The organism is Desulfovibrio sp. Fe33 (assembly GCF_028532725.1).
GTDB lineage: Bacteria > Desulfobacterota > Desulfovibrionia > Desulfovibrionales > Desulfovibrionaceae > Pseudodesulfovibrio.
Genome location: NZ_JAQKGU010000011.1, coordinates 55,628 through 113,298, shown reverse-complemented (window position 1 = coordinate 113,298; position 57,671 = coordinate 55,628). Strand labels below are relative to the sequence as shown.

The following is a 57,671-nucleotide window of genomic DNA, read 5'->3' as shown; positions in this document are numbered from 1 at the left end:
AACAGGAATGACCATGGCCCTTGCGCGCAATCGTGAGGGCTTTTTCTCGCCGTACACGACTTCCTCATTCCCCCCGGCTCAGTCCAACCCTTTATATTGTTTATCCCGCCGACGAATTATAATCACGTTGCCGATATTTATCTGATAACTACGCATAACACATCGAACAATCACGCCTAGAGCGGTGAGTTTTCACGTGTTGACGCAGGAGGGAAGGATGAGTCTGAGATTGAAGCTCTATTCGGCCATCGGACTTCTACTGGCCGTGGGCCTGGGAATGTTCGTGGCGACCGCCGTCATCACCTCGGCTCAGGAGAGCGATGGCTTGGTCATCAACCTGGTGGGCCGCCAGCGTATGCTCAGCCAAAAAATGGCCAAGGAGGCCCTGCTCTATCTCGAAGATCGGCGGACGGGCAACGACGGCATCGAACTGCGGAAGCAGGTGGAGACGACCTCCCGGCTGTTCAGGGATACCCTGACCGCACTGACCTACTCCGGGCCCGCCCCGGTGACCGCCAACCCCGACGGGCCGAAACGGGACCTGCCCGCCCCTTCCGAATCCGTAAAAACGCAATTGCTCAAGGTGAGACAACTCTGGGGACCATATGACGCAGCCCTCGGCGACATCCTTGAAAAGCAGACCCTGGACAACGATTTCAACAAGAAATGCCTGGCCGTCCTGGTCAACATGAACGAAGCCGTAACCATGATGCAGGCGGAATCCGAAAGCCGGGTCGACGTTCTGCTGGCCACCCAGGTCGCGGGTATAGCCATCATGATCCTGACCACTCTGGTCAGCTTCCTGACCATCCAGCGCAAGCTGGTCAGGCCCCTGCACACATTCAGTTCAACCATGGACACCATCTGCCGGGGAGACCTGACCCAAGTATACGACAACCGGCAGAAGGATGAAATCGGCATGGTCGCGCGCACGCTCGGCACCATGGAGGAAAAACTCAAAACCGTGGTAAGCCGCGCCAAGGCGTCGACCGTGAATATGGCGGACCGCAGCGCGGACCTCAACGAAATGGCCGCCGATCTGGCGCGGAGCGCCACCAGCCAAGCCGCTTCCGTGGGAGAGATAGCCTCCCTCATGGAAGGAATGCGTTCGACCATTTCGACCACGGCGGGCAATTCGAGGGAAACCCACCAACTGGCCGTAAAGGCGGCCGAGGACGCCCGCAAGAGCGGTGAGTCCGTGGGCACGGCCCTGGAAGCCATCACCACCATCGCGGGCAAGATCACGGTCATCGAGGAAATCGCGAGGCAGACCAACCTCCTGGCCCTGAACGCGGCCATCGAGGCGGCGCGCGCAGGCGAACACGGCAAGGGATTCGCCGTGGTGGCCTCCGAAGTCCGCAAGCTCGCCGAACGGAGCGGGCAGGCGGCCAAGGAGATCAGCGAATTGTCATCGAACACCCTGGGCATATCCAACGAAGCCGGGGAGCTGTTGCAGCTCCTGGTTCCCGACATAGAAAAAACTGCGAACATGATTGAGGAAATCAACGCTTCCAGCGCCGAACAGCAGCGCGACGCCGAGATGGTCGGCCGATCCGTGCGGGACCTGGACCGGGGCATCGGCGAAACCGCCCACATGGCCCGCGATCTTTCCGCGACCACCGAGGAACTGTCCGGCGAGGCGAACCTTCTCCGCAGCGAACTGCACTTCTTCAAGACCGGGGAGGAGACGCGGGTTACACCGCCCCGAAAGGCGAAACCCCAGCCGGAATATCTGCCCCCGCCGAAACCGGCCCGAAGCCTTGCCGCGACAACCGGTTCCAAACCGGCAAAACGGTTTCGCAGCGATTTCCTGACGTCCGGGGACGACAAGCCGCTCATAGTCTGGGACGACAGCATCGCGACAGGCATCGACCTCATCGACGACCAGCACAAGGAGTTGGTCAAGCTCATCAACAGGCTGAACAGCGCCATGCTCCAGGGCAAGGGCAAAGCCATGATCGGCGAGACGCTGGAGGAACTGCGGCGCTACACCTCATTCCATTTCAATCAGGAAGAGACCCTGTTCGAAAAATACGGCTACTCCGAAACGGAGGAACACAAATCCGTCCACGGGAAACTGCTCGGACAGGTCTCGGAATTCATCGACAAGTTCGATTCGGGACAGACGGGCATGAGCCGCGACCTGTTTTATTTCCTTAAAGACTGGCTGGTAAACCACATACAGGGCGTGGACAAGCGGTATGTCCCCCACCTCAAGGAAGCTCTGAAAAACGACTATTAACCCATCCTCCTCCCTGGGCTCCGGATCGCCCGAGGTGATCCGGGGCCCCCAACCGCGCCGCCGAAACATGTTTACAACGCGCCTCCGGCAAACTATGAGTGCAATATCCATTAGTTGCAAGGAGCCAGATACCGTTGCCGATTTTTCCTCTCCTAGCCGGTCTTTTCGGCGGCCTCGGCCTCTTTCTGCTGGGTATGCGCCTCATGACGACGGGTATGCGCAACGCCGCGGGCAACGCATTGCGCAGCCTGCTCGGCAAGTGGACCAGGACGCCCCTGCACGGGCTTTTCACAGGGTGCGCCATCACCGCCCTGGTCCAATCCTCCAGTGCCGTCACCGTGGCCGTTATAGGCTTCGTCAACGCAGGCCTTTTGTCCCTGCCCCAGTCCGTGGGCGTAATATTCGGTTCCAACATCGGCACCACGGCCACCAGTTGGATAGTCGCAGCCGTGGGTGTCAGCGTGAACGTCAAGGCCCTGGCACTGCCCATGGTCGGCCTGGGCGCATTGCTGCGTCTGACGGGCAGCCGCACGCGGCGCAAATATTTCGGCGACGCCCTGACCGGATTCGGCATATTCTTCCTGGGGATTGAGACCCTTCAGGGCACTTTCCAACACCTCGAACAGGTGGTCGACCTCTCGGCCTACAACATCGGCGGCATCGCGGGCGTCGCCCTCTTCGCGGCCGTCGGCGCGATACTGACCCTGCTCATGCAAAGCTCCAGCGCGGCCATGGCCCTGGTCCTCACTGCCGCCATGTCCGGGGTCATCACGCTGGAAAGCGCGGCCGCGGCGACCATCGGCACCAATATCGGGACCACTTCCACCGCCCTGCTTTCCGTGATCGGAGCCACCTACAACGCCAAGAAGGTGGCGGCGGCGCATATTCTCTTCAACCTCGGCACGGGATTCGTCGCCCTGCTGGGCATACCGGTACTGCTCAAGGGCGCGGCCATGCTTGCCGTCCTTGGGCCGGATTTCGACATAGCCACAACCCTGGCCCTGTTCCACACGGCCTTCAATCTGCTCGGCGTGGCCATGTTCCTGCCGATCACCAACCGGCTCACGGCGTTCCTGGACCGCCACATCGGCCGGGAAGAAGCCGAGATGGGCAAACCGAAATACCTGGACGACACCGCGCTGCAGGCCCCGGGCCTGGCCATGGACGCCCTGTTCATGGAGTTGGGCAGACTCGGCGACATGACCCGAGACATTTGCCGTAAGGGGCTGGCCTCCAAATTCCGTCCCGGCGATTTTCTCAAGGACCGGGCCGCCGTGGAAACATTGATCGCCGCCATCCGCGCATACTGCATCAAGCTCCAGCCGTTGGAGTTGTCCGACAACGCGGCCCTGCGGATGCCCTCGGCCTTGCGGGTCATTCAATATTACGCCAAGGCGTTGAACATCGTCGCCGAAATATATCAACAGTACGCGGAGTTGGATCACCAGTTGCCCGGAGCCTACGCCGAGACCGCAAGGGCCTTTCGCCGGGAGGTGCGCCGCATACTCGACGCGGCCCGCACGCCGTGCGCCCCGGAGTTCGCGGAACTTGCGAAAATGATGTACGGCATCGAAGAGCTCTATCACGAGCTGAAAGAGGCATTGCTCAAAGCGGGCGCTCAGGGTAGCCTTGAGCTCGACAGGATGGTTGCCCTGCTGGAATTCTATTCCCATGTGCGCGTCATGTGCGAACAGGCCGTAAAGGGAACCACCTACTGGTCGAGGCTGCGGGACATCGAGCTGACCTGCGCCAACGCCGACGCGGACAACGAGTACGCCTGGAAACACGAAGGATAACCCATATATTCCCTGCCGGGAGGCATGGTCATGAAACAGAACCGGACCGCCCTCATACTGATCGTCTGCGCCGCGCTGCTCGCCGCCGGCGCCCTTCTCATGCTGAACCGGACAAAGGAGGACCCGTCCTCCGTCCGTGTCGAAGTGACCCAACCCGCCGAGCCGCCCGCAAAGGCGCCCGACTGGGTGGACAAGGGACAGGAGGCCAAGCCGGACTACTCCGCCGCGACGGCCGAGCCTGAAACCACGGCCCCGGCCACGGCTCCGAAAGCCGCCCAGGCTCCCGAGGAACCGCAGACCATCGAGGTCACGGAAGACAAGATGGTCACCTTTTCCTTCGTCGAGTCCCTGACGGACTTCCTGCTGCAACGATTTCAGCCCAGAAATGCCAACGGCAAGCCCGATTCCCTGGCTTCCGCCGTTGCCCTGAACAAATACTACGGACGCGAGCTGGACGGCTTCGCCGTTTCCGGCAACGACATCGGGGCTTCGCGCAAGGCGGTTTACGACTATGTCTTCGCCCCCGGAATGCTCAAGACCTTGTATGAAATCTACGCCCCGGCTTTCATGGTCCATCTGGTGGACACCGCAGCCACCGCAGAACGCAACTACGTGGTCGGCGAAGCGACCGAGACGCGCACGCTGACCACCGACGAGATCAAGGTCATGCTCAGGCTCAATGCGCAACGCATTGAGCGCACCGCCGACGTGTTCCACGCCTTTGCCGACGATCCGTCCATCGTCGAGACGGCCGGGAAGTACCGCCGCGCAGCCAAGGCCGTGGAACGGGCCAACGGCCAGTTGCAGGCCGCCATGGCCGAGGGCAAGGACTCCGGCGAGGCCAGCGACCGCCTCAAGCAGGCTATCCTCTTCCGGGAGCGGACCAGGGCCGAAGTTGTCGAACAGCTCAAGAAAGTCTGCCAGCCCTGCCCCGAATCAGAGCTTTTCTACCTTTCGCAGTGGGCCTACCGGCGCACCCTGGGCCAGTCCGAGGAGAAGCTGAAGGCCTTCGGCGCGGCGGCCGACATCATGGACGATCTGGCCTCGCGCTTCCGGGCCAAGGCGGAAGAACTCAAATAAGTGCTCATATGTTGCATTGAATCCCCTTAGTGCTTATCCTGTCGGCAGCAAGAAGAGAATCCACCAAGGAGCCGATCTATGTACTTCAAACAAATCACCACACCCGGACTCGGTTGTTTTTCCTATGTCATAGGCTGCCCGGCCGCTGGCGAAATGGTCGTCGTGGACCCCAAACGCGATGTGCAGGATTATCTGGATATCTCCCGCGAGGAGGGCATGAAGATCGTCCACGCCATCGACACCCATGTTCATGCCGACCACGTATCGGGCGCGCAGGAACTCAAGTCCCAGACCGGCTGCGACATCATGGTCTACGAGACCTCGCCGGTTACCTATAACTTCACCCCCTTGGCCGAAGGCGATCAACTGACCGTCGGCAACGCCAAGCTCGAAGTCCTGCATACCCCCGGCCACACCCCGGACGCCCTGTCACTACTGGTCACCGACACCACGCGCGGAACCGAGCCCTGGATGCTGCTCACCGGCGACGTGCTCTTTGTCAACGACATCGGCCGCCCCGACCTGGTGGGCGGAGCCAAGCTCGACGAGCAGGTCCAAAACCTGTGGAACACCCTGTATGTCAAGTTCGCGAAGTTCCCCGACAGCCTGGAAGTCTTCCCGGCGCACGGCGCGGGCTCCCTGTGCGGACGCGGCATGTCCTCCAAGCCGAGCTCCACGCTGGGCTTCGAACGGCGGCACAACCCCATGCTTGGCTTCGACAAATTCGAGGAATTCCACCTGGCCATGAGCCAGAACTTCCCGGCCCGGCCCAAGTCCTTCACCCACATCATCTCCACCAACGCGAACGGCGCGCCCCTCCTGGAACGGTGCCCGCTCGACCTGGCCATGAACCCGTACAAATTCGAGGAGAAGATGCTGGACGGCGCAGTGGTCATCGATGTGCGCGACGCCGCGGCGTTCGCCGGATATCATATCCCCGGCTCCCTCAACATCGGCTTCGAGCCGAGCCTGGCCAACTGGGTCGGCATGACCGTGGAGCCCGACGCCGACATCCTCCTGGTGGTGGACACCCGCGAGGACTACGACAGAATGCGCACGGAGCTGCACCGCATCGGCTACGACCGCATCTTCGGCTACCTGTCCGGCGGCATCCAGGCCTGGGTCTACTCCGGACGCCCGGTGGACTCCCTGGCCATCGACTCCGCCCAGGTCCTCCAGAACATTCAGGAGGAAGGCAAGCCGATCAGCCTCATAGACGTGCGGACCCCCGCCGAATGGCAAGGCGGCCACATCCCGGGCGCCAAGCACCTCCCTCTGGTCGACATCCTCGAAGGCAAGGTCGATCTCGACGAGAACGCGCATCATCTGCTTTACTGCGCGGCGGGCTATCGCGCCAACATCGCGGCGTCCTACCTGCAAAAGCATGGCTATTGGGACGTGCGCAGCCTTGCGGGCGGATACCTCGCATGGAGCCGCGCGGGCTTCCAGACCGAAAAATAATTCCCGCATCGAAAAACCGCTAGCGACACACGAACGGCCCCGATTTTCCGGGGCCGTTTCCTTTTTTCACGCCGCCCGCCTTCACCGCTCGCGATCTATCCGCCTGCAAACACAACTGATCGCGAATGCACGACCAATAGTGTAAAATGTATCACAAAACTGTACTTCAACCGTTCACCCGGCAATATATTCGGTAAACGGTTTCGATCTGTCGGGGAACGGAGGGTAAATGACTTGACCAGAAGCCCGGAAATCGCGACACAAATAAGATGGATTGCATTTAATTCGCATGATCCGGTCCGCACGGACCGTACGGGATTCGACCGTCGAACCCCATATGACCCAGGCAGACACAGGTCCAATCAAACCACTTGGAGAAGCACATGCCCAAGAAAATCATGAAAACAATGGACGGCAATACCGCTGCCGCGCATGTGGCCTACGCCATGAGCGAGACGGCCGCCATCTACCCTATCACCCCGTCCACGCCCATGGGTGAAATCGCCGATGAATGGGCGGCTCAGGGGCGGAAAAACATTTTCGGCCAAACCGTACAGATTCGCCAGATGCAGTCCGAAGCGGGCGCGGCGGGCGCGGTTCACGGCTCCCTGGCGGGCGGCGCGCTGACCACCACCTTCACGGCCTCCCAGGGGCTGCTCCTGATGATCCCGAACATGTACAAGATCGCGGGCGAACTGCTGCCCGGCGTCTTCCACGTATCCGCCCGCGCCGTCGCGGCCCACGCCCTGTCCATCTTCGGCGACCACCAAGACGTCATGGCCTGCCGCCAGACCGGCTTCGCCATGCTCTTTTCGAACTCGGTGCAGGAAGTCATGGATCTTTCCCTGGTGGCGCACATCGCCTCGGTTGAGGCCAGCGTCCCGTTCATGTCCATATTCGACGGCTTCCGCACCTCCCACGAAATCCAGAAGATCGCGGTCATCGACTACGAGGACATGAAGCCCCTGCTGAACATGGACAAGGTTGCCGAATTCCGCAAACGGGCCATGAACCCGGAGCATCCGAACATCCGGGGCACCGCCCAGAATCCGGACATCTATTTCCAGGGCCGCGAAGCGACCAACACCTACTATGAGGCCATCCCCGAGATCGTCGCCGACGCCATGAAAAAGGTCGGCAAGGTCACCGGCCGCCGCTACAAACTGTTCGACTACGTGGGCCATCCCAACGCCGAACGCGTCATCATCGCCGCCGGTTCCGCCTGCGAGACCATCGAGGAAACCGTCAACTACCTGACCGCCAAGGGCAAGAAGGTCGGCCTGGTCAAGGTCCGCCTGTACAGGCCGTTCTCGGTCAAGCACATGTTCTCCGCCATCCCCAAGACCGTGAAGAAGATCGCGGTGCTGGACCGCACCAAGGAACCCGGCTCCCTGGGCGATCCCCTGTACCTCGACGTCTGCGCGGCCTACGCGGGCAAGGCCAACGCCCCCGTCATCGTCGGCGGACGCTATGGCCTCGGCTCCAAGGACTTCACTCCGGCCCAGGTCGAGTCGGTCTTCAACTCCCTGACCAAACCCAAGAACGGCTTCACCGTCGGCATCACCGACGACGTCACCAACACCTCGCTCTTTGACTGCGACTGCGTGGACACCACCCCCGAGGGCACGGTCCAGTGCAAGTTCTGGGGCCTCGGCTCCGACGGCACGGTGGGCGCGAACAAGCAGGCCATCAAGATCATCGGCGATAATACCAACCTCTATGCCCAGGGCTACTTCGCCTACGACTCCAAGAAGTCCGGCGGCATCACCATCTCGCACCTGCGTTTCGGCAAGAAGCCCATCCAGTCCACCTACCTGGTGCAGAACGCGGATTACATCGCCTGCCACAACCCGAGCTACGTCAACCTTTACGACGTGCTGGAAGGCGTCAAGAACGGCGGCACCTTCGTGCTCAACTGTCCCTGGACCGCCGAGGAGATGGACACGCGGCTGCCCGCCGCCATGCGGCGCACCATCGCGCAGAAGGGCCTCAAGTTCTACACCGTCGACGCGGTCAAGATCGCAAGCGAAGTGGGCCTCGGCGGCCGCATCAACATGGTCATGCAGACCGCGTACTTCAAACTGGCCGACGTCATCCCGTTCCAGAAGGCCGTGACCCTGCTCAAGGAAGGCATTGAGAAGGCCTACGGCAAGAAGGGCCAGAAGATCGTCGACATGAACAATGCCGCCGTGGACGCGGCCACCGACGCAATCGTGGAAATTCCCGTGCCCGAGGCATGGAAGACCCTCAAGGACGACAAGCCGGTCAACCGCAACGAGCCCGCTTACGTCAAAAACGTCATGCGCCCGGTCCTGGCCCAGAAGGGCGACACCCTGCCCGTCTCGGCCTTCTCCCATGACGGCACCATGCCCTCCGCCACTTCCAAATACGAAAAACGCGGCGTGGCCATCCTGGTGCCCGAGTGGATCAAGGAAAACTGCATTCAGTGTAACCAGTGCGCCTTTGTCTGCCCGCACTCCGCCCTGCGCTCGGTGCTGGCCACCGACGATGAGCTGAAGACCGCTCCCGCGACCTTCGAGACCATCGATGGCATCGGCAAGGAAGCCAAGGGCTTGCACTTCCGCCTCCAGGTCAACACCCTGGACTGCCTGGGCTGCGGCAACTGCGCCGACATCTGCCCGGCCAAGGAAAAGGCCCTGGTCATGAAGCCCATCGCCACCCAGACTGAAGTCCAGGTGCCGAACTTCGACTTCTCCGAAGCCGTTTCCTACAAGGACGCCTTCGGCCGCGACACGGTCAAGGGCTCCCAGTTCCGCAAGTCCCTCATGGAATTCTCCGGGGCCTGCGCGGGCTGCGGCGAAACCCCCTACGTCAAGGTCATCACCCAGCTCTTCGGCGAACGCATGGTCATCGCCAACGCAACCGGCTGCTCCTCCATCTGGGGCGCATCCGCGCCGACCGCGCCCTACTGCGTCAACGGCGAGGGACACGGCCCGGCCTGGGGCAACTCCCTGTTCGAGGACGCCGCCGAATTCGGCTACGGCATTGAAATGGCCACCGACCAGCGGCGCGCCCATCTGGCCGCGCTCTGCACTGAGGCCGCCAAGGCCGAGGAAGGCGCACTCAAGACCAAGTTGAACAAGTGGGTCAAGGTCATGAAGGACCCCGAGGAATCCCGGCTTGCGGGCGAGGCCATCAAGAAGGCCCTCAAGGGAACGCGCAAAAAGGCCCTCAAGGAAATCCTGGCGATGTCCGACCTGTTCACCAAACAGTCCATCTGGGTGTTCGGCGGCGACGGCTGGGCCTACGACATCGGCTACGGCGGACTGGACCACGTGCTCGCCTCGGGCAAGGACATCAATGTTCTGGTCCTCGACACGGAGGTCTACTCCAACACCGGCGGCCAGTCCTCCAAGGCCACTCCCCTCGGTTCCATCGCCAAGTTCGCTGCGGCCGGAAAGACCACCAACAAGAAGGACCTCGGCCGCATGGCCATGACCTACGGCTACGTCTATGTCGCCTCCGTGGCCATGGGCGCCAACAAGCAGCAGTTCCTCAAGGCGGTCAAGGAGGCCGAGGCCTACCCCGGTCCGTCCCTGATTATCGCTTACGCCCCCTGCATCAACCAGGGCATCAAGAAGGGCATGGGCAAGACCCAGATGGAACAGAAGCTGGCAGTGGAATCCGGCTACTGGCCGCTCTACCGCTACAACCCGCTGCTGGCCGACGAAGGCAAGAACCCGTTCGTCCTGGAATCCAAGGCTCCCGACGGCTCCCTCCAGGAGTTCCTGTCCGGCGAAAACCGCTACGCCATGCTCGAACGCTTCTACCCCGAGTTCTCCAAGGAGTACCGGGCCAAGATCGAAACCGACTTCAACAAGCGCTACGAAACCCTCAAGCACATGGCTGGCGAAGACTGCAAGGAATAGCCCGCCCGCGTCCATAACCATCAAGGCAAGGCCGGGGCGAAAGTCCCGGCCTTTTTTGCAGCCGCTGCCCCGCAGGCCGCGCATTTTACCGCTCCCATCCTCGCCGTCGGATGTGTCCGCCCCCATGCGAACAGCTTTTTGCGAACCGAACATTGACGTTGAGGGGGAATGAGTCAATTCTTCAGGAAGCGGCCGCTTGTGCGGCGGTCCCATTTCAAACACCTCAAATAAGGAAAGACACCGTGAGTTGTGTAGCCACCTTCAGCATCTTCCCCCTGGAACGGCCGGACGAAGGGTCTCTCGCGCCCTACGTGGCCCGGACCATTGAGATCGTCCGGGAGTCCGGGCTGCCCTATGAACTGGGAGCCATGGGGACTGTCATCGAAGGCGATTTCAACAAGGTCATGGAGACCATCAAACGATGCCATGACGACATGCGCAGCGACTGCGGCCGGGTCTATCTCACCTTGGCCGTGGATTCCCGTTCCGGCGAGGCCGGGAGGATGCGCAGCAAGGTCGACAGCGTCGGGGAGCTGCTGAAATGAGTGCGCCCGAGACACTGATACGATCCGTCTGGAACGACGTGCGGGCGGTCCGCGACAAGGCCCCGCTCATCGTCAACATCACCAATTACGTGGTCACCAACAACACGGCCAACGCCCTGCTCGCGTTGGGCGCGTCCCCGGCCATGAACCATGTGGCCGAGGACCTGCCCGGCCTGGTCGACCTGGCCGGCGCGCTGGTGGTCAATATCGGCACCCTGGCCGACGACTACGTTGAGGGGATGCATGTGGCCATGGCCCAGGCCAACGACATGAACATGCCCATCGTTCTCGATCCCGTGGCCGCCGGGGTGAATACGCTGCGCACGGACATCTCGCGGGAGTTCCTCGAAAAATACCACCCGGCCATTCTTCGGGGCAACGCCTCGGAGATCATGGCGGTGGCGGGCGAGGACGGCCGCCCCAAGGGCGTGGACACCTCCATGGGCGTGGACGAGGCCAGGGGCGCGGCCAAAGCGCTGAACGCGCGGTACGGCTGCGTGGTCCTGGTCAGCGGCGAAACCGATCTGGTGGTCGACGCGACCCGGGAAATCCGGCTTGTCGGCGGCTCGGCCATGATGCCCCGCGTCACGGGCCTGGGCTGTACCTGCACCGCGCTCGCCGGAGCCTTCGCCGCAGTCCAGCACGACTATTTCCAGGCCGCCGTGGACACCGCCGCGGTCATGAACATAGCCGGAGAAAAAGCCGCCGAAGTCTCGCCCGGCCCCGGCAGCCTGCAAATGCGCCTGCTCGACGCCCTCTATCTCCTCGACGAAGCGATGATACACACTCGACTCAAGGTGGCGGCATCATGAGAACCGAGGATCTGCTCGTCTATCTCGTGACCGACCGCGCCCTCTGTCTGGGCCGCTCCCTGGAGGAAGTCGTGGCCGAAGCCGCCTCTGGCGGCTGCACCATGGTCCAATTGCGCGAAAAAGACGCCGACACAGGGGAATTCGTGGAACTGGCCCGCGCTCTGCACAGGCTGCTCAAGCCGCTGAACGTTCCCCTGCTCATCAACGACCGCGTGGACGTGGCGTTGGCCGCCGGAGTCGAAGGCGTGCATGTCGGACAATCGGATATGCTGCCCGAGGATGTCCGCCGCCTTGTCGGGCCTGACGCCATCGTCGGCCTGTCCGTGGACACCGAAGCCGAGCTTCTGGACGCCCAGAAGCGTCCTGTGGATTATCTCGGCATCGGGCCGGTCTATCCGACCGACACCAAGAAGGACATCAAAGGCTCGCCCTGGGGACCCGACGGACTGCGACGCGCCGTGGAACTCTCTGCCATCCCGCTGGTGGCCATCGGCGGGGTGCAGTGCGAAAACGCCCGTGCCGTTTCCGGTTCCGGAGTGGCGGGCATCGCCGTGGTTTCGGCCATATGCTCCGCCCCCTCGCCCGTAGAAGCGACCCGTGCGCTGGTCCGCGCCATGAAGGAAGGAGCGCTGTAACGCCCCTCTCCACTGACCCCGCTTCGGGGCGTATGCGCGGCCTCTCCGGAGGCCGCGTTATTTTTGGGTTTGCTTCCGATACTGGACGGGCGGCCGTTTGAAAGCCATGACGTGCAGCTTGCGCTGAATGTCCTCCAGAATCATATACAGGCACGGCACCAGGATCAGGGTAATCACTGTGGCGAAGAGAATGCCGAAGCCGAGCGACAAGGCCATGGGGATAAGGAACCTGGCCTGCATGGAAGTTTCCAGAATCATCGGAGCCAGGCCGCTGAACGTGGTCAGGGTGGTCAGAAGAATGGGCCTGAAACGGACCGTTCCCGCGTCGAGCACCGCATCGTGGGCGCATTGGCCCTCCCGGGAATTCTGGTTCGCCCGATCTATGAGCACCAACGAATCGTTGACCACAACGCCCGACAGGGCCACGATACCAAGCAGGCTCATCAGGCTGATGGGATAACCGAAGGCCATGTGCCCGATGATTGCGCCCACAGCGCCGAACGGGATGCTGACCATGATGATGATCGGCTGGACATAGCTCTTGAATGGAATGGCCAGCAAGGCGTACACGGCGAGCATGGCCAGCATCAACCCCTCGAATAAGGTGTTGGTGGACTCGGTCATATCCGCCTGCATACCCTGCATCCGGCAGGACAACCCAGGGTACTTGGCCTTGAGCACGGGCACGACCTCGACCAGGACGCTCTGCATGATCTTGGTCGCCTGATCGCGCGGTACCACGTCCGCCGTGACCGACAACACCCGGCGGCCGTCGGTGCGGTTGATGGATGTGTAGGCGCTTCCCCGCTTGACGTCGACCACGTCGCGCAAAAGGACTTCCTTGCCGTCCGGCGTCTTGAGCATCAACTCCTCAAGATTGTACTCCGATACCCGTTCGCTCTCGGGCCTGCGAACCACCACCTTGATCTCGTTGCGGCCCCGCTGCTGCCGCAGGACCTCCCTGCCGTTGTAGGCGGCACGCACCTGGCTCGCCACTTCCTGGGCGGTCAGACCCAGCGCACGGCCCGCCGCGGTCATGCTGAAGTCGAGCTGATCCTTTCCGGGAGAGAAGCCGTCATCGACATCCGTGACGCCCGGGTATTGCGCCAGGTCCACGGACAATTCGCGGGCCGCCCGCTCCAGTACGGCGGTGTCCGAATGGCTGAGCTCGAACTCAAGGGCCGAACCGGCTCCCGGGCCGCCCCGGTCCGAGGCGAACGACAGGACTTCAAGGCCGACGATGTCGCCCACCTCCTTGCGCCACTTGTCCACGAATTGTTGCGTGGTGATGGGACGTACGTCAGCCGATTCCAGATACACGTTGATCTTGACTACATGCGAACCGGAAACATCCCGCCCGGCGCCGCCGATTTTTGAATCAACGCCGACAATCAGCCGGTCTCCGCCATTCTCCGCCGCCACCTTGTCCGCCGCCGCCAGCAGCCGGTCGCGCACTGCCTCGGTTTTATCCACGGGCGAACCGTATGGCAGTTCCGCCGTGGCGTAGGCGAAATCCGACTCGACCTTCGGCATGAGGGTGAAACCTAACCTGCCGCTCATGACGAAAGCGCCGCACAAAAGGAGCAGGCCGAAGCCCATGGCGACAGTGGCGTAACGCCATTGCAGGCACCAATCCAGAAGCGGACGGTAGACGCCCCTGATGAACCGCAGCAGGCCGTTGGCCGCGCGCTCCTGGTATCGGGTAATCCAGGCCATGACCCGGCTCCGTTTGTCGCCCAAATGAGACAGGTGCGCGGGCAGGACAAACAGGCTCTCGACGAGCGAAACGGAAAAAACGGCAATGACTACCACCGGAATGGCCCAAAACATCTTGCCCATGACGCCGGGAACGAACAACAGGGGCATGAAGGCGGCGATATTGGTCAACACGCTGAACACCACGGGCATGGCGATGCGCCTGGCCCCGGCTATGGCGGCTTCCAGAGGAGGCATCCCCTCCTGACGCATGGTAAAAACATTCTCGCCCACCACGATGGCGTCATCCACCACGATGCCGAGCGCGATGAGGAAGGCGAACATGGTTATCATGTTGATGCTCACGCCCATGAGCGAAAGGATCAGAAAACTACCCAGAAAGGACACGGGAATGCCCATGGCCACCCAGAAGGCGAGCTTCGGCTCCAGGAAAAGCGCCAGAAAGACGAAGACCAGGGAAAGTCCCATGACGCCGTTTCCCAGAAGCAGGTCCATGCGCTGGGAATAAGTCTCGGACATGTCGTTGAGAATCTCCACGGACACGCCCGCAGGAAGCCGGGCCTGGAAAGTCTCAAGCGTCTCCTTCACCGAATCGGCAACGGATATCGGCGTCTGATCGCCTACGCGGTACACGTCCACGCGCACGGCGGGCTTGCCGTTGTAGGTGGTGATTATGTCGTCGTCCTCGAACCCGTCGATGACCTCGGCGATATCCTCCACGCGCACCTGGGTGCCGTCGTTGCCGGTAACCACCGGGATGCGGGCGAAATCGCGGCCGTAATCGCGGCGGTCCTTCATACGCACCAGGACTTCTCCAGACTGCGCCTTGATGGCCCCGCCCGGCAGGTCCACGGAGGATTCGGCGATGCGGTCCGCCACCTCCCCCAGGCTCAGGTTATGCGCACGCATTCGGCTCTGCGGGACCTCGATGGAAATTTGCAGTCCGCTCACCTCGGCCAGCTCGGCCTGGGTCACGCCCTGATTGGCGATAAGCTCTTCCCGAAGCTGCTCGGCCAACTCGCGCAGGGTTGTTTCCGCCAGATCGCCATAGACAACGGCCGACAAGACCTGCCGCTGGTGGGAAACTTCGGAAACAACAGGGTCCTCGGCCTCTTCGGGGAAGGTGGTGATGCGGTCCACTTCGGTCTTAATGTCCTGCGCGAGCTTCTGGAGGTTCGCTCCCTCCAGGGCTTCCACGACCACGCTGCCGCTGCCTTCGGAGGAAACCGAAGTGACCTCCTTGACGCCGTCCAGCCCCTGCACGGCCTGTTCGATGGCCAGGACGCATCCCTGCTCCACCTCGGACGGGCTGGCTCCCGGATAGGAAATGGTCACGGTGACGGTATCAAGGGAGAACTCCGGAAAGACCTCCTGCTTGATTTGCAACGCCAGGATGAGACCGCCCACCAGAAACACGACCATGAGCAGGTTGGCGGCCACGGAATTACTCGCCATCCAGGCGATGGGCCCCTTGGAAGGGATGTTGTGCCCGTTAGCCATTGTCCGCCTCCCCGGCTCCCTGCGTGGCCGTTTCCTCGTCTCCGTTCACAGCATGGAGGGACATGCCCTGCACCGGGGCCGCAAGATCGGATATGACGATGCGATCGCCGGGGGCGAGTCCCTCCCTCACCACGATGCTTTCCTCATCCCTCCAGACCGGGGTCAATGTGCGGATGTCCAACGTATCGTCGGCGGAGAGAATCCATACCCGGCTGTTGTCGCGAAAGGCGATCCGGGGAATGGCGAACATGCCCTCAAGCACGTCGCCTTCGATCTTGACCGACACGTAACTGCCTAGCAGAAGCGGACTCACGCCCGGTTCGCCCTTGAGGTTGAGCGGGTCCTTCACCGCAATGAGCACGCGGGCCATGCGCCCTTCGTCCTCAAGGGCAGGGAGCAGGCGGACCACACGCCCTTCACGCACGGACTCTCCCGCCGCGCCCACCGAGATGATCCGGGCGTTCGAGCCCTCGGAACCGCCCTCGGAGGGAAAATTGATCCAGCCCAGCCTGTCCACGGGCACCGAGACCTGAATCCAGAACTCGTCGGTCCCTACCAATGAGGCCAAGTCCCCATGCACGGCAACGGCCGCGCCCAGATCCACGGACCTGGACTCGACCTTGGCGGCGAAAGGCGCGGTGACGCGGGTGCGCGACAGGTCCATGCGCGCCAGTTCAAGCTTGGCCCTGGCCGCTCGCAAATCCGCCTTGGCCTTGGCCAAATGCGGCTTGCGCAAGGCCAGCTCGGCCTCGGCCTCGGTGGCCCGCCCCGCCTCCTGCAACAAATCCCATTCGCGGGCGGAGACATTCTGATACCCCTGTTCCACCTTGAGGTTGTATTCGGCTTCGGCCACTTCGGCCTCCACCTCGCGCACGGCCAGTTCATAATCCTTGGGCTCAATGGTCAGCATCTCCTGGCCCGCCTCGAAATATCCGCCTGGCACGAACTCCCCGCTGACAGCGACGATCTTCCCGGCCACCTGCGACTGGAGCCCGATCATCCGAGCCGCCGTGACCGTGCCCATGACGTCCACGACGACCTGATGATTTTTCCGGACCGCCTTGAGGATCTCCACGCTGGGGCGGATGACCTGCGGCGGCATCTTCGCGGCCTTGGGCGCGGAAACCACCGTCGCATAGGCTCCCATTGCGCCCGCCGCCAGGATGGCGAGCGGCACCAGCGCCTTGGGGCTGAAGATGGACAATATTTTCTTAAAGTGACGGTTCATGGTTATCCCCTGGCTCCTGTCTGTTCGATGTTGATGTCGGCGGTCCGTTTTTCCGGTTCGGCCAGTGATTCGGTCCAGGTTCCGCCCAATGCCCGGTGCAGGGAAACGCGGTAAAGCATCAGGTTGGTCCGTTCCGTGGCCATGGTCACTTCGAGATTCTGGACGGACATGAGCGCGCTCAGGACGGGAAGGTAGTCGTCCAATCCCTGCGCGTATCGGGACACGGCTTCCCGCAGGCTGGTCCGGGAAGCCTCAAGCTGGGCGGAGAGCGCGGCTATGTATTCCTTCTGCCACTTCTCCTCCGCCAGGGCGTCCTCGACTTCCTTGAAGGCTGTGTAGACGGTCTCACGGTATGCGGCGAGCCTCTCGTCCACCACGGCGCGGGCCTTGTCCACTTCGGCCTTGCGGTAGCCGCCGTCGAAAATGGGGCCAGCCACCGCTCCGGCCAGACTCAGCATCCAATTATCGAAGAGCGTCCCGAGCTGCGCCCCGGAATATTGTCCGCTCCCGGCCAGTGTGAGCGACGGCAACCGGTTCGCCCTGGCCGCCGTCACGGACCAATCGGCCGACGACAGGGCCAACCCGGCGGAGCGCACGTCCGGCCTTGCCGAAAGCAGGTCGGCGGGCAGCCCGAGCCCGGGAAACTCGCGCGGTTCCGAAACATCTGCGTCGGCTACGGTCACGGTCCCGGCGGCTTTGCCCAGAAGCAGGGCCAATTCGTTGAGAAGGAGCTGTTCCTGAGACTTCACAGGCGGCAGAAGCGCCTTTACCTTGGCCAGGTTCTGACGCTGCTGATAGACGTCCAGCGCAGTGGATATGGAGTTGCGGAACCGCAGTTCGATGAGTTCGAGATACGTCTCGTTGGTCTTGATCTGCTCTTCGATGATCCGCTCCTTGCGTCGTTGGGATTGGATTTCCAGCCAACGGGAGACGACCTCACCGGCCACAGTCATGGCCGCGGTGTTCAGGTCCTCTCGGGATGCCCGGTAATCGAGGCGGCCGCTCTGGGCCTGGGCCTCGATCCGGCCCCACAGGTCGATCTCATACCCGGCCTCGAGGCCGATGGCATACGTCTCCGAGGTGGCATCGGTATCCGTCCCCTTGGAACTGGACCGGGTGGATTTGTAGTCGCCCGAGGCTTCCAGAGTCGGATATGTATCCGCCGAGGACTGCACGGAAGCGGCCCCCGCCTGGCGAAGCCTCGCCCAGGACTGAAGGATGTCCAGATTGGCCGCCAGGGCGGTTTCGACCAGGCCGTTCAACTCGGCGTTGCCGATCGCCTCCCACCACTTGCCCATCGCGCGGGGCTGTTCCGAATACAGGGTGTAGGCCTCGGGCAACGGCGCAATCGTCGTTGTGCGGGCATCGGGCCGAAACGGCGAGCAGGCCGCCAGCCCCTGGACCAAAAGAAGGAATGCTGTCGCCGCGAAAGCGACAGGTTGTAATATTCTGCCTTTCACGCTTTTCTCCGTGTATGGTTTCAATGGCCCCGAAAGTACCGGAAAAAGTTTCGCAGAGTGTTGGAAGGATGATAAAAGTTGTTAAAGATTGTAAAAGAACGCGAAGGAACCTTTTCATTCCCTGCCGCATACGGGTAAGGACAAACCATGAAAAACAACGGCCCGATCCTGATTATCGACGATGACGGCAAGCTGCGAGACCTTGTGGTGGAATATCTCGAGGAATACGACTTTTCCACGGCCACCCTGCCCTCGGGCGCAAAGGCGGTGGAGACCATCCGTTCACTCAATCCCAGCGTCATCGTTCTGGACGTGATGATGCCCGGCAAGGACGGCCTCGAAGTCCTGCGCGACATCCGCGCCGAATTCACCACCCCGGTAATCATGCTCACGGCCAAGGGGGAGGACACGGACCGCATCGTGGGCCTGGAGCTCGGAGCCGACGACTACATGGGCAAACCGTTCAATCCCCGCGAACTGCTCGCCAGAATCAAGGCGGTGTTGCGCAGGATGACGAACAACGGCGACCGCGAAACCAAGGCCACGGCCATCCGCGCGGGAGGGCTCGTCCTGAATCTCTCCCGGCAGGTGCTCATCATCGACCAGGACGAGATCGAACTGGCGCCGACGGAATTCCGTCTGCTCAAATCGCTCATGGCCCATGCGGACCGCGCCCTGACCAGGGACGAACTCATGGATATGGTCTGGGACAAGGATTTCGCCGCATACGACCGCTCCATAGACGTGCACGTCTCCAAGCTGCGCTCCCAGCTCAAACCTTACCCGGCCCACGCCAAACGCATCAGGACCGTCTGGGGCACGGGCTACATGTTCGTGGGGGAATAATGAAGGTCAGCCGGCTCTACCTCAAAATACTCCTTGCCTTCATCCTGGTCCATCTGGTCGCCATCGCGGGCATAGGAGGACTGCTGAAGATGGGCCACATGCGCCCGCCTTTCTCCGCGCACGCCAAAAACCGCACCCAGGCCTTGAAGAGGATAGTGGAACTCGAAATCGGCGAGGCCTCAAGGCTGACTCCGGAACTGCGAAGCCGTCTCGACAACATTCTCGACATATACTCCGACGCCTTCAACGGCGAAGCCTGGATCGAGAACGGCCAAGGCGAAACCGTTGCCAAGTCCTACCGGACCATGCCCCTTACCGGCGAAGAAGAAATGGAACTCAAGCTTGTCACCGACGACGGCAACCACGTCTATTTCATCCGCAAAGGCAAGCAGGGGTCCATCTATTCCGACGGTACGCTCGACAGTCCTCTGGGGCCGCTGACCGTGCATCTGCTCAACCAGTGGGTCACCCGCAACGAAGAGATATGGTTGATGGAAGGACTGGCCCTCATGGCCGCGGTGGCCGCCCTGCTGCTCATCCCCGTATCGCGCCGCATCACCCGCCCCATCAATCAGATGACCAAAATCGCCGGGAAGCTGGCGCAGGGCGACTTCTCTCCCCGGGTGGACGAAAGCCCGAAGGACGAGTTGGGCACACTGGCCAGAACCTTCAACCACATGGCCAACAGCCTGGAAAAGATGGTCCGGGGCGGCCGCGAACTGACCGCCAACCTCTCCCACGAACTGCGCTCTCCCCTGGCACGCATCCGAATCTCCCAACAAATCATACGTGAGCGTCTGGATGCCGGGCGCACGGACGGAATATCCAAGCACGTCCAGCGCATGGAGGAGGAAATCGACCACATGGATTCCCTCATCGACCAGATCATGAAGCTCTCCAAGCTTGATCTCCAGGAGCCGCCGCCCCACGAAGACACCGCCGATCTGGCGGAAATGCTGGAGGAGGCCGCCGAGCGCGTCAGGCCGCTCACCGGCGAACGGAATATTCCCGTCAGACTCGATCTTTCTCCCATGCCTCCCTATCTTTGCTGCCGACGGGACATGCGCATGGTTCTCGACAATGTGCTCTCCAACGCGGTAAAGTATTGCCCAGACAACAACCCGGTGGACATCGCCTGCGAGGCGGACGAGGAGGTCGCGACCATCCGGGTGACAAACGCCTATCCCCCCCTGACTGAAGAGGAATTGGAGGCCGTGTTCGTGCCATTCGGGCGGCTGGGCTACGATAACGTGGAGGGCAACGGCCTTGGCCTGGCCTTTGCCCGCAAGATAATCGAGGACCACGACGGGACCATCCACGCGTCCAGCGTCGACGGAGGATTTCGCATAACCATACGGTTGCCGCTGAACTGACCGCTTCCGCCCTCTTTCTCCAGGGAACGGGAGCCGGGATGGCGTGAATAGCCTTCCTCGTTCGAGCGGACCGGCGTTCGATCAATGCGCCCGAACAACCCCGCCCAGAACGACAACTCGTCCACTCTTGTTCGAACTCTTCTGTCACGCCCTCTCAAAAAAAGCGCAAAATCCAGCGATAACACATTGAACATTAAGTAGAAAATACTGTTCAACAAAAACGCTGTTTCAAAATTGATAATCCCGATTCCATCGCGTATTGTGCATTTTTTTTGGGGCCTTGCCCCCCATCACAGGGAATAAACACAAGTGAAAAATCACTGACTGAAATGATGCAATACAATAATAAAAACAGGTGTGTCCTACGACACATTCACCACGTATCCTCGCTGACTCTCGTCATGCTCGCCCTACTCCTTCCGGGAGCGTTCCGAGCAAACACGGCCGAAGCCGGGGAAGCCAAGGAGTTCAGCCGCCAGGCCGTGGTGGACCGGGCCAGGGAACTGAGCCAAACCCCGTTCGACCCCAACCATGGGCAAGTGCCGAAGGCCCTGCTCAACCTCAGCTACGAAGCCTGGCGCGACATCCGTTTCCGTCCGGAAAAGGCTTTGTGGAAAGAGGACAACCTGCCTTTCAATCTGCAATTTTTCCATGCCGGCCTCTATTACGACCGGCTTGTGGACATCAATATCGTCGACAAGGGCATGTCGGAGAGGTTGACCTTTGATTCGACAATGTTCGACTACGGCAACAACCACACTCTGCCCGAACAGATTCCGACCCCGTTCGGATTCGCCGGGTTCCGCATCCACGGCCCCATCAATACGCCGCAATATTTTGACGAAATCGCCGTGTTCCTGGGGGCCAGCTACTTTCGTGGCGTGGCCAAGGGACAGGTCTACGGCCTTTCCGCCCGCGGCCTGGCCGTGGACACCGCCCTGCCCGACGGCGAGGAATTCCCCTATTTCAGTGAATTCTGGATCGAGAAACCGACCCGCAGGAGTTCAAGCCTGACCGTCCACGCCCTGTTGGACAGCAAGAGTCTGACCGGCGCTTACACCTTCGTCATTCAAGGCGGGAAGACGACCACGATGGACGTCACCGCCACATTGTTCCTGCGGGTTCCCGTGAAAAAAATCGGCATTGCCCCGCTGACCAGCATGTTCCTGTTCGGCGAGAACACCGATGAACGCAAGGTGCGGGACTTCCGCCCCGAGGTGCACGATTCCGACGGACTGCTCATAAAGAACGATTCGGGCGAATGGTTCTGGCGTCCTCTCGACAACCCGGAGGCTCTGTCCATCAACGGATTCCAGGCGGACAACGTCCGGGGATTCGGCCTCATTCAGCGGGATCGCGATCACCACAATTATCAGGACCTCGACGCCAGCTACGAGCGGCGGCCCACGCTGTGGGTGGAACCGCGCGGAGACTGGGGCCACGGGCACGTGGAGCTGATAAACATCCCCACGGACCAGGAAATCCACGACAACATCGTGGCCTTTTGGTCGCCCAAGGACGAACTGCCCATCGGCGTCCCGCAAACCTATGAATACCGGCTGCTGTGGTATCACGGCAGTTTCACCCATCCGCCCCTGGGATACACGTACGCCACGCGGACCGGCGATGCGGGCGACGGCGGGCAACGATTCGTCATCGACTTCAAGAGCAAGGCCCTGAACCTCCTGGAGCCGCCTTCCAATGTGGAAGGAGTGATTACCTGCGGCAAAGGCGCGATCGTCACCGAACAGCGCGTGGAAAAGAACACGCATATCGGCGGTTGGCGGCTGTCCTTCGTGGTCCGGCCCGACCAGGCGCCCTCGGCCCTGGAAAAGGTGCTGCCCAACCGCAGGCCTCCCGTGGACCTGCGCGCGTTCCTGAAGATCAACGACACCACTCTGACGGAAACGTGGAACTATGCCTATCGCCCCTGATCTCCGGCCGTCCGGCGAGGACATTCAGCGCGAGCTGGCCGCCCGCTGCCTGCTTGAGTACGCGGAACAGCTCCCCATGCCCACGGAGCAACGACTGGAGCTCGTTCTCGAAACCCTGCGCGAGCTGCCGCCCGACGCTTCCTCGGCACAGGCCTTGGAGGCGTTGCTTGAGCGGTTGCCCTCAGCGGACGCATCGGCGTATCCGCCGAGTCACCCGCCCATCGACCGCAGCCATATGCCCGCGCAGTATCTTGGTCGGCCCCGCACCGGCTTCAACGCATTCCTCGCCCACTGGGCCTGGCTCGGCGTTGTCGGCCTCCTGCTGGCGCTGACTCTCCTGCTGAACTTTTCCCAATGAGAAACTCGATGCAAAGCGATTCACAGGTCCCGGGACTGTCATTCTCCACCGGAAAACGGCGCCTTGTCCTGACGCTGCTCATCATGATCCCCTCGGCAATGGCCAGCGCCTACGTGGGGTCCGTCCTGCCCGACAAGGGCTCAACCCCGCTGGAGCTCGCGATCATTATCGTCTACTCCATCCTTTTCGCCTGGATATCCGTCGGATTCTGGACGGCGATCATGGGGTGGTTCACGATAATGCGCCGCTATGACCGCTTCGCCGCCAGCCGCGCCCTGTCCGAACCTTTCGACCCGAACGATTTTCCCCGCACGGCGGTCCTGTTCCCCATCTGCAACGAAGATACGCCGAGGGTCATGGCCGGCATCAAGACCACATACCTCTCGTTGCAGCGCACCCCTGGCGCGAAGCAGTTCGACATCCACATCCTGAGCGACTCCGGCAGCGCGGACAAGTGGATGGAGGAGGAGGCCGCCTGGGCCGATCTGGTAAAGGAACTCGGCGCGCAGGGCCGCATATTCTACCGCAACCGAAAGGTGAACCTGAAGCGCAAGAGCGGCAACGTGGCCGACTTCTGCCGCAGGCACGGCAGCGAATACACGTACATGGCCGTGTTCGACGCGGACAGCGTCATGAGCGGCGACACGCTGAACGCCATGGTCCGCATCATGGAACGCCGCAGCAGAATAGGGATATTGCAGACCGCCCCGGCCTGCTTCGGCCGCGACACCCTGCTCGGGAGGCTGCAACAATTCGCCAACCGCGCCTACGGCCCCATGTTCGCCGCCGGGCTGCATTTCTGGCAGTTGGGAGACGCCCAGTACTGGGGACACAACGCGCTCATCCGCATCGAACCGTTCATGAAGCACTGCGGCCTTCCCAGACTGTCGGGCAAGCCCCCTCTGGGCGGCGACATCCTCAGCCACGACTTCGTCGAAGCCGCGCTCATGCGCCGCGCCGGATGGGAAGTCTGCCTCGCCTTCGACCTCACGGGCAGTTGGGAGGAATGTCCCCCGAACCTCCTCTCGGAGTTGAAACGGGACCGCCGCTGGTGCCAGGGAAACCTCCAACACCTCCGCCTTCTTTTCACCGAAGGCCTCTTCCCCGCCCACCGGGTCCTCTTTCTCAACGGAGCCATGAGCTACGTCTCGGCTCTGTTGTGGTTCCTCTTTCTGATGCTCTCCTCCGCCGAGGCCGTGATCCAGGCCGTTGTCGGCCCCAGCTACTTCGCCGCCACGCGGTCCCTGTTTCCGTCCTGGCCGGTGTGGCAACCGCTCTGGGCCTTGATACTGTTGGCCACCACGGGTGTGCTGTTGTTCTTCCCAAAAATTCTGAGCTACCTCCTGATCGTCTTGAAGACACGCCGCTCAAAACAGTTCGGCGGCGCATTCCGCCTGCTGGCGAGCATTGTCCTGGATGTCGCGTTCTCCGCTTTGCTGGCTCCCATTCGAATGCTCTTTCACAGCAAATTCGTCTGCATCACCCTGCTCGGCAGACAGATCGGCTGGGGCTCGCAGCAGCGGGACGACCGCCCGACGACCTGGGGCGAGGCGATCCGCTTCCATGGAGGAGGCGCGCTCTTCGGGTTGCTCTGGGGCGGCGTTGTCTGGCTCTATGCGCCATATTTCTTCTGGTGGATAGCGCCCATCGTCCTGCCCATCGTCTTTTCCATGCCCCTTTCGGTCCTCACCAGCCACGACGCCCCCGGACGCTGGCTCCGCAGAAACGGGCTGCTCCTTATCCCGGAGGAAACCGCCCCGGCACAGGAAATCCGCGACGTGGTCCGGTTCACAGAGGAAATGGAAGCCGCGCCCACGCCCCTCGACCTGCCGCGCGAGAAAGGCTTCCTGCGCGCTCTGCTTGATCCTGGCGTCAACGGACTCCGACGCGCCCAGCTTTCCCGAAACCAGCGGCGGCTCAACGAAAAGGCGCGCGAACTCAACGCGAAACTTGTGGCGAAGATTCTCGACGGCGGCCCCGACGCCCTCTCTCCCGACGAGAAGCTCCGCCTCTTGCGCGACCCCGACGGACTGCTCGAAGTGCATACCCGAGCGTGGACGGCCGACAACGGCGCCGTGCGGAGGGCATGGCTCCAACAAAACTGACCTGTCCGGCACAAAAAAGAAGTGCCGGTTCCCGGCCAACCATCATTTCATTGACCTGACGCCGGTGTAGGGTAATATGGAATCAGTGCCGGGTTTCCCGTCCATAAGACTGGAAACCCGGCAGGATGCATCCAGGATACAACGACGAGGACGCCCCATGCGCACCGCCGCCATTTGGCTCAAGGCCCGCCCCATCAACAAAAAAACCCCGCCATTTCTGACGGGGTATGTATTCTGAGTGGTGGGTCACCAAGGAATCGAACCTTGAACCTCCGGATTAAGAGTCCGCTGCTCTGCCAATTGAGCTAGTGACCCACTCGGCCGTGATCGTCACGACGGGGGGATATCTATAAGGCCGCCCCGGAAATGTCAACAGCTACAAGGACATTCATGCAAATTGCTCACATTTTTTTCCGAAGCGCGCATCGGACAAAGAAAAACCCCGCCATTTCTGACGGGGTGTGTGTTCTGAGTGGTGGGTCACCAAGGAATCGAACCTTGAACCTCCGGATTAAGAGTCCGCTGCTCTGCCAATTGAGCTAGTGACCCACTCGGCCGTGTTCGTCACGACGGAGAGATATTTATAAGCCGCCTCCGGAAATGTCAACAGCAACGAGGACATTCATGCAAATTGCTCACGCCTTTTTTCCCGAATCGCATTCGACCGACAAAAAAACCCCGCCATTTCTGACGGGGTGTGTATTCTGAGTGGTGGGTCACCAAGGAATCGAACCTTGAACCTCCGGATTAAGAGTCCGCTGCTCTGCCAATTGAGCTAGTGACCCACTCGGCCGTGATCGTCACGACGGAGAGATATCTATAAGTCACCCCTCGAAATGTCAACAATAAATTTTCATTTTTTTCATAGGACTTAAATGATTATAAAAAAACCCCTTTTCACGTTGCTCCTGAGTCTGTTCGTCCTCCTTTCAGCAACGTCCGCCATGTCCCTTTCGCAGCCGTCTTCACTGCCTTTGAAGACCTCGGTGGAACCGTTCGCCGTCGCTGCGGACGCCATCCGTCCGGGGTCGCCCGAAGGCGTTCTCCTGGCCTTAACCCTGCATATGGACAATGAATGGTACTCTTACTCCAACGTCCCCGGCGAAACGGGCAAGCCTACCAGCCTGGCCGCCCTGACGGCGGACGGGAGCCCGTTGGAGGTGTTTTATCCCGAGGGCAAGAAGAAGCCCGACTCATACGACCCAACCATCACCGTGGCCGCATATCTGGACGGAACAAAGCTCTTCATCCTGGTGCCCGACGCCCTCACGGCCCCCTTCCCGGTCAGCCTCTCCCTGGACCTGCTCCTGTGCCATCCGACCAAATGCGTCCCAGCCCGCATCAATCTCTCTTTCGGCGAAGCGGAAATCGGCACGAACCCCCTCCCTCCGTCCGACGGACAGCCGTGGTGGAACGAATTCCTGCATATTAGCGGAGGCCGGATTCAAGCGCAGACTCCGACGGCCGAGGAAAACGCCGACGCGCACATCGTGGACTGGCGTTTCACCCCCGCATATTTCCAACCCGGCCTCGAAGTGGGCGGACTGCTTTCGGCAGTGCTCATGGGGCTGCTCGCCGGACTCATTCTCAACGTCATGCCCTGCGTCCTGCCCGTGGTCAGCCTCAAGCTCTCCTCGCTGCTCGGGGCCGGAGCCGAAGAAGGCGCCGACCGCATCCGCGCGTTCAGGGAGCACAACGTTTTCTTCGTGCTCGGAGTGATATCCTTCTTCCTGTTCCTGGCCGTCGTGCTGGGAGCCACGGGTTCGGCATGGGGCGCGCTCTTCCAGAACCGCTGGCTGGTGCTCGGCATGGCGGCGATAATGGGCGCACTCTCGCTGAGCCTGTTCGGTCTGTTCCATTTGCCGGTCATCGACCTCAAATTCGGGGTGGGGAACAAGGACCCGCGCAAACAGGCCTTCTTCACCGGCATGTTGACCACCCTGCTGGCGACCCCGTGCAGCGGCCCGTTCCTGGGCGGCGTGCTCGGCTGGGCGCTCATCCAGGGGCCGGTCGTCATCGCCACGGTCTTCGTATCGATCGGCCTCGGCATGTCCGCGCCCTACATTCTGCTGATCCTCAACCCAGGCCTGTCCCGTTTCCTGCCGAAATCCGGGCCATGGATCGAATACGTGGAAAAGGGCATCGCCTTCTTCCTGCTCGGCACTGCCTTCTATCTGGTGGGCATCGCGCTGGGCGATGCCAGTCTGCGCATTCTCGCCCCGCTGTGGGTCGTTCTCTTCGGCGGATGGCTGTGGTTCCGCACAAAGACCGCCGGCCAAGGCATCCGGCTGCTCCTGCGCACAAGCATATTCGTGCTCCTGGCCGCCACCGTCTACTGGACCACGCCCATGCAGACCGAAGCCGACCCATGGGAGCAGTTCAACCCGGCCGTCCTTAACCAGGACCTTGGCGAAGAGCGGATATTCCTGGAATTCACGGCGGATTGGTGCCCCACCTGCAAGGCGCTCGAAGCAACGGTCATGACCCGCGAAAATGTTGAAGACTGGAAAAGACGGTACAACATCCGCTTCATCAAGGTGGATATGACCGAACGCGATCCCGAAGCCGAAGCCCTGCTGGCGGCTCTCGGCAGCAGAAGCCTGCCCACGGCTGCCGTGTTCCGAAAGAACGATCGGCAAACCCCGGTGGTCATACGCGACCTGTACACCGTGAACCAACTTGAAAACTTGCTGAAATCCCTTTAGATCACAGAAAAAACATTGAGGAGACGCTTCGTGCTCAATTTCCAATACTACATGCCCACCCGCATCATCTTCGGTCCCGACAGCCTCGACAAGCTGGGGGAGACTCCGCATCTGCCCCGAGGCGACAAGGCCATGATCGTCATCGGCGAATCCGGCGTCATGATCGAGCAGGGATACCTAGCCCGCGTTCAGTCGCTGCTTTCCAAACAGGACGTTCAAACCATCGTCTACGATCGCATCAAGCCCAACCCCGAATCCGACGCCGTGGACGAAGCCGCGGCCATCTGCCGCGAAAAAGGCGTCAAATTCGTGGTCGGCCTGGGCGGCGGCTCCACCATCGACTCGGCAAAATCCATCGCCGCCATGGCCGTCAATCCCGGCAAGTACTGGGACTACATGCAGTCCGGAACCGGCGGCGGCCAGACCCCGGGAAACGCCCCCCTGCCCATCGTGGCCATTCCGACCACGGCGGGCACCGGAACCGAGGCCGATCCGTGGACCGTCATAACCAAATCCGGCACCGGCTCCCGCGAGAAGCTCGGCTGGGGATACGACGGGACCTTCCCGGCCCTGTCCATCGTGGACCCCAAACTGATGCTCTCCGTACCCCCGAGGCAGACCGCCTACACCGGCATGGACGCCTTTTTCCATGCGGCCGAGGCGTACCTCGCCACCTGCCGCCAGCCCTCCAGCGACATGCTCGCCCTGGAGGCCGTCCACCTCATCGCCCACACCCTGCCGCAGGCCGTTGCCGAAGGCGACAACCTGGAGGCGCGGACCGTCATGGCCTGGGCCTGCACCGCCGCGGGACTGTGCGAGACCTATTCCTCATGCATTTCCCAGCACTCCCTGGAACACGCCCTGTCCGCCTTCCACCCGGACCTGCCCCATGGGGCCGGACTGGTGCTCCTGTCCAAGGCATATTTCGCCTTCCTGGCCTCGCGCGGCGAGGAGCGCCTCGGCGACCTGGCCCTGGCCATGGGCGACACCCTTGAGGAAACGGTGGAAGAAGAAGTAACCGGCGTGGCCTTCCTGGACGCGTTGGACAAGCTCATCACCGACGTCGGCCTGGCCGAAGAAAAACTGTCCGACTACGGCGTGACCCGCGAGGAAATCCCGGCCCTGGCCGAGAACGCCCTGTCCACCATGGGCGGGCTCTTCGACGTCACCCCGGTGGAGATGTCCCTGGAGGACGTCATCGCCATTTTCGAAGCGGCCTACGAGTAGTCCGCGCGACCTCCGTAGCGAAAAAGGAATTACCGATTTTACTCACTCAAGAGGAAAATCAGGCGTTGAAAGCCGCTTCGCGGCAATAGTCGGGTGATTTCGCCTCCGGCGGGCAAGGGCTCGCACCCTTGCATCCCCTGTAAGCGCCTCCGGCGCGGGCTTTTTCGCTTCGCGGCGTCCTGTCGGGAAAACGAGAGTTGAATACATAGACCAACAAAAAGGGCTCCCGAAAGAGAGCCCTTTTTCGTATCCTGAATATCCGACCCTATGCACAAAGCCAGTCATGGGCCTCTTGTTGTGTACGAAAAGCCCTGTAGGAAGCCGAACGGTTGACCATGGCGGTCTCTACAAAACGGCTGGATTCCGGATTGTGCGGGTTGGACAGAACGGCAATGCGAAGACCCAGCTTGGCCGCGCCCTGATTCTCCATGAAGTTGGCGAACGTGATGATATCCAAAGCCGAAAGGGCCAAGTGAAAAGTCCGATTGTCCAACAGCACCCGCGTCCGCCGACAATGCCGGGTCTTGGCCACAAGCTTCACACCCCATTCGATGAAGGCTTTGGCCTCGTTAACCCCGCCGTCCGTAATGCACAGCAGGTAAGAATCCTTGATAGTGAATATTTGCTTATAGGACACGACTCCCCCGAATCTTCAACGGACGTGCGGAAGGTACCGCCAGGCACGTCGGCAGACTACTCAACCGCCAGGAAAAGACAACATCAATGATGCGTCATTAAACCGGAATCATGTCGTATTTGTCGCCGGAGATGCAGCGGCAGCCGTCCGCGGTAATCTCGAACGTGTTCTCCACGCCGACCATCGCCTTGCCGCGAACGCCCTGCTTGGGTTCCAGGGCGATGACCATGCCCTGCTCCAACGGCAGGGAGAACCCCCTGGCGATGGGCGGAAACTCGTCCACGGTCAACCCGATGCCGTGCCCGACGAACGGGACCTGGTTCTCGTCCAGCCCCATAAAGCCTTCGGCATACCCGCGCTTCCCGGCCTCGTCGATGCAATGAAGATAGAGTTCCTCCGGGGTGACGCCGGGCTTCGCTTCGGCGCACATCCAATCCTGCAACTCGATACAGAAATCATGGGCGCGACGGATATCGTCGGGCATGGTTTCACGCGACCCCGCGAAATACGCCTGGGTCTTGTCCGTGTGATACCCCTCCAACTGGAAGCCTATGTCGAGCATGAGCGGCTCGCCAGGTTCCCAGATCTTGTGCGCGTTGCCCATGAGGGCCGAGGCCGGATGCTCACCGCGCAGCCCGAGAGGTCCGTTGAACCCGCTGGGATAGTTGCCGGAATCACCGGCCGACACATGGCCGAGGAAAGCCTCCTCACCGTGGGCCTGCATCCGCAAGATACCCATGTGCCCCTCGCTGAAAAAAGCTTCCCACGCCTTGTGGGCGATCTCCCGTTCGGTCATGCCGGGACGGATCACGGTCGGCAAAATGTCGTAAAGGCAACGATGGTGCTTCGCGCCGCAACGGCGAAGAATGTCGAGCTCGAATTCCGATTTGACCATCCGGGCCAAGGCCACGGCATGGTCGCCGGACACGATGGCGTAATCCTTGAGCTTGTCGGCCAGCATGGTTCCGAGTTGCCAGGTGAGCCCGGACATTACCGCGGCCAGGGTCGGCGTGAAGGGGCTGCCCGCGTCGGCGCACAGGCCGGGCAGTTCGGAATAGGACTTGAACGGCAGAATATGCTTCACTCCGGCTTCAAGACGGGCGCGGTTGACGCCTTTGCGGATCAGCAGCACGGAATCGCCGGAAAGGGGGAGCCAAAGCACGCCCTGGCCAAAGGTGCCGGTCAGGTAATAAATATTCAGCCGGGAGAACACGAGAATCCCCCCCGCTCCGGGAGCGACGGCCTGGAGGTGATGCCGGACGGAATCCCGGCGGCGCTTGAGTTCCTCTTCGGGGATGCGGGCTATGGCTTCGAACATAGGGGGGCTCCTTCGGGGATATATCGACTAGGCAACCGGAAAGGTTTGCTGTACAAGGACTGTCTCAATCTACGAGGTGTCAAAAATGCTGATCGACATGAAAGAGCTAGCTCCCCTGCTGCGCGAGGTCAAGACCATCGCAGTTGTCGGGGCGGTGGACAAACCGGGCCGTCCCGTGGACATGGTCGGCCGGGCGCTCATCGAAATGGGCTTCACGGTCATCCCGGTCCACCCCAAACGCAGCGACGTATGGGGACTGCCCACCTATGCCTCCCTGGGCGACATTCCGACGCCGGTGGACATGGTGGACCTGTTCCGGTCGCCGCAGTTCTGCCCCGAGCACGCCCGCGAGGTGCTGGCCATGTCCCCCCTGCCCAGGATTTTCTGGATGCAGTCCGGCATCACCAGCCCTGAGGCCCGGGAAATCCTGTCGGGAAGCGGCATTACCGTAGTTGAAGACCGATGCAGCAAAGTCGAGATGCAAGCCATGGGGATCCGCAGATGACCGAGAACGCCTTCGAATGCCGCATGTGCGGCCACTGCTGCCAGGGCGAGGGCGGCATCGTCATGACCGCCAAGGACCGCGAACGCCTGGCCGCCTTCCTGGGGATCGGCACGGACGAATTGGTCTCCCGATACGCCCACACGCGCGGCGGCAAGATTCACCTCAACGTGGGCGAAAACAACTACTGCGTATTTTTCAAGGACGGTTGCGGCGTGCATCCCGGACGCCCCGACATCTGCCGGGCCTGGCCGTATTTCCGAGGCAATCTCATCGACAAGACCAGCTGGGAAATGATCCAGGATTACTGTCCCGGCGTGAATCCCGCCGCCGGCCATGAGGAATTCGTCCGCCAGGGGCGCGCCTATTTGCGCAAGGAAGACCTTTTGCGCTATGATCCCGAATCTTCGCCCAACGCATTGATTTCCGACGAGTAACCAAGGACGCGCCTCATGAATCTCCAGGAGTGCCTCAAGGAGCTTCAGCTCGCCCCAGGGGCGAACCTGGAAGAGGTCAAGTCCGCCTTCCGCAAACTGGCCTTCAAATACCACCCGGACCTCAACCCGAGCGCTTCCGCCGCCGAGCGGTTCCGTGTGGTCAACGAGGCCTATGTTACGGCAAGGAAGCTCCTTGATGCGGACGGCCCCTCTTCTTCCGCCTCTTCCGGCCCCGAGACGGGAGGCCCCAAGGCAAAACGCGAGGAAGGCGCCAAGGCCTACGCCCGCCAGCAGCGCAGGACGGCCCAGCCCGAAGCGGAAAAGAAACAGCGCTCCACCAGGGCCAAGACCCAGAGATATTACTACAAGGAAGAAGAGGTTCTGAGGACCATCCTCAACGATCCCTTCGCCAAGAAGGTTTTCGAGGATATCTACTCGCAGATTCGAAAGGACAAGCCCGGCTATCGCGGCCCGCTTGAACTGAAAAAGCGGAGCCTTCAACTCCACTGGGGCGAAAGGACCATCAACCTCGACTTCTCCAAGGGCGTCAAGGGGTGGCTCAAGAGCCAGATGGACTTCGAGCAGACCGTCCATTACCCGGCCTCCCATCTCATGCCCGGCCGGAAAATCCGCATCTCGGTGGAACGCCCTTTCACGAAGGGGGCCAAAACCATCGAAATAACCTTGCCCCACGACTTCGTGGTCGGCCGTCCCATCAGGCTCAAGGGATTGGGCCGCAAGCTGGGCCCCTTCAAAGGGGATCTCCTGCTGCGCATCCTCGGAAAGTAGCCGCTTGGCCGCGCCCTCAGCGCTCCTCTCAACTGCCCGCCGCAACGGGCGTTTGCCAATCCTGGCATACATTTTTGAGGCTAAAATAAAAGCCTTGTTTTCCCCCGCTATTTTTACTAGTCGCTGTAGCATACCGAGTTTCAAGCGGAGGAACCAATGCTCGCCATCTTCGATTACAAGGCGGGGAACCAGACCAGTGTCCACAGGGCATTGGAGCACCTGGGCATCCCGAATGAAATTACCAACGATCCCGAAAAACTGGACAAGGCCATCGGCATCATCTTCCCCGGCGTCGGCGCGGCAGGCCAGGCCATGGAGGAACTCGAATCCGGCGGCCTGGACGAAGTCATCAAGAAACTCATCTGGCAGAAAAAGCCGGTGCTCGGCATCTGCGTCGGCTGCCAGATTCTCCTGGACTACTCCGAAGAAAACGACACCAAGGCCCTGGAAGTAATTCCCGGCGAATGCCGCCTCTTCAATCCCTCCTGGGTTGATTACGAGGACATCTCCATCCGCGTTCCCCACATGGGCTGGAACCAGGTGGAACTCCTCCAGGACTGCGAGCTCTTCGAGGGCATCGACCCGGACGCCGACTTCTACTTCGTCCACAGTTACTATCCGGCTCCGAAGGAAGAGTTCGTCATCGGCACCACCCGCTACGGCATCGACTTCTGCTCCGTGCACGGCCGCAAGGGTCTTTGGGCGGTCCAGTTCCACCCGGAAAAAAGCGGACGCCCCGGCCTGCGGATGCTCAGGAACTTCTACAACTACTGTCTGGAGGCCGCCGATGCTGAGTAAACGCGTCATTCCCTGCCTCGACGTGCGCAACGGCCGTCTGACCAAGGGCATCAAATTCGAAGGCAACGTGGACATCGGCGACCCTGTCGAGTCCGCCAGAAGATATTACGAGGAAGGCGCGGACGAGATCGTCTTCTATGACATCACCGCATCCCACGAGGCGCGCGGCATCTTTCTCGACGTGGTTGAAAAAGTCGCGTCCCAGATCTTCATTCCGTTTTCCGTCGGCGGCGGCATCAACTCCGTCGACGACATGCGCGACGTGCTCGTCGCCGGTGCGGAAAAGGTCTCGGTCAACTCCGGCGCGGTCAAGAACCCGGACATCATCAGCGAGGGCGCGGCCCGATTCGGCTCCCAGTGCGTGGTGCTCGGCATGGACGTCAAGCGCGTGCCCGTCTCCGAAAATATTCCCTCCGGCTTCGAAATCGTCATCCACGGCGGCCGCAAATACATGGGCATGGACGCCATCGAATGGGCCAAAACCGGCGAGGCTTTGGGCGCGGGCGAAATCTGCCTCAATTCCATCGACGCGGACGGGGTCAAAAACGGCTACGACCTGGAGCTGACCCGTCTGGTGGCCGAGGCCGTGACCATCCCGGTCATCGCCTCCGGCGGCGCGGGCAACCCGCAGCACATGGTCGATGCCGTCACCGAGGGCAAAGCCACCGCCGCCCTCATCGCCTCCATCGTCCACTATGGCGAATACACCATACCAGAAATCAAGAAATACATGTCCGAGCACGGCGTCCAGACCCGCATGGTCTGGTAGCGAAAACACGGACAGCAGCGTAAAGAAAGGAACTTATAAATGTAACTCCCCGCTTTCGCGGCAGGACGCTGCGGATCGAGGAAATACCCGCGCCGAAGGCGCATACAGGGGATGCAAGGGTGCGAGCCCTTGCCCGCCGAAGGCGGAATCATCCGACTATTGCCGCAAAACGGCTTTCAACGCCTGATTTCCGTCTTCGAGGAGTTAAGGAATAGTTTTAAAAAAGCCCCGCCGGTTCATCCGACGGGGCTTTTCGCATTCTCTTGAACGATTCGTCCGGCTACTCGGCCCGGAAGGTCCCGCTCTTGCCTCCGGATTTGAATACCAGTCGGCAATTGTCGATGACGATATCCTTCTGGACCGCCTTGCACATGTCGTAGATGGTGGCGGCCGCAACCTGGCAGCCGATAAGGGCCTCCATCTCGACACCGGTCTTGTAGGCGGTGCGAACCTCGCATTCGAGCTCAATGGTCGAGTCGGCATCCATCACGTTGAAACGGACGTCGATGTAGCTGATCGGCAGGGGGTGGCACATGGGTATGAGATCGGCGGTGCGCTTGGCGGCCTGGATGCCCGCGATCTTGGCCGTGGTCAACACGTCGCCCTTGGGCAGCGCGTTCTCCTTGAGCAGCCTCATGGTCTCCGGCGCAAGCCTGACGAGACCACGGACTATCGCGGTGCGGTTCGTGTCGTTCTTGGCGGATACGTCCACCATGCGGGCATTGCCGTCCTGATCCATGTGCGAAAAGCCGTCTGCCATCGTCTACTCTCCCATGACCTTGCTCTTGGCCTTCTTGAAAAAGCCCTTGGCCCGATTGCTCAGTTTTCCGACCTCGATCTCGGCGAACTCCCGGAGCAGTTCCTCCTGGCGGCTGTTCAGGCGGGAAGGCGTCTTCACGCGAACCTCCACGAGCAGATCGCCGTTCTGGGTCGAACCGAGATGGGGCAGACCCAGGCCACGCAGCCGAAAAATCTCGCCGGACTGGGTGCCGCTGGGGATGTCCAGATTTACCGGTTCATCCAAGGTGGGCACTTCGAGACGATATCCCAGCGCGGCCTCGACCATGGAGATTTCACGGCTGATGACAAGGTTCTGGCCCTGGCGCTCGAAGGTGTCGTCCGGCGCGACCCGGATGACCACATAGAGGTCGCCCGGAGGGCCGCCGTTGACGCCCGCCTCGCCCTCGCCGCGCAAACGCAGGCGGGAGTTGTTGTCCACGCCGGCCGGAATGCGGACGTTGAGATCCTTGTTCTTGATGACCGTACCACGCCCCATGCAGGTGTCGCACGGATCGGTAATCAGCGTGCCGGTGCCGCGACAATTGGGACAGGTGGCGGAAATACGGAAAAAGCCCTGGGACTGCTGCACGGTGCCGGAGCCGCCGCATTGGGGGCAGGTTTCGGGCGAGGAACCCGGGGCCGCACCGCTGCCGTCGCAGGCCTCGCAGGAAACTTCCACGGGAATCTTGATGCCGACCTCGGTACCCTTGGCCGCATCCCTGAAGGATATCTCCAGGTTGTAGCGGAGATCCGAACCGGCCCTGGGGCGATTGGCGCCGCCGCGGCCCGCCGTGGAAAATCCGAAGACCTCGCCGAAAATGTCGCTGAAGGCCCCGAATATGTCCTCATTGCTGGAGAAACCGGAAAAGCCGTGACCGTTCATGCCGTCATGGCCGAACCGATCATACGTCTGACGCTTCTCCTGATTGCCCAAGACCTCATAGGCCTCCGCAGCCTCCTTGAACTTGGATTCTGCGTCGGGATCATCCGGGTTGCGGTCGGGATGATACTTGAAGGCCAGCTTTCGATAAGCCGTCTTGATCTCGTCCTGGGTGGCGGTCCGCTCCACTGCCAGGACTTCGTAATAGTCGCGTTTGGACATGGTCGGGTACTAGGCTTCCTCGGTTTCGGCAGAATGAAGGTGCAGGTCGGTGGAGGTATCGGGAACGACCTTGGAGGCCGCTATCTCGCGCAGGGCGGTGACCACTTCCTTATTTCTGGTTTCGACCAGCGGCTCATAGCCTTCGCGGTACTGCTTGACCCTCTTGATGGCCATCTGGGTGATGAGAAAACGATTGCTCACTTTTGCCAGACAATCTTCTACGGTGATCCTTGCCATGATATTCTCCTTGAGACTTCGTTTGAAGCGCCGTTATTTCTATTCAACGATCGGACCAGCCGGGAACAGGCCCTGCAAGTCCTTGAGCAGCCGGGCGGAAACGGGATAATACATGCCGTCCCCATTTTTCATCCAGCATTGTCCCTGCGGCAGCTTCGGGTCGGCGTAGAAGGTCATCTCCTTCAACTCCTTCCCGTCACGGTCCAGCAGGCGGCAATGCATGAGCTTCACAGCAGTGGCGGCCAGGTTGTTCAGCGGCAGCGCCTCGAACTGTAATTCAGTAAATCGCCAGAGCGCCATGTCAATGCCGGGAATGACTTTTTCCGTGCCGACGGCCCGCCATCCGGCATTCTCCCGCACGACGGCATAGCGGCGATCCCCGTTGGTGACGACGAATGTGGCCACCTGGCCGATGTCCAGGGTGAACACGTTCCGGCCCTGAACGTCGAACGCGCTCTTCACAAGCTGGCTGACGCTTTCCGCATCGAGCAAAAAAGGCACCGTCAGCCATGACGAACGCCCGTAAAAATGCTTGGGATCACCCTCGATGGTGAAGAACTCCACCGAAGAAGGCTCCTTGGCTCCACCGGACCAGACTTTGATGGTCAGAGCGGCCATGCCCTTTTCGCCGCCCTCGGGCTCGGGCTCGAGCACCAGCCCGCCCGCGCGAAGCAGAGCCAGGGCGTGCACGTAAAGCTTGAGCTCGGAACCGGCCGCCTCCTTATCCTTGAGATAGCCGGGCAGGGTGAAATAAAATCCTTTCTTGCCGCGCTTAACCACCCAACTGGAACCGAAGGGCTGCACGAGCTGCACCTGGCTGACCTGCTCCTCGTTGAAACGAAAAACCCTGGTGTCGAGGAAGTAGGTTGTCGGAAGCGCGAGCCGTTCAAAGACGTCGCCCACGAATTCGAACGCCAAATCCGGAGTTTCCGAGTTCCAGCCATACGTCCTGCCGCTTTCGTCCTTCGAAAACCGGAGACTCAGAGGGGCGCTCACGTCCTTGAGGCGGATGACGAGCATCAGGCCGGGGTCTTCAAGGCCGTATTGCCGCTGTACATCGCCCTGCTCGCCTTCCAGCGAGAGTAGCGGAGCCAGTTGGGTAATCCTTTCGAAATAGTCCCAAACCCTGCCGCGCAACGCCTTGGCGGAGACGCTCCCTTCCCCGCCGGGAATCTGCATGTCCCAAAGGCCGTCCCGGGCAACGAGGGTATAGACGTTCCCCTCCATAACGACCTGCACCGACTGGGCTTTATCCAGGGAATGCCCGAGCCAGCGGAACGCCTTGACGCGCTCGTCCACGCTGGTCCTGTACCAATACGCGCCCCCGGCCAAAGCGGCCACGAGCACAATGGCGACAAGGAACAGTAAACGTCTCAAAACAGGCATCCTCCGGGGGGACCTTGTTTCGGCCTCGGGCGTTCTTCCGGACCGTGACGCGAAAGCTTGTAAAGCTGCCTCAAAGGGGCTTGCAAGTCAAGCGGGAATGCACTATCCCCCTTAGCTGGCCCGCCCTGCATACCAGATAGAAAGGAAGAAAAACAGATGGCCTCATGGGGCAAACTCACCTTCGCTCAGAAAAAATGCGTCACCGCCACCGGCAAACTCATGCAGCGAACCGGCATGGTTTCGGAAGGAGCGCGCATCGGCCTGGCCATCTCCGGCGGGGTCGACAGCTTCCTCATGCTCAAGGTCATGACCATCCGCAAGGCCATCATGCCCTTTCCCGTGGAACTCATGGTCCTGCACGTAAACCCCGGATTCTCCCCGGAATCCCACGAGCCGCTGGTCCGATGGTGCGCCGACAACGGCCTGGCCGCACACATCGAACTGACGGACTTCGGCCCCCGCGCCCATACCGAGGAGAACCGCAAGAACTCGCCCTGCTTCTGGTGCGCCATGCAGCGCCGCAAGCGGCTGTTCGAGCTGTGCCGCGACTACGGCCTGACGCATCTCGCCTTCGGCCACAATGCGGACGACAATGTCGTCACGTTCTTCATGAACATGGTGCAGAACGGACGCGCCGACGGCCTGTCGGCCAACGAACCGTTTTTCGGCGGGAAGCTGAACGTCATCCGGCCCACCATGCTCCTGGACAAGAAGACCGTCATAAAAGCGGCCACGCAGTGGGAACTGCCTATTTGGGAAAACGTCTGCCCCTCAAACGGATTCACCAAACGTGATGAAATCCACGAATGGCTCAGAACCATGTGGCGTCAGGATAAACGCATAAAAAACAATATCTTCAACGCCGTAACGAGACAACAAGTCGACTTGACAAGCAAAAAAGTCTAGACTAAAAGTACACAAGCCTCAGAGCTGGCTGCTCCTCAAAACATGTAACATCCTGGAAAGGTAATGCTTTTCCGAAAATACCACATAGTTGTCTTTAAGGACAAACAAGGGTCGTGCAGGAAATTTCAGCTCCGGGGCTGGTTTATCGCATTCCTTGTCGTGCTGACCGTCACCATGGCCGCCGGCAACGTGATTCTTTGGAAAAACTACGCCGAGCACTCGCGCATCGAACAAGGTCTGAACATAGCCGAAAAGACCGTTCAAGAGCAAAAAACCCAGCTACTCAGCCTCTCCCAGAAAATCACCGCCCTGCAAAGCAATCTGAACCGCATCCGGGACTTCGACTCCAAACTGCGCGTCATGATAAACTTGGATCAGGACGGCAGCCAGGCCGCCGCCCCCAAAGGCGGGCCCGCCAACGACAATTTTTCCAAGGGCTACCTGCCCCTCTACCGGCAGGAACTTCTCGCCCGCAAGATGCATGAATTTCTCCGCCAGTTGAATGTGGAGGCGCGCCTTGAAGAGGTCCGCCAGCAGGAGATCATGCACACCCTGCGCAGCAACCAGAACATCCTCGAAGCCACCCCGTCCATCTGGCCGACATCCGGCTGGGTGACATCGGGCTTCGCCTGGCGCTCCTCGCCCTTTACCGGGAAGCGCGAATTCCATAAGGGTCTGGACATCTCCGCCCCCAGGGGCACTCCGGTGTATGCACCGGCGCGCGGGGCCGTGACTTTCGCCGGACGCGACGGCTCCTACGGCCTGTCCATCCGTCTGAAACACAACTCCAGCCTGTCCACCCGTTTTGCGCACCTCAACCGCATCGCCATCAAGAGCGGTCAGGAAGTCACGAGGGGCGAACTCATCGGCTACGTCGGCAATACGGGCCGCTCCACCGGCCCCCACCTCCATTACGAGGTCCGCCTGAACGGCGTGCCGGTGAACCCGAAACGGTACATCCTCAACTAACCGGCCATCGGTTCGCGAATGTCCCAGGCCCTTTTGGAATGCGATGTTCCAAGAGGGCCTGTCTTTTGCGGGCCGAACCGGATGACGCCCGGCTTGGTTCGGGTTTTGCATTGAGTCGGCAATGGAGATTTTCGGATTCAACCCGGGCGACATGCTCAGCTTCTTCCTGACGCTCTTTCGCATCAGCGTCGTACTCTTTCTGCTGCCCTTTTTCGGCGGGGCGTCCATCCCCCGGCCCATCAAGGGCGCCCTGGTTTTGGTGCTGTCCATGGCGCTGTGGCCGCAACTCTCCTTCCCCGGCTCCATGATGCCCACCGGCTGGAACATCGTCATCATGTTCCTCGGTGAACTGGTGCTCGGGCTGATCCTCGGAATGCTCGTCAATTTTCTGTTCGCAGCGGTTCAGCTCGGTGGCCAGATCATCGGATTCCAAATGGGATTCGCCATGGTCAACGTGGTCGACCCCATCACCGGCACGAGCAATGCGGTTTCAGCCCACTTCCTCTACATGTGCACCATGTTGACGTTCCTCGTCCTCAACGGCCACCTGTACCTTCTCAAGGCCGTGGGCATGAGCTTCCAGTATATTCCGCCGGGAACGCTTCTCCTTCACCCAGAACTGGCCAAGGACATCTTCCACTTCTCCAACCTGATGTTCACCCTGGCCATCAAGATCGCGGCCCCGGTCATGGCCGCCCTGTTCCTGGTGGACCTCGCCCTGGCGCTCATCTCCCGGGCCGCGCCGCAGATGCATGTGCTCATCCTCGGCTTCCCCATCAAGATCACCGTGGGTTTCTTCTTCCTCGGCTTCATTTTCAGCATCATGGCCCTGTATGTGGGCGACTTCCTGACAGGCCTGAACAACATGTACGAAAACGTCATGAAATTCGGGGATTCCATTATTCCTTAAGGAGAATTCGCCATGATCGGCCAGGAAGATCCGAGTAAAACCGAACGAGCCACGGAAAAGCGGCGGACGAAGCAACGCGAAGAGGGCAACGTCGCCAAAGGCGACGAAATCACCAAGGTGATGGTCCTCCTCTCCGGCGTGCTGATCCTGCGCGCCATGATCGGTTTTTACAGCGAGCAATTCACCGAGATTTACCGTTGGACCTTCCTGGAGGCGATCAACTTCACCGTCGACAAGCCCATGGCCTACACGCTGTTCTCCTGGGGCTTGAAAAAGATGGCGCTGCTGGTGGTGCCGTTCATGCTGGTCATCGCTTTCGTGTCCTTTCTGACCATGCGCCTGCAGGTGGGCTCGCTGTGGACCACCAAGCCGTTGAAACCAAAATTCGGCAAGCTCTTCAATATCATGCGCGGCGTCAAAAAAATCATGCTCAGCCCCGACGCCCTCATCAAGCTGGCGAAAAGCATCCTCCAGGCAATGGCCGTGGCCATAGCCCCCTACATCGTCATCCGCCAGGAGCTGCCCAATCTGCTGCCCCTGTTCCACGCCAACGTTCATGGCATCATCGTCTTCATCCTGTCCGTCGGATACAAGATGGTCTGCTACGCGCTGATCCCCATGTTCATCATCGCCATCGTGGACCTCTGGTACCAGCGATGGAACTACGAAGAGCAGATCAAGATGACCAAGGACGAAATCAAGGACGAGCGCAAGCAGATGGAAGGCGATCCCCGGATCAAACAGAAACAGCGCCAGAAGATGATGGAGATGATGGCCTCGCGCATGTTCCAGGACATCCCCAAGGCGGACGTGGTCATCACCAACCCGACCCACTACGCCGTGGCCTTGCAGTACGACCGCATAAAAGCCCCCGCTCCCCTGGTGCTGGCCAAGGGCGTGAACAAGGTTGCCGAACGAATCAAGGAAGTTGCGCGGGAAAACTCCATCCCCATCGAAGAGAACCGACCCTTGGCACAGGCTTTGTATAAACAGGTTGAAATCGGTGAAACCATCCCGGAGGAAATGTTTCAGGCCGTTGCCGCCATCCTGGCGAAGCTGGAGAAATTCAAGCATCGCCAATAATTGCGGGGACCTGACACCCTCCACAGGGGAAAAAGCCCAACTGTCCGAGAGGTGTCAAAAACATGGCCCAGCCTTCAGCCAAGTCCGCAATTCCGAAAATCGACTACGCCAAATTCGCCAAGCAGGGCGACATCCTTCTCGCGGGCGGCGTGGTGGTCATCCTCTTCGTGATGCTCATTCCCCTGCCCACCCCGTTCATCGATTTCATGCTCTCGGTCTCCATTTCCCTGGGCCTGGTCATCCTGGTGACGTCCATGTTCATGACCTCGCCCCTTGAATTCTCCATCTTCCCTTCACTGCTTCTGGTCACCACCCTGCTCCGCCTCGCCCTGAACGTGGCCACGACCAGGGCCATCCTGCTGCACGGAGACGAAGGCACTTCGGCAGCGGGTTCGGTCATTCAGAGTTTCGGCGAGTTCGTTGTCGGGGGCAATTACGTCATCGGCATCGTCATTTTCATGATTCTGTTCATCCTGAACAAGACCGTCATCGTCACCGGTACCACCCGCATCGCCGAAGTGGCCGCCCGATTCACCCTGGACGCCATGCCGGGTAAGCAGATGGCCATCGAGGCCGACCTCAACGCCGGGCTCATCGATGAAGCGCAGGCCACCAAAAAACGCGATGACCTGCGCCGGGAGGCCGACTTCTACGGCGCCATGGACGGCGCGGGCAAATTCGTTTCCGGAGACGTCAAGGCGGGCCTGATGATTACCGCCATCAACATCATAGGCGGCTTCCTCATCGGCGTGCTCCAAAAGGATATGGAGTGGATGGATGCGGCCCAGACCTACACCCTGCTGACCATCGGCGACGGCCTGGTGGCCACCATCCCCTCGCTCATCATCTCCACCTCGGCGGGCATCATCGTTTCCCGCGCGGCAGCCGAAGCCAAAATGGGCGAGGAATTCATCGGGCAGCTCTCCTTCCATCACAGGGCCCTCAAACTCGTCTCCGGCATCCTGGTCATTTTCGGCATCGTGCCCGGTATGCCGACCCTGCCCTTCCTGACCCTGGCCGCCATAGTTTACGGCGTAGGGCATATTTCGTCCAAACAGCAGCACGGTTTCGCCGTGGAGCAGGAGGAAAAGGAGCAGAAGCAACCCGCCACCCTGGACACCCCGGAGGAAGTCCAGGCCCTGCTTCCCCTGGACCAACTGGAACTCGAAGTCGGTTACGGACTCATCCCCCTGGTGGACGAAGAGCAAAGCGGCAATCTGTTGTCGCGCATCCGCTCCATCCGCCGCCAGTTCGCCCTGGACATGGGCGTGGTCATCCCGTCCCTGCACCTGCGCGACAACCTGCAACTCAAGCCCGGCGAATACCGCGTGCTCATCAAGGGCAACCCCGTGGCCAGCGCCGAACTGCTCATCGACCATTATCTGGCCATGGACCCCGGCGACGCCAGGCACCGCATCGAGGGCGTGGAAACAGTGGAGCCCGCCTTCAACCTTCCGGCCGTATGGATTCCCGGAGCACAGAAAGAAGAGGCCATGCTGGCGGGCTACACCGTTGTCGACCCGTCCACGGTCATCGCCACCCACCTGACCGAAGTCTTCCGGCGCAACCTGCATGAATTCCTGGGACGGCAGGAAACCCAGGAACTGCTCAACAACCTTTCCAAGCGCGCTCCCAAGGCGGTGGAATCCCTGGTGCCCGCAGTGCTCAGCCTCGGCGGAGTCCAGAAGGTCCTCCAGGCACTGGTCCAGGAGAACGTGTCCATCCGCGACCTTCTGACCATCGTGGAAACCCTGGCGGACTACGGCGTCGCCACCCAGGACCCCACGCAGCTCACGGAATATGTGCGCGCCCGCATGGGCCGGACCATCGTCAAACCGTATCTTGGAGAAAACGGGGTGTTGCCCATCATCACCCTGAATCCGAAAATCGACGAAATCCTGAACCACGCCATGCGGCCGGCCGAACAGGGCGGCTACCTGGCTCTCGAGCCCGGCGTGGCGCAACAGATCATCCAAGCCATCAACCGCTCCACCGAGGACGCCATGGTGGCAGACGGCCAGCCCATCCTGCTGGTCACCCCGCAGCTCAGATCGCAACTGGCGCAGCTCCTGAACAGGTTCATCCCGACACTCCCGGTCATCTCCCAGGCCGAGATTCCGGCGGACGTCAAAATCCAGTCAGTCGCAACCGTTGAAATCTAGGACCCATTATGAAAATGAAGACGTACAGGGCCGCCACCTCCACGGCAGCCTTCGCAAAGGTCAAATCCGAACTCGGCAACGAGGCCGTGATACTGTCCAACAAAACCGTCGTTGAAAACGGGTGCAAGTGCTGCGAAATCGTTGCCGCGGTGGAAAGCGAGCCTGTCCGGCCCCAGCGGCACAGCAAGGAAAGCGTGGTCGACGCCGCCCTGCGCGACTCGGTGGGCTGGCAGCGGGAATGGAGCCAGATCAAGGGACAGATAATGGCCCTGATGAAGCCGCAGATGGATCCGTCCAAGCTCACGCCCAAACAACGCATCGCCTTGGAATATTTGGAACGCGAGGAAGTGAACGAGCGGGTCCTGACACACATCTACTGCACCATGCGCGAAACCCGCGACTGCCCGGTCATGACCGCTCTGGACCCGCTTATCAAGGCTACCCCGTTCCGGGCCGAGACCTGGACCAATACCTTTCACGCCTTCGCCGGTCCCGGCGGCGCCGGGAAAACCTCAAGCCTGGTGCGGCTCGCCCTGCGCATGAAAAAGGAACGCCCCGGCATGAGGCTGTGCCTGGCCACCGCCGACGGCGGCCGGGGCAAAGGCCGCCTGGTCCTCAAGCATTACGCCGAATTAAGCGGCCTGGCCTTCCGGGAAATCATCACCAAGGAGGACTTCACCCTGCTGCGTGAGGAATCCCGACGGTTCGACATGATCCTCATAGACCTGCCCGGCCTGTCCGGCCGGACAACTCTCGAAGAGTGGTCGCGGCTCTACGGGCTGGATGAATGCCGAGACCTGTCCATTCACCTTGTTTTGAACCCCTATTACAGCACGGCGCAATTCGAACGATTCGTGGACAAATACAAAAGTGAACAACTAGCAAGCGTTATCTGGACGAAACTCGATGAAGCCTGTACATTCGGAGCAGTGTTGAACATGGCTTTCGCCAGCGGACTGCCGGTATCCGCCCTGTCCTTTGGGCCGGGCATCAAAAACAGCATCCGCCCGGCTTCGGAAGAGATGATCTGGCGGCTCATGTTCATGCGCACGTTGCCCGACGGCAACAAACAACCCTAAGGAGCACGGCACACGTTATGAGCTCGCATCTTCCCCTGGTCCTCTCCGTCACCTCCGGCAAGGGAGGCGTAGGCAAGACCAACATGTCGGTCAATCTGGCCTACTCCCTGAGCGCCGCAGGCAAGAACGTGGTCCTTCTGGACGCCGACCTGGGCCTGGCCAACGTGGACGTCATCCTCGGGCTTGCGCCCCAGTACAATCTCTTCCACCTGTTCCACGAGGACATGACCCTGGACCGGATTCTCTACGACACGCCTTACGGATTCCGCATCCTTCCCGCCTCGTCGGGCGTAAGCGACATGGTCAACCTGGACAAGGGGCAGAAGCTCGACCTGCTGGACGCCATGGACTCCCTCGAGGACAATGTGGACTACCTCATCGTGGACACGGGCGCGGGCATCAACGACAACGTGCTCTATTTCAACCTGGCCGTGCAGGAACGGCTGCTCATCATCACTCCCGAACCGACATCCCTGACCGACGCCTACGCGCTCATCAAGGTCCTCAAGCTCCACCACGGTGTGGAGAAATTCCGGGTGCTGGTGAACATGGTCAAGGACGTGAAGATGGCCCGCGAGGTGTACCTCAAGCTCCTGAACGCCTGCGACCACTTTCTCGACGGCATTTCCCTGGACCTGGTCGGCTTCGTTCCCTTCGACCAGAACGTGCGCAACTCTGTCATCGCGCAAACCCCGTTCTGCCACAAATTTCCCAAGACCCCGGCCAGCGTGGCCGTCCGGCAGACGGCCCAGAAAATCAAAACCTGGCAAGTAACCCCCAACACCGATGGCAATATTAAATTCTTCTGGAAGAAGCTCCTCTTCCACGAACGATCCGTGGCTTGAGCTGGAACAGGGCGTCAGGCACTGGGACGATTTTTCGCCGAGGGACCGGGAAAACATCGTCCGATATTACGCGCCCAAAATCCGCATCCTGGCCCTGCGGCTCAAGGCGAAGCTGCCCCAGAGCGTTGAGCTCAATGAGCTCATCAGCGCGGGCAGCCTCGGCCTTCTGGACGCCCTCGGAAAATTCAACCCCGAACTGGGGATCAAGTTCGACACCTATTCGGAAAACCGCATCAAGGGGGCCATGCTCGACGAACTGCGCCGCATGGACTGGTTTTCCCGGGGACTGCGCCAGAAGGTCAAGGTGCTCGAAGACTCCATGCGCCAGATCGAGCATGAGACCGGCTCTCCCGCAACCACCGAACAACTCTGCGAAATGACGGGCATGTCGGACCGGGAGGTCCAGCAGGGGCTCGAAGCCCTGAACAACCAGGTCTGCCTGAGCCTCGATTCCTTTCAGGACAACCTCATCGGCCCCAAAAAGATGACGGACAACGAGCCGTTCCAGTCGGCCGCCTTCCAGGAGATTGTTGACAAAGTAGCCAATCTCATTGAAGAATTGACTCCAAGAGAAAAATTGGTCATATCTCTTTATTACGGAGAGGAGTTGAACATGAAGGAGACCGCCGAGGTTATGGACATAACCGAAGGCCGTGTTTCCCAGCTCCACTCCCAAGCCTTGAATAAATTGAGAAAAACGTTCAGAGCTCGCTACGAAAACGAGTAGAACTCATGAAAGGAGACTTTCAATGGCGTACGATACCAACATGCGCATCCTGGTTGTAGACGACTTTTCCACCATGCGTAAAATCATCAAGAACATCCTGCGCCAACTGGGCTTCAACAACATCGTCGAAGCCGACGACGGCTCCACCGCATGGGAAGTGCTGAACAAGGACAACATCGATTTCATCGTTTCCGACTGGAACATGCCCACCATGTCGGGCATCGAACTGCTCCGCAAGGTGCGCGCCAGCGAGGAATATTCCGACATTCCCTTCCTGATGGTCACCGCCGAGGCCCAGCAGGAAAACATTATCGAGGCCGTCCAGGCCAAGGTGTCCAACTACATCGTCAAGCCGTTCACTCCCGAAACCCTGGGCCAGAAGATCGAAAAAATCTTCGCCTAAATCCGTAGCCTGTTAGGCGTATGCCATGGTTCTGCTCGTCCCGGATGATGCCGATGAAGTAACCGACGCTCCCGCGGAACAACGGAAAGCGGAGCTGGACGACGCTTCGACGAGCAGAGCCACGCAAAAGGTCGATCTCGACCTCGATGACGCCCCCTTCCTCGAAGATGAAGATGAGGAAGAGGAAATCGCGGATATCGAGGTTGAAACGCCGATTCTCGCGGAGGACAAGCCCAAGTCGGGCTTTGCCGCCCTGCTCAAGAACAAATACGTGCTCATGGGCCTGGGCGTCATTCTCGTCCTGCTCGTCGTCATAGTCGTTCTCCTCCTGCGCGAACCTGAAACGCAGCTCCCGCCGCCTCCTCCGCCTGCTGCGGAAAAAACGGATATTCCCGAGCCTGAACCGGCCGCGGAGGCTACGCCCCAGATCATCATCAAGCTCGACCCGTTCCTCATCGAACAAAGGGACAGGAAGGGCGACATCAGGTTCCTTGAAGTCAGCATCCTTCTGTCCACCGAAGACGAAGGGCTGGCGCGCCAGTTCAAACAGGAGACGTTTGCCGTTCGCAACGCCCTGTTCTATTATCTCAAGAATAAGGATCTCCAGTTCCTGTCCGATAAGGAAAACAGCGAGAGACTAAAAAAGGAACTGCTGGTAATCGTCAACCAGTACATGGGGTTCGGTCAGTTCGACACGTTGATGTTCGAACAATATCTTGTGAGGTGATCCATGAGCTCAACGCCGTTGGACCTGCCAATTCTCATATCGCAACTGCCTTTCGTGCAGAAGATCGCCCATGCGGAAAAGGCCAAGCCCGAGGTCAACAGGCTGCTTTTCGGCCCGCTCATCCAGGAACAGCTTCGCCAGCGCGAAGGCACGGTCCAGCAAGTTCAAAAAAAGACCGCCACGGACCCCGTGGACCGCGATGGCCACAACAACCAGCGGCAGGAAGCCGCCTCGGAGCGCAAGGACCGGGAACGGGACGAGGACGCTCCTGAAACCGGGGCGTCCGACGGCTCCCCATGGTCCGGCAATATCGTTAACGTCAAGATATGACCCCGAAAGGGGCAAACCATACCATGTCCGATCTGCTTATCATTCTTTTCTCTCTCAGCGAAGTCGTCCTGCTCGGCGTCGTCATCGTCTTCTTCCTGCGCCTCCGCAAATCCGAGATACTCCTGAACGGACTGCACGCCAGACAGGAGGAATTCATCAAGCGCCTCCAATTCAACACCCAATTGGAAAACGAATTGGTCGCCACCTTCGAACAACGCCAGCAGGAGCTGGTCGCCCTGAACTCCCAACTGGAGCGCAAAGCCGACGAGCTCAGAAGACTCGTCAAGCTCGCCAGCGAATACGCCAAGTCCCCTCAGTTCATGCGTGAAATAATCATCCAGGGACACCGCTCCGGCAAGACACCGATGCAGCTCGCCAAATCCACAGGCCTCGGGCTGGAGGAGATCGAGCTCATCATCGACCAGGCATAGGTTGCCATGCGTATTTCCGGCTCAGGCAGCTCCGGATCGTATGGCGGTGGAGGCAGCCGGTCCGACCGTTTTCGCAACAGGCACCGGCCCGGTCAAAAAGTCCGCGGCGTGCTGCTCAAAAACCTGCCCGACTCCATGGCCTGGGTGGCAATCGACGGTGAACGGCTTCTCGCCCAGCTTGAAACCACGCATCAGGAAGGCAGCAGACTGCTCTTCCTCATCCAGCAGCTCGTTCCGAAAATCATCCTCAAGGAATTGACCGCAGGGACCGAAGCTTCGGCCGCCAATGCTCTTAGTCTCATCAGTGACTTCGACTCGGCGCGCACGCTTTTCGAAAACCGCGTTCGCCCCGCGCTCGCGCAGGCAGGTCTTGCCGGTCGTCCGCTGCCCTTGGCGGAATTTCTCACCCTGCTGGCGGAAACCCCCGTCCTTCTCGCGGCCTACCTCGACGCGGCCGACTGCGCCCGACCTTTGGGCGACGCATTGCAATCGACCGGCAAGGGACACCTCGCCTACCAACCGTGGCTCGCCCTCTATTCAAGACGTCAGATAACCATCGTCAGAGCTCGTGGCGAGAACTCGCGACTGACCGAAGCTATCGTTGAATTCGACCACAACCGCATGGGCCTGACCCGCGTACAGTTCCTCGGGAGCCCAGAGACACTGTCCTGCCGTGTCCTGCTCCAGCACCCCGAACACGCCGACGCCCTGTCGCGCTATCTCGCCTCCCGCCGACATCCGGACGCACCACTTCAAGTGCAAGTCCTCAACGTCGGCAAACTGCCTCGATCCAGCCACGCTGGCATTCTCGCGGAATTGCTCTTCAAAGCATAGCAGCACTCCCCCGCCCCCGAAGGTGCGCACAACTCATAGCCAACGGGAAAACCGCGCCGAAGGCGCATATAGGGATGCAAGGGTGCGAGCCCTTGCCCGCCGGAGGCGAAATCACCCGACTATTGCCGCGCAGCGGCTTTCAACGCCTATCTTTTTTCTTCAGGAGTTAAATGGAGAGTTCCTAAAAAGAAAGGCCCGCCTATTGGCGGGCCTTTCTCGTAATCATTTGCGATGGACTAAGCCATTGCGGGGACAGGCTGGAGCCGTTCGCGACTGGGTGCTTCCTTGGCGACAGGAGCCGACTGCACCCGTTCCTCCAGATAGAGGTCACGGTTCTCGTCCAGATGACGGAGGAAGGCGTTGTTCAAGGCGTGCCCGGAAGCGAAGACCTCGAAGCTGCCCTGGAGACGCGCACCGAACGTGGCGATGTCGCCCACAAAGTCGAGCATCTTGTGACGCACGAACTCGTCTTCAAAACGCAGCCCCTCGGCGTTGAGAATATTGTACTCGTCCAGAACCACCGCGTTGTCCAGCGAACCGCCCAGAGCCAGGCCATTGGCATGAAGGTAGTCGACTTCCTTGAGGAAACCGAAGGTGCGAGCCTTGGCGAGGTGCTGCGAGAAGTTCTCGGGGGTGATCTCCATGGACAGGTGCTGACGGCCGATACGCGGGTGAGCGAACTCAATGGTGTAGTCGAGGCGCAAGCCGTCGTAAGGGCGAGCCTTGATGTACTTGCCGTCCTGCTCGAAATCCAGGGCCTTCTTGATGGCCATGACCTTGCGCGGCTTGCTCAGCCTGCGCACACCGGCCTGCTTGAGCAGGTAGACGAAAGAGGCGGCGCTGCCGTCCATGATGGGCACTTCCTTGCCCGACACTTCGATATGGATGTTGTCGATGCCCATGCCGTTGATGGTGGCGAGCAGATGCTCGACGGTAGCCACGGTCTCACGGCCGTCACCCAGCACCGTGGCCAGGCTGGTCTCGACGACCAGGGACGGGGCGGGAGTGAGGAAAGTGGACCCGGAACCGTCGCGCAGGGCGAAGAGAATACCGGTGTCTTCCGCTGCGGGCCGAAGGACCATATCCACCTGCTTTCCGCTGTGGAGCCCAATTCCGGTGCAACGTACTGATCTATGTATAGTTGTCTGTGACATTATTCCTCCGGTTGATTAACCAATCATATAAAAGCAAGAATGATGCCACATCTATACAAAATAGTAATCACTTGATTTCACAGTATTTTTGACGAAAATTAGAATTCAAACGCGTGTTGCATTCAAGCGATTCTTTGCTTTTTTACAACACTAACCAATCAATCGTGTTGCATTTCTACGATTATTTCTTTCGCGCAACCACAACCCGATCCCATCCGGCGAGGTCTTTCAGAACCTCAACCGACTCGAATTGCGGAAAATTGTTGCCAAGAATATCTATTATCGCTTGCCCCTGGCCACAACCGATCTCCATATAGAACCGGCCGCCGCACTTGAGCATGGAAGCGACCCGGGGGAGCATCGCACGAATGTGGTCGAGCCCATCAACACCGCTGACCAGAGCGCCCGTGGGCTCGAATCCGGTCACTTCGCGGCTCGCCTCCGCAAACTCGCATTCGGTCACATAAGGCGGATTGGACAGGACCAGATCGAATTCCCCATCGAGGGTTTCTTTGGTGAAGTCAAGCAACTGAAATGCAATCCGATCCTCCACGCCATGGGCGCGCGCGTTGCCCTGAGCCACCTCAAGGGCGTCCCGGCTGATATCCACCGCCGTACAGCGCGCCAGAGGAAAAATCGAGGCGACAGTCACGGCTAATATGCCGGACCCGGTACCGAGATCGGCGAAAAGAAGAGGACGGTCCTTGGAATACGCTTTCTCAACGGCCTCGACGATATGCTCCGTTTCGGGACGAGGGATGAGCACAGCGGGCGAAACCGCAAAATCAAGCCCGTAAAATTCCTTGGACCCGAGAATGTAGGCTACCGGCTCTCCGGATTCGCGGCGGGAAATGAGAGCATCGACCGCTGCGCACTCCTCCTCGGAAAGCACTCTTCCCCGCTCCAAATTCAGCGAGAGGCGGGAGCACCCCAGAGCGCGGGCGGCAAGGAGTTCGGCGCTTAAACGAGGCGAGTCCACGCCTGACAAGCGGGACTCGCACTCTTTGAGAACTTCCTGAATATTTCGAGGCACCGGGATTCCTCGGCGCAGAGACTTAGTCGCCCTGCCGCTTGAGCGCTTCGGCCTGGAAGTAGCTGATAAGCGCATCGGTCAATTCCTGCAACTCGCCCTCCATGATCTGGGGAAGCTTGTGCAGAGTCAGGTTGATGCGGTGATCGGACACGCGGCCCTGGGGATAGTTGTAGGTACGGATACGCTCGGACCTGTCGCCGGAACCCACCTGGCTCCGACGGGCCGCTTCTTCCTCGGCCTTGGCCTTGTCCTGCTCAATCTGCAACAGACGGGAACGCAGGACCTTGAGGGCCTTGGCCTTGTTCTTGTGCTGCGACTTCTCGTCCTGGCAGATGACCACAAGCCCGGAAGGGATGTGGGTCACGCGGATGGCGGAGTCAGTGGTGTTGACCGACTGACCGCCGGGGCCTGAGGAACGGAACACATCCACTCGCAGGTCCTCGGGACGGATATCCACGTCGACCTCTTCGGCCTCGGGCATGATGGCCACGGTTACGGCGGAAGTATGAATGCGCCCCTGCGATTCGGTGGCCGGGACGCGCTGCACCCGGTGGGTGCCGGATTCGTACTTGAGTTTGCTGTAGACCTTGTCGCCGGCAATGGAGGCGATGACTTCCTTATAGCCGCCGGAACCGGTGTGGTTGGCGCTCATCTCCTCGACTTTCCAGCGGTTGATCTCGGCATACCGGGTATACATGCGGTACAGGTCGGCCGCGAACAAGGCCGCCTCGTCGCCGCCGGTGCCCGCGCGGATTTCAAGGATGATGTTCTTTTCATCCATGGGATCCTTGGGCAGCAACAGAACCTTGAGTTCCTCTTCCAACTCGGGCAGACGCTCTTCTAAATCATCAAGCTCGGCCTTGGCCATCTCCCGGATTTCCGGGTCGGAGTCGCCGAGCATCTCGCGGTTGTCTTCGAGGTCCTGCGAAAGTTGCTTGTACTGACGGAAGACCTCGACTACCTCGCCCAGGTCGGCGTGGGCCTTGGAGACCTTCTTGTACCGCTCCTGGTCGTTGAAAATATCGGGTTGAGCAAGCTCCTGCTCCAACTTTACGTATTTTTCTTCAATCTCTTCAAGCTTGCCAAACATGATCAGCACTCCTCGGCATTGACGGCGCAGCGCAAAGCGGCAATGGCCACCTCAAGCTGGCTATCGTCGGGTTCCTTGGTGGTCAACATCTGCATCATCAGCCCGGGCCAGCACATCAGTCTGCACAGGGTATTCTTGTTGTATTTACCGGCGAACTTGATCATCTCGTAGGCCACACAACTGACCGGAACCATGAGAATGAGCTTCATGCCGACGATGTACAGATGTTTGACGAAAAAATGTTCCGGAGAATAGAACGTCAGAAGCCACGGCACCAACACGGCATAGAGCATGATGGACACCGCCAGAACGAACAGCAGAAAGGCGGTACCGCAGCGCGGATGCAGGCGGCTGTAGAATCGACTGGACGCCGGAGACAATTCCTTGCCCTCCTCCCAGGTCCAGATGACCTTGTGCTCGGCCCCATGGTACTGGAAGACCCGGTGAATGTCCGGGATATAGGAAATGGCCAGGATATAGCCGATGAAGATGATCATCTTTATCAGCCCGTCCCATGCGTGAAAGCTCAAAGAATCCACATCGCCGCCCAGTCCGAGCATTTCCATACCAACGGACAAGAAGTGCGGAAGCACCACGAACAGGCCAAGGGCCGCGCCCAACGCCAGCACCATGGTCAGAACCAGATGCCAGGTGGTCAGTTCGCCGCCCTCCTCCTCGCCGTCATCGGCCGCCTGCACGGCGGAATAGTTCAGGGCCTTGATGCCGTTGACCATGGTCTCGATGAGTATGGGAAAGCCGCGCAGGAAGGGTTTCTTGAGCAAGGGATGCTTGACCATGGTGTACCACGGCCGAACATCGGTGACGATCTCGCCGTCCGCCTTGCGGATGGCTATGGCAAGTTTATCCTTGGCGCGCATCATGACGCCTTCGATCACAGCCTGGCCACCCACGGTCTGGGGAGCAGCCATCGTCAAAAGTCCTCGCAGTTTCAAGCAGATACCCTCCGGTAATAGATAGCACCGGGGCGGCGGACGCCATACCCCGTACTACGGAGAATTAAGGATTCCCCGCCAGTTGTAAAGCACCGGATAAAACAATATGCCTCCGAAGGGTACAAGACCCCAACGAAGGCATATGGTCTCGGCTTACGCCGAAAAAAAGAGCTACTTGGACTTGGCGGCCAGGGTGCTCAGATCGCCGTACTTCTTGCGGAAGCGATCGATGCGGCCGGCGGTGTCCACAAAACGCTGCTTGCCGGTGTAGAAGGGATGGCAGTTGGAGCAAATTTCCACTTCGAACTCCTCACCCTTGGTGGTCAGCAGCTCGGCCTCGTAACCGCAATGGCAACGAACCTTGGCCTTGTAAGTCTTGGGATGAATATCGTTTTTCATGACTATCTCCTGTCATTCTTTGTGCGTGGAACTCGGTCTTATACGCACTGCCCCACCGATTGGCAAGCAAAATCTTCCGGGTTTCCCCGGCCTTCACCGCTTCTCGGACGCACGGTCGCCCTGTTCCACCCTGGGCGCAAAAAAGGCGGGAGCCGAAGCACCCGCCTTGAACTGTCGAGTTCGATTGAGAACTAGACGCAGCCGGTGGGCTTGGGCAGACCGGCCATCTTACAGGCTCCCTTGCCCGGTCCGGACGGGAACAGCTCGTAGATCTGCTTCAGCTTGAAGCCGGTGACCTTGGAGAGGATACGGACCATCGGAGCGATGCCGTTCTTCTTGTAGTAGTCCTGCAGGAAGTCGATGACTTTCTGATGGTCCTCGGAGATCTCCTTGATGCCCTCGGATTCCTTCACGTATTCGACCCAAACAGGGGTCCAGTCTTCAAATTTCTGCAGGAAGCCGTCTTCGTCAACTTCGAAAGAAGAGCCCTGGAATTCAACAACAGCCATTGTATCCTCCTAAGTGGATGTTTCTCTTGCTGTAGCTCCGCGCAACCGTCGGAGCAACCTTATCCAAATAAACAGCGATCCGCTGCTTAGCTGCTAACTAAAAAACACGGCTCAAAACCGTGTGGGGACATTACGTCGACTCCCCAACCTTGTCAAGTACTCGGCACATTTCAATACAACAAAAAACGGCCTGGGGCTTCCCTCATAACAAACTAGGATTCCAGCAGTTCGCTCAAATGTTTCTGAGCATAATCCAAGGTCGGGTCCATGTCGAGAGCCGCCTGCAAATAATCGGCAGCCTCCTGGCGATGGCCCAGAAACTTGTGACACAAGCCCAAATTGGCAAGATCATGCGGCGAACCGCTGTCGATATCGAGGGAGGCCCTGAAGTCGGCTGCGGCCTGTTCATAACGCCCGCCCTTGAAGTGCGCGACGCCGCGCAGGTTGAAGAACTCCCTGCACTCGCGGTCCAATTCGATGGCGCGATCCAGAAGCCCGACGGCGTCCTCCCACTCCTCGGCCTGGGACAGGGCGTAGGCCTGATAAAACACAGCCAGTCCCCGTTCGGAGTCGGCGGGTTGCAGGTCAACGGATTCCTCGAATCTTGCCGCCGCGTACATGGGATCACCCATGCGCAAGGCGAGAAGCCCATGGAAGAACGGCAGGAAATACGCGCCGGGGTAGACCTCCTCAAGCACGTCCAGCCCTTCCAGAGCCTCGTCGAAATCGACGTCCTCCGCCAGGATGCGGCCCACAAAAAGGCCTATGGACCGATGTGGGGTCCGTTCCCGGAAATCAAAACCGGGCACGAAGTTGTAATTGGCCGTGACCATCAGCTCCGGATGACGGGTATCGACGGAATAGAGGGTGCGGCCCATGTCCGCAAGCCCGCCGGCCAACGCCATCAGTTCATTATAGATGTCCGCGTCCTCCACCGACGGCAGGGAATCGAGCGGCGCGATCTCCCCTTCCTTCAGCCACTCGATCTGGTCGAGCTCGGTGAACTTGGGCAGTCCCGACGCCTCATAAACGCGGCTGGTCTCGAAATCGCCCGCCAACTGTGCCACTTCGGTCACGGCCCGGATGGCCGCCTTGACCGGCGACGAAGCGGTGCCCGCAGTGAAGACGATCTCGCTCAGGGCGGGAAAAGTCTTGCGGTCCCAGGCGACGGCGCCGACCGTGGGCACGGGGTGGCCGAGGGAAAAATCCTTGAGGATAATGGACACGCCGTTTCGCTCGAAGCAATCCAGCAAGCGGAGCAGCACCGGATCATCACAGGAAGCCGGATCAATGGTCGGAGTTGCCTGGCGGCTGCGATCGATAAGGGCGCAGACATGGCGCTCGACCAATTCGCAGGCCCCTTGGGCGATGGATTCCTCGAAGGTGTTCCCCGCCGACGATCCGTTGAATTCATTAAGTTTCTTGAACCAATCCAACGGAACATACTCCTGCTTGCCGGAGAGCACGTTCAACGCGGGATGGAACTTCCAACGCAGCAGATTCATGAGGCGCACGGCCTTATCCGGTTCGAGGTCTTCGTCCACCGAACGGATGATCTGTCCGATGTCCATGACTTGTCCGGGCCACCTTTCCTGCGCCTCGGACCAGGTAAGCTCTTCGAAATTGGCCGGAGATGCCCAGAAGCTGAAATAGGAAAAACGCTCCACCAGCTCCATGAGCGCCGAAGCTTCGGCCTGTTCCGGCGACGCCCCCTTGCCCATCTGCTTGCGGGTGGGCATGACCTCACGGGCCTCGGGCCCGCATTCGCTGACGAATACGGGAATACCGAGCCTGCCGGTGTCGACCCGGTCCGTCTTGGCCAGGACGCCGCGGCATTTCTCAGCCAGGATACCCTTGACGCGGGTCACGGTCTCCACCGGGCTGCACGCCTTGTCCTGATCGGTGGTAAAGGATTTTCGGCAATGCCCAAGTTCCATCACGCCCCCTTCCTTTTCATCCGGAACAGGTTGATGATGTTTTCCTCGCCGGTTTCATTATCCTTGTAATTGGCGGCGGACTTCATCATGGCGAACATGCCGTCCGCCTTGTCGAAGAACTTCCTGCCTTGCCGTTTCTTGTCCATGGCCATGAGCACCTCGGCGCTCGGCGACTGGGCGAGATGGGCGTCAAGGAAATCCGCGAGCGGCTCGTAGACGGCTTCCTGATAAAGGACCTCGCAACCGATGATGTAATCGAAACGGCGGCCCAGGGAATCCCTGGTGAAATCGACTTTGCGGATATCCACCTTGCCGTCCAGGCCGTTTTTGAGGACATTGATCCGGCTGACCAGCAGAGCGAAGGGCTCCACATCGGTAACGGTCACATCATGGCCGAGCTTGGCCATGACCATGCCGTCGACGGCGCAGCCCGCGCCCACTTCGAGAACCGAACTGTTGGGAACGAACGGGAATCGACTCAGGGTGTAGCCGAGCACCAGACAGGAGGGCCAGACCTTGGCCCACAGGGGCAAGTTGATCGTCTTGCCCCCCCTGCTCTTGTCCACCAACTTGTCGAGATATTTCTGCATCTGCCTGACCTGGAGAACCTCCAGATTCATGCCGCCTATGGTCACGGTTTCGAAACCGACCTCGCCGAACTCTCTCACGGCGATGTCGATGAGCGCACCGATAGGCTGATCCAGGTCGAAAACGGTATCCGCCATGTTTTCCCTCCGGGAACGGTAAACCTCAAGGGGAGGCTATGTTTTATTGAACGATCGGATTGATTTTTTCCAAGACCCACAGGCCGTTGAGCACGGAGTCACTGCTGGAGAACTCCCATACGGTCCGCAATTCAACCGGACGGCCCTCCTCGCCCACGCGAAGCTGCGCGTCGTACCGAACAGAGGCGGCGGTCCGGCCGCCTTCGGTCTTCAGTTCCACAAGCCGGGCGGAGACCAGCATGACGTCGGTTCTCGGGCGATCGCCCGCAGCCAGGGCGTCGCTGTAGACTCCATCGGAAAGGAAATCTCGAATGGCGTCGAAATCATCCTTGTTCCGGGCCTGCTGAAAACGCGAGAACAAGAGTTTGGCTCCTTCCAGGAACTCGGACTCGTCGAACCCGTCCACCCGCGCAGGCGCGCCGGTTGGCGTGGTGGGCACGGGCTTGTCCTGCCCCTGGGAGCTGAGCATGTCCCAGGTGCGCCGGGCGGCCTCGTGGCGATCCATGGCAACGGGTTTGGCCTGGTCCCCGCCTGCCCGGCCGTCTTCGCGGGAAGCGGAGGCGTCATCGGTGCGGGAGGGATCGTCGGGCCGAGACCACTGGCCGGGACGGGAGTTGTCTCCACCGCCCGACCGCCGTCTGAAGGCTCGGACCAGAAAATATGCGATGAGCGCCAGCAGGAGAATATTCAAAACGCTGCCGGTGCGGCCTTGGGTCGCGTCCTGGGCCAGGGCCGGAGTGGCCGTGAGCAGGACCAGGGCGGACGCGGTCAAACAACGGGCCAGGCGGGCAACCGGA

Annotated in this window: 51 protein-coding genes and 3 tRNA genes (1 of these 54 cut by a window edge); 33 read left to right on the top strand and 21 right to left on the bottom strand. The window is 60.3% G+C overall.

What is annotated here, in order from left to right; translation table 11 throughout:
* Positions 1–217: 217 nt before the first annotated feature.
* The 8 genes from PSN43_RS13905 (at position 218) to thiE (ending at position 12,461) form a co-directional block, all read left to right on the top strand.
* On the top strand, positions 218–2,242 hold the full coding sequence (locus PSN43_RS13905) for a bacteriohemerythrin (protein ID WP_272701336.1): 2,025 nt from the start codon (positions 218–220) through the stop codon (positions 2,240–2,242).
* 134 nt (positions 2,243–2,376) lie between these two features.
* Positions 2,377–4,038, top strand: coding sequence for a Na/Pi cotransporter family protein (locus tag PSN43_RS13900; protein ID WP_272701335.1), 1,662 nt, complete (start codon positions 2,377–2,379; stop codon positions 4,036–4,038).
* 30 nt (positions 4,039–4,068) lie between these two features.
* Positions 4,069–5,118 carry a hypothetical protein gene (locus tag PSN43_RS13895; RefSeq protein ID WP_272701334.1) on the top strand — a complete coding sequence of 350 codons (1,050 nt, stop codon included), beginning with the start codon at positions 4,069–4,071 and terminating at the stop codon, positions 5,116–5,118.
* A 78-nt stretch (positions 5,119–5,196) separates the two neighbouring features.
* Positions 5,197–6,579, top strand: a complete 1,383-nt coding sequence (locus tag PSN43_RS13890) for an MBL fold metallo-hydrolase (protein ID WP_272701333.1) — start codon at positions 5,197–5,199, stop codon at positions 6,577–6,579.
* A 383-nt stretch (positions 6,580–6,962) separates the two neighbouring features.
* Positions 6,963–10,469 carry a pyruvate:ferredoxin (flavodoxin) oxidoreductase gene (gene nifJ / locus PSN43_RS13885; protein WP_272701332.1) on the top strand — a complete coding sequence of 1,169 codons (3,507 nt, stop codon included), beginning with the start codon at positions 6,963–6,965 and terminating at the stop codon, positions 10,467–10,469.
* A 242-nt stretch (positions 10,470–10,711) separates the two neighbouring features.
* The gene (locus PSN43_RS13880; protein WP_272701331.1) at positions 10,712–11,014 is read left to right on the top strand and encodes an MTH1187 family thiamine-binding protein; all 303 of its coding nucleotides are present in this window, start codon (positions 10,712–10,714) and stop codon (positions 11,012–11,014) included.
* Positions 11,011–11,826 carry a hydroxyethylthiazole kinase gene (thiM, locus tag PSN43_RS13875; RefSeq protein WP_272701330.1) on the top strand — a complete coding sequence of 272 codons (816 nt, stop codon included), beginning with the start codon at positions 11,011–11,013 and terminating at the stop codon, positions 11,824–11,826. Before PSN43_RS13880 ends, thiM begins: the two co-directional genes overlap by 4 nt.
* Entirely contained in the window at positions 11,823–12,461 is a 639-nt protein-coding gene (gene thiE, locus PSN43_RS13870; RefSeq protein ID WP_272701329.1) for a thiamine phosphate synthase, read from the top strand. The genes thiM and thiE overlap by 4 nt, the downstream gene beginning before the upstream one ends.
* 57 nt (positions 12,462–12,518) lie before the next feature.
* On the opposite strand, the gene PSN43_RS13865 is transcribed toward thiE, so the two are convergent.
* The 3 genes from PSN43_RS13865 to PSN43_RS13855 are packed head-to-tail and all read right to left on the bottom strand — an operon-like array spanning position 12,519 to position 18,365.
* The gene (locus tag PSN43_RS13865; RefSeq protein WP_272701328.1) at positions 12,519–15,677 is read right to left on the bottom strand and encodes an efflux RND transporter permease subunit; all 3,159 of its coding nucleotides are present in this window, start codon (positions 15,675–15,677) and stop codon (positions 12,519–12,521) included.
* Positions 15,670–16,905, bottom strand: a complete 1,236-nt coding sequence (locus PSN43_RS13860; RefSeq protein ID WP_272701327.1) for an efflux RND transporter periplasmic adaptor subunit — start codon at positions 16,903–16,905, stop codon at positions 15,670–15,672. The genes PSN43_RS13865 and PSN43_RS13860 overlap by 8 nt, the downstream gene beginning before the upstream one ends.
* Before the next feature lie 2 nt (positions 16,906–16,907).
* Positions 16,908–18,365 (bottom strand): efflux transporter outer membrane subunit, encoded by a 1,458-nt coding sequence (locus PSN43_RS13855; RefSeq protein ID WP_272701326.1) that lies wholly within the window; start codon positions 18,363–18,365, stop codon positions 16,908–16,910.
* Positions 18,366–18,512: 147 nt separating this feature from the next.
* On the opposite strand from PSN43_RS13855, the gene PSN43_RS13850 reads away from it, so the two are divergent.
* The 5 genes from PSN43_RS13850 (at position 18,513) to mdoH (ending at position 24,981) form a co-directional block, all read left to right on the top strand.
* Entirely contained in the window at positions 18,513–19,211 is a 699-nt protein-coding gene (locus PSN43_RS13850; RefSeq protein WP_272701325.1) for a response regulator, read from the top strand.
* Positions 19,211–20,584 (top strand): HAMP domain-containing sensor histidine kinase, encoded by a 1,374-nt coding sequence (locus tag PSN43_RS13845; protein ID WP_272701324.1) that lies wholly within the window; start codon positions 19,211–19,213, stop codon positions 20,582–20,584. Before PSN43_RS13850 ends, PSN43_RS13845 begins: the two co-directional genes overlap by 1 nt.
* 401 nt (positions 20,585–20,985) lie before the next feature.
* Positions 20,986–22,518: a glucan biosynthesis protein gene (locus PSN43_RS13840; protein ID WP_272701323.1), complete on the top strand. Its 1,533-nt coding sequence runs from the start codon at positions 20,986–20,988 to the stop codon at positions 22,516–22,518.
* The gene (locus tag PSN43_RS13835) at positions 22,502–22,876 is read left to right on the top strand and encodes a hypothetical protein (protein ID WP_272701322.1); all 375 of its coding nucleotides are present in this window, start codon (positions 22,502–22,504) and stop codon (positions 22,874–22,876) included. The genes PSN43_RS13840 and PSN43_RS13835 overlap by 17 nt, the downstream gene beginning before the upstream one ends.
* A gap of 8 nt (positions 22,877–22,884) precedes the next feature.
* Positions 22,885–24,981, top strand: a complete 2,097-nt coding sequence (mdoH, locus tag PSN43_RS13830) for a glucans biosynthesis glucosyltransferase MdoH (RefSeq protein ID WP_272701321.1) — start codon at positions 22,885–22,887, stop codon at positions 24,979–24,981.
* A gap of 239 nt (positions 24,982–25,220) precedes the next feature.
* On the opposite strand, the gene PSN43_RS13825 is transcribed toward mdoH, so the two are convergent.
* The 3 genes from PSN43_RS13825 to PSN43_RS13815 all read right to left on the bottom strand — a co-directional run bounded on the left by PSN43_RS13825 (position 25,221) and on the right by PSN43_RS13815 (position 25,766).
* Positions 25,221–25,296, bottom strand: a tRNA-Lys gene (locus PSN43_RS13825).
* Between the two features lie 158 nt (positions 25,297–25,454).
* Positions 25,455–25,530 (bottom strand) — tRNA-Lys (locus PSN43_RS13820).
* Positions 25,531–25,690: 160 nt separating this feature from the next.
* A tRNA-Lys gene (locus tag PSN43_RS13815) sits at positions 25,691–25,766 on the bottom strand.
* Between the two features lie 159 nt (positions 25,767–25,925).
* Here PSN43_RS13815 and PSN43_RS13810 point away from each other — a divergent pair.
* Together PSN43_RS13810 and PSN43_RS13805 are read left to right on the top strand one after the other, a co-directional pair.
* Positions 25,926–27,686 carry a protein-disulfide reductase DsbD family protein gene (locus PSN43_RS13810; RefSeq protein ID WP_272701320.1) on the top strand — a complete coding sequence of 587 codons (1,761 nt, stop codon included), beginning with the start codon at positions 25,926–25,928 and terminating at the stop codon, positions 27,684–27,686.
* A 30-nt stretch (positions 27,687–27,716) separates the two neighbouring features.
* Complete coding sequence (locus PSN43_RS13805; RefSeq protein ID WP_272701319.1) at positions 27,717–28,913, top strand: iron-containing alcohol dehydrogenase; 1,197 nt, start codon at positions 27,717–27,719, stop codon at positions 28,911–28,913.
* 265 nt (positions 28,914–29,178) lie between these two features.
* Here the strand turns inward: PSN43_RS13805 and PSN43_RS13800 are convergent, their stop codons facing one another.
* Complete coding sequence (locus tag PSN43_RS13800) at positions 29,179–29,550, bottom strand: hypothetical protein (RefSeq protein ID WP_272701318.1); 372 nt, start codon at positions 29,548–29,550, stop codon at positions 29,179–29,181.
* Positions 29,551–29,647: 97 nt separating this feature from the next.
* Entirely contained in the window at positions 29,648–30,868 is a 1,221-nt protein-coding gene (locus PSN43_RS13795; protein WP_272701317.1) for a M24 family metallopeptidase, read from the bottom strand.
* 85 nt (positions 30,869–30,953) lie between these two features.
* Between PSN43_RS13795 and PSN43_RS13790 the strand changes: the two genes are divergently transcribed.
* The 5 genes from PSN43_RS13790 (at position 30,954) to hisF (ending at position 34,163) form a co-directional block, all read left to right on the top strand.
* Positions 30,954–31,373: a CoA-binding protein gene (locus PSN43_RS13790; RefSeq protein WP_272701316.1), complete on the top strand. Its 420-nt coding sequence runs from the start codon at positions 30,954–30,956 to the stop codon at positions 31,371–31,373.
* Positions 31,370–31,807 carry a YkgJ family cysteine cluster protein gene (locus PSN43_RS13785; RefSeq protein WP_272701315.1) on the top strand — a complete coding sequence of 146 codons (438 nt, stop codon included), beginning with the start codon at positions 31,370–31,372 and terminating at the stop codon, positions 31,805–31,807. Before PSN43_RS13790 ends, PSN43_RS13785 begins: the two co-directional genes overlap by 4 nt.
* Before the next feature lie 15 nt (positions 31,808–31,822).
* Positions 31,823–32,596, top strand: coding sequence for a J domain-containing protein (locus PSN43_RS13780; protein ID WP_272701314.1), 774 nt, complete (start codon positions 31,823–31,825; stop codon positions 32,594–32,596).
* Between the two features lie 156 nt (positions 32,597–32,752).
* Entirely contained in the window at positions 32,753–33,394 is a 642-nt protein-coding gene (gene hisH / locus PSN43_RS13775) for an imidazole glycerol phosphate synthase subunit HisH (RefSeq protein ID WP_272701313.1), read from the top strand.
* Positions 33,384–34,163, top strand: a complete 780-nt coding sequence (gene hisF, locus PSN43_RS13770) for an imidazole glycerol phosphate synthase subunit HisF (protein WP_272701312.1) — start codon at positions 33,384–33,386, stop codon at positions 34,161–34,163. The genes hisH and hisF overlap by 11 nt, the downstream gene beginning before the upstream one ends.
* Positions 34,164–34,443: 280 nt before the next feature.
* Here hisF and moaC read toward each other — a convergent pair whose 3' ends face one another.
* From moaC to PSN43_RS13750, 4 genes are read right to left on the bottom strand one after another with little or no spacing between them, the layout of a single operon-like run.
* A complete protein-coding gene (gene moaC / locus PSN43_RS13765) occupies positions 34,444–34,923 on the bottom strand; it encodes a cyclic pyranopterin monophosphate synthase MoaC (protein ID WP_272701311.1) in 480 nt (159 codons plus the stop codon).
* A 3-nt stretch (positions 34,924–34,926) separates the two neighbouring features.
* Positions 34,927–36,045: a molecular chaperone DnaJ gene (gene dnaJ / locus PSN43_RS13760; RefSeq protein WP_272701310.1), complete on the bottom strand. Its 1,119-nt coding sequence runs from the start codon at positions 36,043–36,045 to the stop codon at positions 34,927–34,929.
* 9 nt (positions 36,046–36,054) lie between these two features.
* Positions 36,055–36,282 carry a DNA-directed RNA polymerase subunit omega gene (gene rpoZ, locus PSN43_RS13755; protein WP_272701309.1) on the bottom strand — a complete coding sequence of 76 codons (228 nt, stop codon included), beginning with the start codon at positions 36,280–36,282 and terminating at the stop codon, positions 36,055–36,057.
* A 39-nt stretch (positions 36,283–36,321) separates the two neighbouring features.
* Positions 36,322–37,659, bottom strand: a complete 1,338-nt coding sequence (locus PSN43_RS13750; protein ID WP_272701308.1) for a hypothetical protein — start codon at positions 37,657–37,659, stop codon at positions 36,322–36,324.
* A 165-nt stretch (positions 37,660–37,824) separates the two neighbouring features.
* Here PSN43_RS13750 and PSN43_RS13745 point away from each other — a divergent pair, with 165 nt between their 5' ends.
* From PSN43_RS13745 to PSN43_RS13685, 13 genes are all read left to right on the top strand, one after another.
* Complete coding sequence (locus PSN43_RS13745; protein WP_272701307.1) at positions 37,825–38,574, top strand: tRNA lysidine(34) synthetase; 750 nt, start codon at positions 37,825–37,827, stop codon at positions 38,572–38,574.
* Positions 38,575–38,637: 63 nt separating this feature from the next.
* Complete coding sequence (locus PSN43_RS13740; protein WP_272701306.1) at positions 38,638–39,543, top strand: M23 family metallopeptidase; 906 nt, start codon at positions 38,638–38,640, stop codon at positions 39,541–39,543.
* 121 nt (positions 39,544–39,664) lie between these two features.
* Complete coding sequence (gene fliR / locus PSN43_RS13735) at positions 39,665–40,453, top strand: flagellar biosynthetic protein FliR (protein ID WP_272701305.1); 789 nt, start codon at positions 39,665–39,667, stop codon at positions 40,451–40,453.
* Between the two features lie 12 nt (positions 40,454–40,465).
* A complete protein-coding gene (flhB, locus tag PSN43_RS13730) occupies positions 40,466–41,536 on the top strand; it encodes a flagellar biosynthesis protein FlhB (protein WP_272701304.1) in 1,071 nt (356 codons plus the stop codon).
* Between the two features lie 62 nt (positions 41,537–41,598).
* A complete protein-coding gene (gene flhA / locus PSN43_RS13725) occupies positions 41,599–43,698 on the top strand; it encodes a flagellar biosynthesis protein FlhA (protein WP_272701303.1) in 2,100 nt (699 codons plus the stop codon).
* Positions 43,699–43,706: 8 nt separating this feature from the next.
* The gene (locus PSN43_RS13720) at positions 43,707–44,777 is read left to right on the top strand and encodes a flagellar biosynthesis protein FlhF (protein ID WP_272701302.1); all 1,071 of its coding nucleotides are present in this window, start codon (positions 43,707–43,709) and stop codon (positions 44,775–44,777) included.
* 17 nt (positions 44,778–44,794) lie between these two features.
* The gene (locus tag PSN43_RS13715; RefSeq protein ID WP_272701301.1) at positions 44,795–45,622 is read left to right on the top strand and encodes a MinD/ParA family protein; all 828 of its coding nucleotides are present in this window, start codon (positions 44,795–44,797) and stop codon (positions 45,620–45,622) included.
* The gene (locus PSN43_RS13710; RefSeq protein ID WP_272701300.1) at positions 45,564–46,349 is read left to right on the top strand and encodes a FliA/WhiG family RNA polymerase sigma factor; all 786 of its coding nucleotides are present in this window, start codon (positions 45,564–45,566) and stop codon (positions 46,347–46,349) included. Before PSN43_RS13715 ends, PSN43_RS13710 begins: the two co-directional genes overlap by 59 nt.
* A 22-nt stretch (positions 46,350–46,371) precedes the next feature.
* Entirely contained in the window at positions 46,372–46,752 is a 381-nt protein-coding gene (locus PSN43_RS13705) for a chemotaxis response regulator CheY (protein WP_272701299.1), read from the top strand.
* A 25-nt stretch (positions 46,753–46,777) separates the two neighbouring features.
* Positions 46,778–47,479: a flagellar basal body-associated FliL family protein gene (locus PSN43_RS13700; protein WP_272701298.1), complete on the top strand. Its 702-nt coding sequence runs from the start codon at positions 46,778–46,780 to the stop codon at positions 47,477–47,479.
* Positions 47,480–47,482: 3 nt separating this feature from the next.
* The gene (locus PSN43_RS13695) at positions 47,483–47,809 is read left to right on the top strand and encodes a hypothetical protein (protein ID WP_272701297.1); all 327 of its coding nucleotides are present in this window, start codon (positions 47,483–47,485) and stop codon (positions 47,807–47,809) included.
* A 23-nt stretch (positions 47,810–47,832) separates the two neighbouring features.
* Entirely contained in the window at positions 47,833–48,240 is a 408-nt protein-coding gene (locus tag PSN43_RS13690; RefSeq protein ID WP_272701296.1) for a hypothetical protein, read from the top strand.
* Between the two features lie 6 nt (positions 48,241–48,246).
* A complete protein-coding gene (locus PSN43_RS13685) occupies positions 48,247–49,074 on the top strand; it encodes a hypothetical protein (protein ID WP_272701295.1) in 828 nt (275 codons plus the stop codon).
* Between the two features lie 236 nt (positions 49,075–49,310).
* Here PSN43_RS13685 and lpxC read toward each other — a convergent pair whose 3' ends face one another.
* From lpxC to PSN43_RS13640, 9 genes are all read right to left on the bottom strand, one after another.
* Positions 49,311–50,228: a UDP-3-O-acyl-N-acetylglucosamine deacetylase gene (gene lpxC, locus PSN43_RS13680; RefSeq protein ID WP_272701294.1), complete on the bottom strand. Its 918-nt coding sequence runs from the start codon at positions 50,226–50,228 to the stop codon at positions 49,311–49,313.
* Between the two features lie 181 nt (positions 50,229–50,409).
* Complete coding sequence (gene prmC, locus PSN43_RS13675) at positions 50,410–51,261, bottom strand: peptide chain release factor N(5)-glutamine methyltransferase (protein WP_272701293.1); 852 nt, start codon at positions 51,259–51,261, stop codon at positions 50,410–50,412.
* Positions 51,262–51,283: 22 nt separating this feature from the next.
* On the bottom strand, positions 51,284–52,351 hold the full coding sequence (gene prfA / locus PSN43_RS13670) for a peptide chain release factor 1 (protein ID WP_272701292.1): 1,068 nt from the start codon (positions 52,349–52,351) through the stop codon (positions 51,284–51,286).
* 2 nt (positions 52,352–52,353) lie between these two features.
* On the bottom strand, positions 52,354–53,280 hold the full coding sequence (locus PSN43_RS13665) for a DUF1385 domain-containing protein (protein WP_272701291.1): 927 nt from the start codon (positions 53,278–53,280) through the stop codon (positions 52,354–52,356).
* A 195-nt stretch (positions 53,281–53,475) separates the two neighbouring features.
* The gene (gene rpmE, locus PSN43_RS13660) at positions 53,476–53,703 is read right to left on the bottom strand and encodes a 50S ribosomal protein L31 (RefSeq protein ID WP_272701290.1); all 228 of its coding nucleotides are present in this window, start codon (positions 53,701–53,703) and stop codon (positions 53,476–53,478) included.
* 191 nt (positions 53,704–53,894) lie between these two features.
* The gene (locus tag PSN43_RS13655) at positions 53,895–54,212 is read right to left on the bottom strand and encodes a TusE/DsrC/DsvC family sulfur relay protein (RefSeq protein ID WP_014321317.1); all 318 of its coding nucleotides are present in this window, start codon (positions 54,210–54,212) and stop codon (positions 53,895–53,897) included.
* 212 nt (positions 54,213–54,424) lie between these two features.
* Positions 54,425–56,152 (bottom strand): YcaO-like family protein, encoded by a 1,728-nt coding sequence (locus PSN43_RS13650; protein ID WP_272701289.1) that lies wholly within the window; start codon positions 56,150–56,152, stop codon positions 54,425–54,427.
* The gene (locus tag PSN43_RS13645; RefSeq protein ID WP_272701288.1) at positions 56,149–56,874 is read right to left on the bottom strand and encodes a class I SAM-dependent methyltransferase; all 726 of its coding nucleotides are present in this window, start codon (positions 56,872–56,874) and stop codon (positions 56,149–56,151) included. Before PSN43_RS13645 ends, PSN43_RS13650 begins: the two co-directional genes overlap by 4 nt.
* A 43-nt stretch (positions 56,875–56,917) precedes the next feature.
* A protein-coding gene (locus PSN43_RS13640; RefSeq protein WP_272701287.1) for a Tim44 domain-containing protein crosses the window boundary here: on the bottom strand, positions 56,918–57,671 show its 3' portion. The gene runs 32 nt beyond the window's last position; 754 of the gene's 786 nt are visible here — the last part of the coding sequence; its start codon lies off the right edge, out of view — the gene reads right to left on this strand; it ends in the stop codon at positions 56,918–56,920.

What these genes read in the sequence shown, in the direction of transcription:
- nifJ (WP_272701332.1), top strand. Translation starts at nt 6,963, where the DNA reads ATGCCCAAGAAAATCATGAAAACAATGGACGGCAATACCGCTGCCGCG.
- PSN43_RS13845 (WP_272701324.1), top strand. Translation starts at nt 19,211, where the DNA reads ATGAAGGTCAGCCGGCTCTACCTCAAAATACTCCTTGCCTTCATCCTG.
- PSN43_RS13745 (WP_272701307.1), top strand. Translation starts at nt 37,825, where the DNA reads ATGGCCTCATGGGGCAAACTCACCTTCGCTCAGAAAAAATGCGTCACC.
- thiM (WP_272701330.1), top strand. Translation starts at nt 11,011, where the DNA reads ATGAGTGCGCCCGAGACACTGATACGATCCGTCTGGAACGACGTGCGG.
- PSN43_RS13865 (WP_272701328.1), bottom strand. Translation starts at nt 15,677, where the DNA reads ATGGCTAACGGGCACAACATCCCTTCCAAGGGGCCCATCGCCTGGATG.
- fliR (WP_272701305.1), top strand. Translation starts at nt 39,665, where the DNA reads ATGGAGATTTTCGGATTCAACCCGGGCGACATGCTCAGCTTCTTCCTG.
- PSN43_RS13905 (WP_272701336.1), top strand. Translation starts at nt 218, where the DNA reads ATGAGTCTGAGATTGAAGCTCTATTCGGCCATCGGACTTCTACTGGCC.
- PSN43_RS13700 (WP_272701298.1), top strand. Translation starts at nt 46,778, where the DNA reads ATGGTTCTGCTCGTCCCGGATGATGCCGATGAAGTAACCGACGCTCCC.
- rpoZ (WP_272701309.1), bottom strand. Translation starts at nt 36,282, where the DNA reads ATGGCAAGGATCACCGTAGAAGATTGTCTGGCAAAAGTGAGCAATCGT.
- PSN43_RS13645 (WP_272701288.1), bottom strand. Translation starts at nt 56,874, where the DNA reads ATGGCGGATACCGTTTTCGACCTGGATCAGCCTATCGGTGCGCTCATC.
- prfA (WP_272701292.1), bottom strand. Translation starts at nt 52,351, where the DNA reads ATGTTTGGCAAGCTTGAAGAGATTGAAGAAAAATACGTAAAGTTGGAG.
- hisH (WP_272701313.1), top strand. Translation starts at nt 32,753, where the DNA reads ATGCTCGCCATCTTCGATTACAAGGCGGGGAACCAGACCAGTGTCCAC.
- PSN43_RS13690 (WP_272701296.1), top strand. Translation starts at nt 47,833, where the DNA reads ATGTCCGATCTGCTTATCATTCTTTTCTCTCTCAGCGAAGTCGTCCTG.
- PSN43_RS13780 (WP_272701314.1), top strand. Translation starts at nt 31,823, where the DNA reads ATGAATCTCCAGGAGTGCCTCAAGGAGCTTCAGCTCGCCCCAGGGGCG.
- PSN43_RS13895 (WP_272701334.1), top strand. Translation starts at nt 4,069, where the DNA reads ATGAAACAGAACCGGACCGCCCTCATACTGATCGTCTGCGCCGCGCTG.
- hisF (WP_272701312.1), top strand. Translation starts at nt 33,384, where the DNA reads ATGCTGAGTAAACGCGTCATTCCCTGCCTCGACGTGCGCAACGGCCGT.
- moaC (WP_272701311.1), bottom strand. Translation starts at nt 34,923, where the DNA reads ATGGCAGACGGCTTTTCGCACATGGATCAGGACGGCAATGCCCGCATG.
- PSN43_RS13790 (WP_272701316.1), top strand. Translation starts at nt 30,954, where the DNA reads ATGCTGATCGACATGAAAGAGCTAGCTCCCCTGCTGCGCGAGGTCAAG.
- PSN43_RS13740 (WP_272701306.1), top strand. Translation starts at nt 38,638, where the DNA reads ATGCTTTTCCGAAAATACCACATAGTTGTCTTTAAGGACAAACAAGGG.
- mdoH (WP_272701321.1), top strand. Translation starts at nt 22,885, where the DNA reads ATGCAAAGCGATTCACAGGTCCCGGGACTGTCATTCTCCACCGGAAAA.
- PSN43_RS13715 (WP_272701301.1), top strand. Translation starts at nt 44,795, where the DNA reads ATGAGCTCGCATCTTCCCCTGGTCCTCTCCGTCACCTCCGGCAAGGGA.
- PSN43_RS13705 (WP_272701299.1), top strand. Translation starts at nt 46,372, where the DNA reads ATGGCGTACGATACCAACATGCGCATCCTGGTTGTAGACGACTTTTCC.
- flhA (WP_272701303.1), top strand. Translation starts at nt 41,599, where the DNA reads ATGGCCCAGCCTTCAGCCAAGTCCGCAATTCCGAAAATCGACTACGCC.
- PSN43_RS13840 (WP_272701323.1), top strand. Translation starts at nt 20,986, where the DNA reads ATGCTCGCCCTACTCCTTCCGGGAGCGTTCCGAGCAAACACGGCCGAA.
- PSN43_RS13685 (WP_272701295.1), top strand. Translation starts at nt 48,247, where the DNA reads ATGCGTATTTCCGGCTCAGGCAGCTCCGGATCGTATGGCGGTGGAGGC.
- PSN43_RS13665 (WP_272701291.1), bottom strand. Translation starts at nt 53,280, where the DNA reads ATGGCTGCTCCCCAGACCGTGGGTGGCCAGGCTGTGATCGAAGGCGTC.
- PSN43_RS13810 (WP_272701320.1), top strand. Translation starts at nt 25,926, where the DNA reads ATGTCCCTTTCGCAGCCGTCTTCACTGCCTTTGAAGACCTCGGTGGAA.
- PSN43_RS13860 (WP_272701327.1), bottom strand. Translation starts at nt 16,905, where the DNA reads ATGAACCGTCACTTTAAGAAAATATTGTCCATCTTCAGCCCCAAGGCG.
- lpxC (WP_272701294.1), bottom strand. Translation starts at nt 50,228, where the DNA reads ATGTCACAGACAACTATACATAGATCAGTACGTTGCACCGGAATTGGG.
- PSN43_RS13785 (WP_272701315.1), top strand. Translation starts at nt 31,370, where the DNA reads ATGACCGAGAACGCCTTCGAATGCCGCATGTGCGGCCACTGCTGCCAG.
- PSN43_RS13720 (WP_272701302.1), top strand. Translation starts at nt 43,707, where the DNA reads ATGAAAATGAAGACGTACAGGGCCGCCACCTCCACGGCAGCCTTCGCA.
- dnaJ (WP_272701310.1), bottom strand. Translation starts at nt 36,045, where the DNA reads ATGTCCAAACGCGACTATTACGAAGTCCTGGCAGTGGAGCGGACCGCC.
- thiE (WP_272701329.1), top strand. Translation starts at nt 11,823, where the DNA reads ATGAGAACCGAGGATCTGCTCGTCTATCTCGTGACCGACCGCGCCCTC.
- PSN43_RS13710 (WP_272701300.1), top strand. Translation starts at nt 45,564, where the DNA reads ATGGCAATATTAAATTCTTCTGGAAGAAGCTCCTCTTCCACGAACGAT.
- PSN43_RS13655 (WP_014321317.1), bottom strand. Translation starts at nt 54,212, where the DNA reads ATGGCTGTTGTTGAATTCCAGGGCTCTTCTTTCGAAGTTGACGAAGAC.
- PSN43_RS13850 (WP_272701325.1), top strand. Translation starts at nt 18,513, where the DNA reads ATGAAAAACAACGGCCCGATCCTGATTATCGACGATGACGGCAAGCTG.
- PSN43_RS13835 (WP_272701322.1), top strand. Translation starts at nt 22,502, where the DNA reads ATGCCTATCGCCCCTGATCTCCGGCCGTCCGGCGAGGACATTCAGCGC.
- PSN43_RS13890 (WP_272701333.1), top strand. Translation starts at nt 5,197, where the DNA reads ATGTACTTCAAACAAATCACCACACCCGGACTCGGTTGTTTTTCCTAT.
- PSN43_RS13795 (WP_272701317.1), bottom strand. Translation starts at nt 30,868, where the DNA reads ATGTTCGAAGCCATAGCCCGCATCCCCGAAGAGGAACTCAAGCGCCGC.
- PSN43_RS13695 (WP_272701297.1), top strand. Translation starts at nt 47,483, where the DNA reads ATGAGCTCAACGCCGTTGGACCTGCCAATTCTCATATCGCAACTGCCT.
- flhB (WP_272701304.1), top strand. Translation starts at nt 40,466, where the DNA reads ATGATCGGCCAGGAAGATCCGAGTAAAACCGAACGAGCCACGGAAAAG.
- rpmE (WP_272701290.1), bottom strand. Translation starts at nt 53,703, where the DNA reads ATGAAAAACGATATTCATCCCAAGACTTACAAGGCCAAGGTTCGTTGC.